Here is a 53,402-nt window from a genome sequence, read left to right on the forward strand (position 1 = left end):
AAGTCGTAGGCCGCGTGGCCCCGGAAGGTGCCGGAGCGAAGGGACCCGGAGCGCAGCGTAGGGCCGGATGCAGGAGCAAGCGGTTTTGGTTCCTTTTGCCAAGACAAAAGGGACCCGCCGTAAAGGCGGAAGGGGCCGCCAGCGTCACCACACAAAATGGATAAGCTCGCAGCCCCAGCACCCCACCCCAAAAATCCCCTCCCCAGAACTCCGTGAAGAGCCTGTTTTGAGGGGTATTGGCATAATGAAAAACGCTCAGCCCAGCAAAGCCCGCGGCCAGCCGAGAATCTCCTTCGGACGCGGCGGCGCGTAGGTGCGAACCTTGGAGGTGCTCAGCTTCAAGCGCACCAGCGACTCGGCCAACGCCACCGCCGCCGTCACGCCATCCACCACCGGCACACCGGTCCGCGCCTGGATGCGCTCATCCAGCCCGACCATGCCGCCACAACCGAGGCAGATCACCTCGGCCTTGTCGATACGAACCGCCTCCTCCGCCTGAGCCACAACCGCCTCGATTGCCCGCTCGGGATCTTCTTCAAGCTCCAGCACCGCCAGGCCACTGGCACGCACCGAGGCACAGCGGCTGTCCAACCCGGCCAGTTTGAGGCGATCCTCGATCAGCGGCACAGTGCGATCCAGGGTAGTCACCACCGAGTAGCGATGCCCCAGCAGCATAGCCACGCTGGCGGCCGCTTCGGTGATGTCCACCACCGGCACATTGAGCAGCTCCTGCAAACCTTCACGGCCATGCTCACCGTAACCGGCCTGGATCACCGCGTCATAGGGCTGGTCGTAGCTGAGCACCCGCTCCATCACGGCAATCGCCGCCAGGTAACTCTCGAAGTTGCCCTCCACCGACTCGGCGCCAAAACGCGGGGTCAGGCCGACGATTTCAGTACCCGGCGACGCCACGCTGCGCGCCTGGCGGGCAATGGCTTCGGTGATCGAGACGGTGGTGTTGACGTTGACTACCAGTATTCTCATGACTCGGTTCCTTGTGCGTGACGCTCAGTGCTGGGCGCTGTCGACGGCAAAGTGTTCGCCGGAACAGTCCACGTAATGTTTTTTGCGATCGGAAATCAGGTAGTACACGCCACCGGCAATGGCCGCACCGAACAGCCAGGAAAACGGTGTCAGCTCGCTGAATGCCGGTACCAGGGCCAGCAGGACTGCGGCGATGGCCGAGGGCACCAGGGCGGCGATGGCCTTGTAGTTGATCCCGCGGGTGTAGTGATAGGTGCCGCTGGCCGCCTCGCTGTAGAGGTCCGGGACGTGCACCTGGGCTTTGCGGATCAGCCAGTAGTCGACCATGATGATCCCGTACAGCGGGCCCAGCAGCGCCCCCAGGCCGGAGAGGAAGTAGACGATCACCAGCGGGCTGTTATAGAGGTTCCAGGGCAGGATCAGCACCGCCAGGGTGGCGCTGATCAGGCCGGCGCGGCGGAAGTTCAGGCGGCTCGGGGCCAGGCTTGAGAGGACGAAGGCCGGGGCGACGAAGTTGGCCATGATGTTCACCGCCACGGTGACGATCAGGAACGCCAGGCAGCCGAGTACCAGGAAGGTCTTGTCGGGAATCGCGGCAATGATCTGGGTCGGGCTGTCGATGACCGTGCCATCGATGCTGAACTGCGCACCGGACAGCACGAAGCTGATCACTGCGAACACCAGGATGTTCACCGGCAGGCCCCAGAAGTTGCCGACGCGGATGGTCTTGCGGCACGGCGAAGAACGCGCGAAGTCACAGAAATTGAGAATCAGCGTGCCGTAAATCGCCAGCCACAGCGCGCCGCCGGCGAAGATCTGCGTCCACATCTTCACCCCGGTCAGCGGCTCACCCACCGACCAGGCCAGGTTGCCATCCACCCGCAGGTACATCCACACCGCCAGCACCAGCACGGTTGAAAGGATCACCGGGCCGGCAAAGGATTCGTACTTGCGCACCATCTCCATGCCGAAGGTCAGGATTACCAGCTGCACGAACCAGATGGCAACGAAACTGGCCCAGCCCAGGCTTGAGAGACCGAGGATGGCGTTGTGATCGAAGCTTGCCAGCGACGGCCAGATCGCCACCAACAACACCCGCAACACCACCGAAGCCAGGTAGGTCTGGATGCCGAACCAGGCGATGGCGATCACCGCACGGATGATCGCTGGCAGTTGCGCACCGTAGATACCGAAGCTCATGCGGCTGATCACCGGGAACGGTACCCCGGTTTTCTGGCCCATGTAGCCCGACAGGTTCATGAAGAAGTACACCAGCGCCGCACCGACTGCCAGGGCCGCGAGCATCTGCCAGCCGGACAGGCCGAGAGCGAACAGGCCCATGGCAAATGAATAGTTGGCGATGTTGTGCACATCGTTGGTCCACAAGGCGAAAATGCTGTAACCGCCCCAGCGCCGTCCGGCGGCTTTGGTCGGGGCAAGGTCGGCATTGTGCAGCCTGGGGCTTAAGCTGGCATGCCCGGACACCTGCGCAGAGATGGCAGGGTCAGGTGACAGGTACGCGGTATCCAGAGGTTTGGAAGTATCCAATTGCATGTTCCCCGGGCTCCTGCTGCAGCGCCTGTGGTGCTACAGCACATTATTGTTGGATTTGAGAGTTGGGACCGCTGTCGGCGCTTGGACGCCGATGCATACAAAAATTGTATGCAATTTTTGCCTTACAATTTTCGAGGAACAATATGTGTGCCAAATGGGGGGGAAGTGGATCCCGCCTGCGTCTAATGAATCTCTATAACTACTTGGTTTTTATGAATTTAAATTTTTAACCAAATACGCTTCAGAGCCGATTAACCTGACCAGATGGTCAGCGCCGCGGGTGACCAAAATGAGAACCCAGGTAACGCAAGGCGGTGACATGTATCCACCTAACTGCTACTCGCGTACACATAACCACTTTAAATGTGTGTACATACTGGAAGTTTCGCGGGGCAAGCCCGCTTCTGCCGAGCGGGTGACACAAGCCACCATTTTCACTCTGAAACTTTTGGTCACCGCACATTTCCGGCATGCTGGCGCAATCAAGGAATCACGGAGCTGGTAATGACGGAAAAACTCCCCGCATCGACCGTAGAGCGCGTCTACCTGGGGGTCCACGAGGCAATCAGAAAACGCACCCTGCGCCCCGGCATGAAACTGGGCGAGTCCTCGCTTGCGGAGCTGTTCAAGGTCAGCCGCACGTCGGTACGCGCCGCACTCAAGCAACTGGAGGGCGACGGGCTGGTGTCCACCGAGCTGAACAAGGGCGCCTGGGTCTCGCTGCCCAGCGATGAAGACATCCGTTCAGTGTTCGAAACCCGGCGCCTGATCGAGATCGGCATTGTCACCGAGCTCTGCCGGCGCGCCGACAAGAGCCTGCTGCAGCCCCTGCGCCTGCATGTGGCGCAAGAAGAAGCGGCGGCCGATGCCGGTGACCATGCGCGTTACGTCAATCTGCTGGGCGAGTTCCACCTGCGCCTCGCCGAAGTACTGGACAACCCGGTGCTGCTCGACTGGTTCCGCAAACTGATCGAGCGCGGCTCGCTGTATGCATCGACCCTCGATGACGAACGCCATGAAGCCTGCCGCGGCAACGAGCACCTGCGCCTGATCGAGTTCCTCGAAGCCGGCGATCAGGCCGCCGCCATCGACCTGGTGTGCACTCACCTGAGCGGCATTGAAGAGGCGATCCTCAAGGCCACCCACAATCTGAAGGCCGACTATCACCCGCTCAAGCACCTGATCGGCGGCTGAAGCACGGGCATTCACGAATCCACTGCTATCGATCCCGATATTTAATTGGCCGATACCCCGGCACTTTTATAGGGTGTGCGGCCTCCACCAAGAGGTCGTGAAATGTTTGATCGTGTATTCGTCAATGCCGTCGCTGCCGACGGCAGTCCGCTGTCTCTGGCCGTCGCCGATGGCCGTATCGCTCGCCTGGGCGCTGATCTGGGCGCCATTGAAGGTGTGGAGCGCATCGACCTGGGCGGGCAACTGCTGCTGCCGGGTTTCATCGACGGACATATCCACCTGGACAAGAGCTTTGTCGGCGACCGCTGGCATCCGCATCAGGCGGTCAGCAGCCTGCGTGAACGCCTGGCCGTGGAAAAACGTGAACTGGCCCTGGCGCCGTCAATGGTCGAACGTGCCGATGCGCTGATCAGCCAGGCGGTGTCATTCGGTACGGTAGCGATGCGCAGCCATGTCGATGTCGATGCCACTACCGGCTTGAGCAACCTGCACGCGGTGATGCAGGCGCGAGAGAAGTGGCGCGGTATCGTTGACATTGAACTGGTGGCCTTTCCCCAGGCCGGGGTGATGTCCTGCCCGGGCACTGCCGATGTGCTGGAGGCCGCCATACGCGAGGGTGCCGAAGTCATTGGCGGTATCGACCCGACGACGCTCGATGGCGATGCCGAAGGTCAGCTGGATGTGGTGTTCGGGATTGCTGAACGGCATGGGGTCAAGGTCGACATTCACCTGCACGAGCCGGGCCTGCAAGGCGTCGAGCAACTGCAGCGGATCGCCGCCCGCACCTGCGCTGCGGGTCTGCAGGGGCGTGTGAGTGTCAGCCATGCCTATGCCCTGGGCCAGGTGCCTGAGGATGTGCTTGAGCGCATTGGCGCCACCCTCGCGAACGCCGGGGTGTCGATCCTCACCAATGCCCCAGGCGATCACGCCTTCCCGCCGATCCTGCGCCTGCGCGCCGCCGGGGTGAATGTATTCGCCGGTAACGACAATATTCGCGATGCCTGGTGGCCTTACGGCAACGCCGACATGCTCCAGAGGGCGATGCTGATCGGCTACCGCTCGGGTTTCTATAGCGATGAAGACCTGAACGTGGCCCTGGCCATGGCCACATCGGCGGGCGCCACCGTGATGGAGAAAAGCGACTATGGGCTGAAGGTCGGCAACGAAGCGACCTTCATTGTCATCAAGGCAGCCAATGCCGCTGCCGCCGTCGCTGCCGCCCCTGCCGAGCGGCGCATGGTCCGCCGTGGCGAGCTGCAGGCCGCACCGGTCGGCTTGCAATTTGACATCCAGCGGGCCTAACGAAACCTGCTCGGCAAAGCCAGACATCCCGCCGCGCTTGCCGCTGGCGGGATGTTTTTTTGTCATCAGCTGGCCGGTTTCCAGCCGCCCCGCTCCGCCGCCTCGCGAAACTTGGCCCGGTTGGCCGGCGTGTCGGCTGGCTCCGACTCACCGAAAATGGCTTTGAGCCAATGGCCGTCAGTGGGGTTGGGGAAGATGATGTACTGGCTGCCAAACTTGTCGCGGCTGTCGTCCACCTGCTGCGCCCGCTTGTCGACACTGTCGAGATAGAAGCTGCGCTCGAAGTCGTTGAGGTTGTCACCCAGTTTCAGCAACACGTTGTATTGCCCGGCGATTTTTTGTTGTGCAGGCTCCTTGTTCGAGCTCTCGCGCAGAATGGTCACATGGGCCTCGTCGGCATAGGGCACCTTGTATTTGCGCAGGTTGTTCAGGGCGTACTCATAGGTCTTGTCGCCCTGCTCACGGCTGGACACGTAGAAGATTTCCACGCCACGGGACTTGGCATACTCCAGAAACTCGAGGGCACCTGGGGTAGGCGTCGGGCCATTGTCAGCCACCCACCGATCCCAGGCCGCATCGTCAAAGAACTCCTTGCCCTGGGCGATCAGAAACCCCCAGTAGGTATTGCTGCTGAGGATGGTGTCGTCGATATCGCTGATGATCGCCGGTTTCTTGTCCCCCGGTTTCTGATTGGCCAATGCCTGGTCCAGGCGTGCCTTGGCGACGTTGAAACCTTGATAGTACAGCGCGCGGAACTCCGCGGCAGTCTGGCGCCAGGCCACTGCATCGACCAACAGGTTGGAGTGCACGGCGCCAGGCTCTGCACTTGCAGGCTGGGCATTGACCATGGGCGCGGCCAGCAACAGAAGCGCCAGGGAGATCGCATTTTTGAGAGGGGGCATTGGATGACTTTCCTTGTAATCTACCGCTCTTGAGTGGCGGCAGTTGCGGTACTGATACCTCAGGCCTTGAGCCCCCCGCAATCGCAGCGACGCGCAGACACAACAATGTGACGCACCCACGCATTTTGTCTGACCCGATGGCAGCGGCAGCCTGCTGGCAAAGTACCATCTGCTCGGCTAGCATGCCGCTGAAAACCGGCGCAAGGCCGCATGGAGAGCGATACGAGTGCTGCTGAGCATCCCGACCCTGTTGATGGTGGCCGTGTTCATTTTCGGCCTGATGGGCCTGTTGACCCTGCACGCCTGGAGCCGCGGCGTACGCGAGCAAACCCTCGGCTACCTGGGGAGCATGCTGATACTTGCCGCCCTCGGCGCAACCCTGGTGAGCCTGCGTGGCCAGGCCCCCGACTTCATTTCCCTGGTGCTGGGCAATATCGTCCTGTTGCTGGGGGCGGCGCTGAACTGGACCGCCATGCGTGTGTTCGGCGGCCGTCCCGCGCACCTGCCAGGCATATTCGCCGGCGCGCTGTTCTGGTCGTTATGGGGGCTGATGCCAGGCTTCTACGACGACCTCGGCCTGCGCGTGACCCTGTATTCGCTGTTCACTGCCGTCTATGGTGGCCTGTCAGTGTTCGAGCTGTGGCGCAACCGCAAGCACCTGGAAGTGGCTTACCTGCCTGCGCTGCTACTGACCCTGGCGCACACTGGCTTTTACGCCGTGCGCAGCTTCGCCGACCAAGGCGTATCCCTGGAGCATGCGCTTGCCAGCACTGGCCACGGCACGATTTTTTTCGCTTTCCTGCTGTTCGAATCGATGCTCTACGCCATCGGCATCGCCTATGTCACCCTGGCCATGGTGCGCGAACGCACCGAGCTGAAATTCAAGGCTGCCGCCTATACCGACCCGCTGACCGGCATCGGCAACCGGCGCGCGTTCATGTCGCGTGGTGCGCAATTGCTGGCGGACGGTGCCCGCCGCGGCGAGCCGGCGGCCCTGTTGCTGTGCGACCTGGATCACTTCAAACGGCTCAACGATGCCTACGGTCACCAGACCGGTGACCAGGCGCTGATCGCCTTCAGTCAGGTCGCCAGCCAGAGCATTCGCCAGACAGATGTGTTCGCTCGGATTGGCGGTGAAGAGTTCGCCTGCCTGCTCGGCAACGCTGATGAACACGAGGCGCTGCGGATCGCCCAGCGCATCTGCAACAGCTTTCACGCCTTGCCGCTGCTGGACGCCGGCGTACTGAGCGTCAGCATCGGCATCGTTGCCGGCAATGCCGGCGAGCATGAGCTTTCACGCCTGCTGTCGATGGCCGACAACGCGCTGTATGCGGCCAAGGACCAAGGCCGTAACCGTGTGCAGTTGTACCAGGGTGCTTTCAGCGCTCCCGGGCCAACCAGTCCAGCAACCACAACCCCGCCGGCCCAGGTGGGCTGAGTCGCGACCAGGCCGCATCCACGGCAATCGGACGCGGCCATCCACCCAGCACCAGCTCTACCAACTGGCCGTGGCCATACTGCTGCACCAGACCGTGCGGCAACTCGGCCCAGCCGAAACCTTGCTCGGTCATTTCCAGCAGCAACAGGTAATCCGGCGCCGACCAGACCCGCCCCTGCGGTTTGTTCTCGCTGTCGGCATAGGTATTGAGGTACAGCTGGCGATGGCTGGCCAGGTGCGCCTGGGTCGGCTGCTGAAGTGCTGCCAGCGGGTGTCCGCTGGCGACGAAAATGCCCATCTGCGCTTGCCCGGGCAATCTGCGCACGCCGATATCCGGCGGGTAATGCGCTTGCGCCGCCAGCAACCCCAGGTGCGCGCGGCCGCTTTGCAGCAGGCTCAAGACATCCCCCGCTTCAGCGATCATGCATTCAAGCTCGATGTCCTGGTAGCGCTGCTCGAACTGGTGCATCACCTGATTGTCCGGAGTGAGCTGATACATGTCCGAGAGAACGATGGTCAGGCGCGGTTCGACGTTATCGGCCAGGCGGATGCTCAGCTCGTCGAGTCGTTCGCTGGCGGCAAGGATCTCCTGGACGTGCCCGAGCACCTTGCGCCCGGCTTCGGTCAGCACCGGGTGACGAGCCTGGCGATCGAACAGGCTGACGCCCAGGTCGGCCTCAAGGTTGGCGATCGCGGCACTGATGGTCGACTGGCTTTTACGCAACTTGCGCGCCGCTGCCGAGAAGGAGCCAAGGGCGACGGCTTCGACAAAGGCGTGTAGAGCTTCGGGGGAATAGCGCATGGGTCTATCGCTTTTATCGATGGAATCCATTTTTAACATAAGCAAAAAAGCGATGACAATCACCTCATCGAATCCAATCGTTCCAGGTGATGTCATGCGTGTTTCCAACAAATCCTTCGTCGAGCGTATCGTCCACGCCGTAGGCTTCGAGGCCATTGCCGTGCTGATCTGTGCCCCGCTCGGCGCCTGGCTGCTCAATCGCTCGATGCTCGAAGTCGGCACCCTGGCCGTGGTGCTGTCGACCGTGGCGATGCTCTGGAACATGCTCTACAACAGTGTGTTCGACCGGCTCTGGCCGGCTGAGCGGGTCAAGCGCAGCGTCAAGGTCCGGGCCCTGCATGCCAGCGGCTTCGAGATCGGTTTTGTGGTGATCGGCGTGCCTATCGCCGCGCTGATGCTCAACCTGTCGCTGGTGCAGGCGTTCATGCTGGAGATCGGCTTCTTCGTCTTCATGCTGCCCTACACCATGGCCTATAACTGGGCCTATGACCTGCTGCGTCAGCGGCTGCTCAACGCCCGCACCAGCCGGCTGCAAGTGCAATAAGCGTTGCCGCAGGCAACGCCTTTAAATCCATGGGGGCTTGGACTCGTGAAATTTATCTGGTAGTTTTTCATGAAAATATACCAATAAAAATTCACGAGACCCGCCATGTTCAAGCAATCCGCCCAGCATGTCGCCAGCTATTACGCCCGCACCTATCCCGGTGTCATCCCGCTGCGCCCTACCCTGCATGAGCGTCTTGACACCGAGGTGCTGATCATCGGTGCCGGCTTCAGTGGTTTGCACACGGCCCTGCGCCTGGCGCTGGCGGGCAAGCGGGTGACATTGCTGGAGGCCAGCCGCGTGGCCTGGGCGGCGTCAGGGCGCAATGGCGGGCAGGCGCTGCTGGGCTGGTCGTGCGACATGCCGCCGCTGGAAAAGAGTCTCGGTACGGAACGCACACGCCGTTTGTGGGACAGCATGTGCTGGGCCGCCCACGAGATGCGCGAACTCCCCGAACGCCATGGCTTCGATATCGACTACCGTCCCGGCAGCCTGTGGACCGCGGTGCTGCCCCGGCGCGTCGGTATGCTGCGCGAAGCCCAACGCGAAGCCAGCGAAAAATGGGGTTACGACGAGCTGCAGTTGATCGAACGTGAAGCCTTGCCGGAATGGATCGACAGCCCGCGTTACCAGGCCGCGCTGTACGACCCACAAGGTGCCCACCTCAACCCGTTGAAACTGGCCCAAGGCCTGGCATCGGCGATTGAAGAGGCCGGTGGACGCCTGTACGAACAGACCCGCGTACTCGATTACCGCGAGACCGCCAATGGCTTTATCGCCCGCACCGAACACGGCGAAGTGCGCAGCGACGTCCTGGTCCTGGCCTGCAATGCCTACATCGACAAGCTTGACCGGCAACTGTCGCGGCGCCTGCTGCCAGTGGGCTCCTACCAGGTGGCGACTGTGCCCCTGGACCCAGCCTTCGCACGTTCGCTGCTGCCCCGTAACAGCTGCGTGATCGACAACCAGTTCGTACCGGACTATTTCCGCCTGACCCCTGATCACCGTTTGTTGTTTGGCGGTGGCTGCACCTATCTGGGCGGCATTCCCCAAGACGTTGCCGCCGCCACCCGCCCGGTGCTGGAACGCGCCTTCCCGCAGTTGCGCGGGGTTGCCATCGAGCATGCCTGGGGCGGGCATCTGGACTGCAGCCTGCGACGCACCCCGGACATTGGCCGAAGCGGCCAACGCTACTGGTTGCAGGGCTTCTCCGGACATGGCGTACTGCCGACCCTGGCCGGCGCCCGCGCCGTCAGCGATGCCATTCTCGGCGACTACGATTTGCTGGCGTTGTACCAGGCCATCGACAACGGCCGCTTCCCCGGCGGCGATCTGCTCGCCGCCCCGCTGGAAGCCGCGGCCAAGGCCTGGTACCGCCTGCGCGACAACCTTTGAGAGGACAGCACCATGGACATGCAGGATGAAATCGAAGGCCTGGCGATCCTGATCCGTGACCTGCGCAAGCACCGCAACTTGACCCTGGGCGAACTGGCCCAGCGCATTGATCGCTCAGTGGGCTTTCTGTCCCAGGTCGAACGTGGCCTGTCGCGCCCCACCGTGGCCGACCTGACCGCCATCAGCGAAACCCTGGATGTGCCCACGACCTATTTCTACAACCTGAGCAAACCACGCGAAGTGGACTGGGTCACCCGCCCAGGAGAGCGGCGCACGCTCTACTACGCCGGTGGTATCACCGACGTGCTGGTCTCGCCCAAGCTCACCGGCAGTTTCTCCATGCTCGAAAGTCACCTGGCCCCCGGCGCCACCAGCGGCGAAGGTCACTTGAACGACAGTTCCGAGCAAGGCGGTTTTGTCCTCGAAGGGCAATTGAGCCTGTGGCTCGATGACAGTGAAGAACCGGTGACCCTGGGTCCCAACGACAGCTTCCAGCTCCCGCCGCACAGCCAGTTTCGTTACGCCAACCTCACCGAGCAACCGACACGGGTGCTCTGGGTATTCCGTTGAACCACGCTGCAGGATCGCAATCGATGACAACAACAAAAAGCTTTCCCGATCTGCTCACTGAAGTCCGTGACTTTCGCGCTCGATTCCCCGAAGTGCGCTATGTCGACCTGATCAGCCTGGACATTCCCGGGCACTTCTATGGCAAGCGCTACCCCATCGACATGCTCGAGAAGGTCGCCGCCGGCAGCCCCTTGAAGCTGCCGCAGAACTGCGTACTGCTGGGCGTCCAGGGCGGTCTGTTCCCGATCGGCGACTACTGCTTCCACGATGGCGACCCGGATGCGCCACGGCGCCTGATCCCCGGCACGCTCAAACCGGTGCGTTGGGAGAACCAGCCGCTGGGGCAGATGCTGATCAGCTCCGACGGCACCCACGCGCCCATCGAGTTCGAACCGCGGGAAGTGCTCGCCCAGGTCCTGCAGCGCCTGCAGCGTCGCGGCATTCGCCCGGTAGTCGCGTTCGAGCTGGAGTTCTACCTGTTCGACCGCAGCCTCAAGGAAGGCCTGCCACAGTTTCCCCGCGACCCGTTCAGCGATGACCCCGACGACCAGCCGAACATGCACATCGACCGTCTGTCGCGTTACTCCGACGTACTGCGCGAAATGGTCGAGGCTGCCAATGAGCAAGGCGTGGACGCTAACGTCATCACCGCCGAACTTGGCCCTGGTCAATTCGAGATCAACTTCGGCCACTGCGATGACGGCCTGCGCGCTGCCGACTGGGCCGCACTGTTCTGCCGCAGCACCCGTGGCGTGGCACTCAAGCACGGCATGCGCGCCAGCTTCATGAGCAAGCCTTACCTGGAGGCACCGGGCAGCGGCATGCATGTGCATGTCAGCCTGTATGACCAGGACGGCAACAACCTGCTCGCCGCCGATGAGCAGCGCCCGTTGCGCCATGCCGTGGCCGGCTGCCTGGAGCTGCTGCCCAGCTGCATGCCGATCTTCGCCGCCAACCACAATGCCATGCGCCGCTACGGTGCCATGGTCAATGCGGCCAGCCGCGCCAGCTGGGGCTTTGAGGACCGTGACGCGTGCATTCGCATCCCCGAATCCGACCCGCGCAACCTGCGCATCGAACATCGCCTGGCCGGTGCCGATGCCAACCCGTACCTGGTCCTGGCCGCGATCCTCAGCGGCATGGAACATGGCCTGGATGCCGCCCGTGAGCCTATTGCCCCGCTCAACGAAGATCGCAGCAGCGGCATCGAGTTTCCCAAGGACATGCTCAGTGCAGTCAGTGCCATGCGCCAGCACCCGGTGGTCAACCAGAGCCTGGGCAGTGAGTTCGTGATGGTCTACTGCGAAAACAAGCGTCAGGACCATCTGGCGTTCATGCAGGACATCAGTGCCCGGGAGTACCGCTGGTTCCTTTGATGCAGTCTTGAATGGGCAGCACCCTGTGGGAGCGGGCCTTGCCCCGCTCCCACAGTCCCCCTATCGCCACCCCAGGTCTTCAGCAAACCGCAGTAGATACCCATCCGGATCAAGCACCAGGAAATTCCGCTGCCCCCGATGCTGATCGTTACTACGGTACCAACGCTCCTCAACCGCCTGCCGGAGGGTGTAACCTGCCTGCTCCAGAGCGCTGGCCAACGCCAAGGCATCGGGGCATTCGATGGACAGGTTCATCCCGCGGCCAAACGGCGGCTCCAATGGCCCCACACGCCAGGGCGATTCGGTGTGCCAGTCTTGCTCGAGCATGATCTGGCTGTTGCCGAAGGACAGAAAGGCAAACTTGTCCTCCGCGCGGTCGTACTCAACCTTGAAGCCCAATACGCCGCAGTAAAAGCGTAGGCTTTGCGCAAGGTCGGAAACGATCAGTTCCGGGACCAGGGCGTTCATCTTGAACATGTACTGCTTCCTTTCAGTTATTTGCGAGCCAATCTATCTACAAATCGTTGAGCAAACCAGGAAATTGACCCAATGAGCAAAGCACCCTATACCCCGCCCAAGGTCTGGACGCATGACGCACCGTCGGGTGGCGAATTCGCCAACATCAACCGGCCAGTCGCCGGGCCAACCCATGACAAGGTACTGCCAGTCGGCAAGCATCCCTTGCAGCTTTATTCATTGGCCACCCCCAATGGCGTGAAGGTCACCATCCTGCTCGAAGAACTGCTGGCACTCGGCGTTACCGCTGCCGAGTACGACGCCTGGCTGATCCGCATTGGCGAAGGCGATCAGTTCTCCAGCGGCTTTGTCGAGATCAACCCCAACTCGAAGATTCCAGCCTTGCTGGACCGTAGCGTGGAGCCGGCCATTCGCGTGTTCGAGTCCGGTTCGATCCTGCTGTACCTGGCAGAAAAATTCGGCCATTTCCTGCCCTCCGACCCCGCCGGGCGGACGGAAACCTTGAACTGGTTGTTCTGGCAAATGGGCTCGGCACCTTACCTTGGCGGCGGCTTCGGACATTTCTATGCATACGCGCCAGAGAAGTTCGAGTACCCGATCAACCGCTTCACCATGGAAGCGAAACGCCAACTCGATGTGCTTGATCGCCGCCTCAGCGAAAACCGCTATCTGGCGAGTGACAGCTACACCATTGCCGATATCGCCGTCTGGCCGTGGTACGGCCAGCTGGTGCGGGGCAACCTGTATTCGGCGGGTGAGTTCCTCAATGTGCAGCAATACACCCACGTGCAACGCTGGGCAGAAGAGATCGCCAAACGCCCTGCGGTGCTGCGTGGGCAACGGGTAAACCGGACCTGGGGAGATGAGGAAACCCAGGTGCCGGAGCGGCATCAGGCAGCAGATCTGGACTGATTCTCGATCAGCCGGGGGGAGATGGTCACCCATAACCATAAATGGGGAACTCCCCCCACCCACCTACAAAACCGGCTTATCGCTCTTCACAGGGCCTGCATACAAGCCATTGAATAAAATCAGCTTTTTCTTCCATAACCCTCGACCCTCCGAGTTGGTGCGCTTTTTGCCCCTGCCATTACAAAGTGGCAGTTTGACACTCATATGGCATCGCAGCAGCACCCAACCGGGTACGGAACGAGGTTACCGCTATGTACAACAACCCTATGCAGCGCCGATCGACCCTTGATCTTTTCCGCTACTCTGGCGTTGCATCTGCGCTGTTGATCGCACTCGGAATTTCCTCTGCCAGTGCCGTGCCGATGGACGACACCAGCCCACCGTCACCGACCGACCCCTCGGCCTACACGCCTCACCCCACCGACCCTGTGGCCGTGCAACAAGCCCTGGAGGCGTTGAAGTTGCTGCCCGAGGGCAACCACGGTGCGCTTGCGCTACCCAACGGCGCCTACGGCGACCGAACCACGCCACGGACTGAAAACGTTCTGCAGCCGGCTCAGCAGACATCCTTCAATTACCCCACCAATGGCCTGGCCAGCCCGCTGTTCGGGGCGCAACCCTTTACCCAGCAGATGCTGCTGTATGAGGAATTCGGCCCGGAGAAACTCGACCCGACGGTCGAAGCCGGCACCCTTCCCTTCCCCATCCCCACAACCGGGCCAGCCCCGGAGCAAGACCCCAACAGTGTCGCCCGCAGCGGTCCCACCGGCGCGGCACTGGAAACCTTTCTCCGCCAACCAGGGCTATTGCCGTTCCCGACGCAATACGCCAACGTCCTCGACCGCAATCCCTGGAAGGCGCAGATCGAAGCCTTCCTCAATCGCCACCCAGTCGGCTCGCCGGCCGAGGGCCGGCCACCAGGAAAAGGCTGGTCGCATCAACGCTGGAACGAGTTCTACCCGCAGGCGGCGATCAAGACCGCGCAAGCCGGCGCGCGGGTCAACCAGGGCTTGCGCGACAACCGGCAAATGCACGGCTACGCCAAAGGCGAGTTCGGTCCCGGCGGGCTTTATCACAACACCGCCGGTGTACCTGCTACCGAGGGGACGGCCAAGGGCATCGGTATCCGCTTTCACCCGAACATGCCGATCCAGAACCACAACTCGCTGTGGACCTTCGACGGCACGCTACCGCCCAAGCTGCTGATGGCCCGCTACGGCCAACCGATACTGATGCGTCACTACAACGCCTTGCCGATCGACCCGGCAGCCAACGGCGGCTTCGGCCTGCATACCCTCAGCACCCATGAACACAACGGCCATAACCCGGCCGAAAGCGACGGTTATACCAACGCGTTCTTCTTCCCCGGTCAGTACTACGACTACCGCTGGCCGGTGCAACTGGCCGGCTACGACTCCATCAACACCACCGCGCAAGACCCCAGGGCCGCGTTCCCCTGCGCCGAGGGGGAAACACTCTGGGTCAACGATAGCCAGCCCGGACTCAAGACCTGCCAGAACGGCAGCATCAAGGTCCGCGGTGACTGGCGCGAAACCATGAGCACCCACTGGTTCCACGATCACATGCTCGATTTCACCGCCCACAACGTCTACAAGGGCAACGCGGCGATGATGAACTACTACAGTGCCCTGGACCGCGGCAACGAGGCCCTGGAAGACGGCGTCAACCTGCGCCTGCCCAGCGGTTCGGCATTGCCTTGGGGCAACCGTGACTATGACGTCAACCTGACCTTTGCCGACAAGGCCTGGGACCAGAGCGGCCAACTGTGGTTCAACCCGTTCAACATCGACGGCTTCATCGGCGACCAGATGATGGTCAACTGGTTGTACAAACCCTACTTTGACGTGCGTGCACGCAGCTATCGCCTGCGCATCCTCAATGGCTCGGTGTCGCGCTACATGAAGATCGCCGTGGTCCGCGAAGTGCGCGGCAATGGCGGTGAATTTCGTGGCCCGCAAGGCTCCGGGGTGTCCTACAACCGGGTGCCGTTCCATATGATCGCCAACGACGGCAACATCATGGAGCACGCCATACCGTTCGACGGCAGCATGGACCTCAACGGTAACGGCGACCTCAAGGACGACAACGGCATCATGCCGACCATGTCCATCGCCGAGCGCTACGACATCATCATCAACTTCGCTAAACACGGGATTCAGCCCGGCGACAAGATCTTCTTCGTCAACCTCATGGAGCACGACACCGGCAAAGGCCCGAGCGAGGATGCGGTGTCGCTGGCCGATGTCCTGTCCGAGAAATACAAAGCGGTCATCGACCAGACCAGCAAAGGCCCGAGGTGGCGCGACGGCGACCCGGTGGTCGGCAAGTTCCTCCAGTTCAACGTCAAGCCTTACAGCGGCAACGACCTGAGCATGGACCCTGTGGCCTACGAACCGGCCAAACCGGGTAAAGCCGCTGGCAAGAAAATGATCCCGCTGACCATCGACCGTAACGACCCGACCATGCAGGCCAAGCTCAAGCAGGCGCGCCACCGCAGCTTTGAATTCGGGCGTTCCGACGGCACCGACACCCAACCCTGGACGATCAAGACCGACGGCGGTTTTGGCTATTCCATGGACCCGCGGCGCATCACTGCCGCCCCGCAGTTGGCCTCAGGCCCCACCGACGCTGGCTACTCAGGCGACGGCACCCTGGAAGTGTGGAAGATCAAAAATGGCGGCAATGGCTGGAGTCACCCGGTGCATGTGCACTTCGAGGAAGGGGTCATTCTCAACCGCGACGGCAAGGCGCCACCGGAGTGGGAAAAATGGGCGCGCAAAGACGTCTATCGTGTAGGACCGGAAGTCGACAGCTCCGAGGAAGTCGAGATGGCGATCCGCTTCCGCGAGTTCGCCGGCACCTTCATGGAGCATTGCCATAACACTCAGCACGAAGACAACTCCATGCTGCTGCGCTTTGACCTTGAGCACCCGGGTCAGATCGAGCTGATGCCTTCACCGATGCCGACCTGGGATGGTGTGGAATTCATCAGTTCCGCCGCCCTGCCTGGCTTCCGTGATGAGGACGACAAAGGACCGGGTGAAGGTGAAGACGACAATCAACTGCCCGTGGCCAGGGATGACAGCGGCGCCACCAAAGCCGGCGTGCCGATCACCCTCAATGTGCTGGCCAACGACAGTGACCCCGATGGTGACGTACCGCTAACCGTCGTCAGCCTGGGGCAACCGGACTCTGGTCAGGGCAGTGTCAGCACCAACGGCACCCAGGTGACCTTTACCCCACCCACGACGGTAAACGAAGCCTACAGCGCGGTCTTCGAATACAAGGTCAAGGATGCGCGGGACGGTGTGTCGAAACTGGCGGCCAACGTCAGTGTTGCGGTCACTCCGGCGGCGGTAGAAGTTGATCACAACATCAAGGTAATCAGTGCCAGCGTCACCGTTCGCAGTAACAGCCGGTACGCCTGGGAGCTGGTCGGGACCAGCGCGATGAAGATTGGCGAAACCCTCGCGGTGACTGCATCGACCAACAACGGCCCCTTGAGCCTGGGGACTGCGACGGTGTTGTCCGGTGGCAATTGGCGGCTGTCTGCCAGCACCACTGGCAGCGGGCCTTCGCCAAACCCGACGGTAACGATCAAGCCGCTTAACGGCAAAGCCATCACCGTTCCACTCACGGTGCGTTGATAACCGTCGCTGATCCTTCACACCTTCAGGAGGTAACAGGCATGGGCTGGAAAACTTCGAAAATACTCAGCCGCTTGCTGCTCCTTACGCTGTGCAGCGCGCAATGGTCATTCGCGGCCGTCAGTGAAAGTGCCCCGGCCCAGCAATGGGGCCGGGACTACTTTCCCAACACCCCGCTGATTAACCAGGACGGCCAACCGGTTCGGTTTTTTGATGACCTGATCAAAGACAAGGTGGTGGCCATCAACTTCATCTTCACCACCTGTAGCGACTCGTGCCCGTTGGAAACCGCGCGCCTGCGACAAGTGCAGAAACTGCTCGGCGAACGCGTGGGTCGCGATGTGTTCTTCTACTCGATCAGTATCGATCCAGAAACCGATACCCCGGAAGTGCTCAAACACTATGCCGAGAAATTCAAGATTGGCCCCGGCTGGCAGTTTCTGACCGGTAACAAAGACGACATCACCCTGTTGCGGCAAAAGCTCGGCCTGTTCATCAAGGGTGTCGATGACGGACAGACCAAGGACCATAACCTCAGCCTGATCATTGGCAATCAAAGCACCGGGCGCTGGATGAAGGCTTCTGCGATGGAGAACCCCTATGTACTGGCCGACCGCCTGGGCAAAAGCCTGCACAACTGGAAGCTGGTCAGTGCCAACACCAACGATTACGCCGAAGCCCCCAGCGTGCGCCAGCCCAGCGTCGGCGAGCAGATCTATCGGACGCGCTGCTCCTCCTGCCACACGCTCGGCGATACCGAGCACGCCGGGATGCGCAGCATCGGCCCGGATCTGCTCGGCGTCACCCGCCAGCGCGACCCGGCCTGGCTTACCCGCTGGATCAAAGAACCAGATGTGATGCTGGCAGAGAAGGATCCGCTGGCCATGTTGTTGTATGAGCAATACAACCGCCTGGCGATGCCCAACCTGCGTTTGGGCGATGTCGAGATCTCTGCCTTGCTGACGTACCTGGAAGAAGAGACCGAACGCCTGCAGCCGCAGGCGCCTGTCAGTACTTCGCAAGCAAGTCACTAACAAAGGAGTTCAGCCATGGTCACGCGTTTATTGCTGCTTTGCACACTGCTCGCCGGTAGCACCCTGTGTTTCGCGCATGAATACCAGGTCGGCGAGTTGCAGATCTCTCAACCGTGGTCACGTGAGCTGCCCGTCGACCTTCCTGGCGGCTCGGCTTATTTCACCGTGCACAATCAAGGGAGCGAAACGGATCGCCTGATCGCGGTCAGCAGCCCGCGTGCGCAAACATCCAGACTGCATACCCAATCCAGCAATGACGGCATGATGAACATGCAGCATGTTGCCGGCATGGACATTCCTGCGCATACCGAGGTGACCTTCCAACCCGGTGCCAACCATGTGATGTTGTCGGGAATGGAACAACCACTGAAAGCCGGTGAGCAGTTCCCGCTGACGCTGGAGTTCGAAAAGGCAGGCACGATTGAAGTGCTGGTCAAGGTTCTGCCGGCCGACGCACAGGCCAGCCATGACACCGCTCACGTTCACTGATTGCCCGGTTAGCCGCTGGCCAGGGCCAAGAGCCGGACGACCCAATAAACGCCAATCGCCAGCTGTACAGCGAACGCGGCAAACCGGCAGAAAACCGCCGCAACACTTTGCGAAGCCAGATGAACGCACGACTGAATCAGTCGTGCGACAAGAAACGCATAGGCCAGTGGATCGGTGATCGCTGTTTGCCCGGTGAGCAAGGCCAGTACCAGCAGGCCAGCAAAAATCGGCAGCCCTTCCACACAGTTCGCGTGCGCCCGCGCCAGGCGCTGCATGAAGGGAGAGAGCGTGGCGTTGTCCGGGGTGAATTGATTGGCCGGCACACCTTTGAACAGCACGAGATAACCTCGCAGCAGCTCCATCAGAACGAGTAGCGCCAACGCCCACGCAATGAATCCGGCCAACACGATCGCACTTGGACTTGTCATCGGACTTCCCTCAACGGTCACTGACGATCCCGCCAGCGATCCGAATCGTAGACATAAGAGTCGCCAAGGATACTGTCGTAGCGAATCAGCAAGCGTAATCGCCCCTTGGCAATGGCCATGACCGCCGCAGGCTCATGGTCTTCCAGCATCACTGTGGTGGTGTTGAATTTTTTACCGGGTGGAATGAACTCGCCGACGATGAACAATTCGGCATGTTGTTCATAGGGAATATCCCCGAGCAACATGCTACTGGCCGCCTCGAGCAAATCCGGCCCCTCGCCCTGCAGTTGCGTGCCGTCGACCCAGAGGCACACTTCACGAATGATGGCCGGCCCCAGCCCATTGTTTTCCAGGGTGAAGCAGTAGGACCTGGTCTTGACGTCGGTGCTGTTCCAGGCAGACAGGTGGGGTGTTGCCATCCGTCGATTGTGCCGCTCATGCATCTTTATCTGCCTGGCACTGAAGCGTACGGCAATACAGGCGACGAACACCGAAGCAAACGCCGCCAAGGCCGTCAACAGCGTTGACACCTCGGACAACCAGCCTTCCTGGGCCGTTACGACGTACACCACATAATCCTGTATAGGTTCCATGTGGCCCATCCCGGCGCTGTCAAAACCTCAGACCCGCACGCTTATCGTTGCCTGGAGAAGCATAGCAAGTGGTTGATAGCGCATCGGCTGGTGCGGGTCTCTGGCCTATTTAAGCTTGTGGCGAATGCTCTGAATGCCAATCAACGGGATCGCCGCAGCGCCAATCACCAGCCACCAATCGGCATTGTCTCGACTGAATGTTTCAACGGCCGCCAGATACAGGCCAACTGCCGTAATACAGCTGCATGCAGCAATCAACGCCAGCCATTTAATACCGGTCATCGGCCCGAACAATGCAATTCGATGAGCAAAGCACAGCAACCAGAAGTACATCCAGATCACCGCACCGCTCATGTAAAAGCCCAGGACCAACAGGTCCCCCACCATCCCTGCTCCGTGCATTTGAATCTCTCGCCCGCAAATTTGGCGCGCCTTGCGGCACTCGGCTTTACTTTAACTGATGTGCCCAGGCGTTTCTTTACGACGCTCACTTCCGGGAGCACTGCCATGAACAAAGCTATCTTCGCGCTGGTCGCCATGCTATCGGCAGCAAGTGGCTGCGCTACTGACGCCTATGTCTATCGTGACCAGCCACTGGTTGCAAAGGTCGAGACAGGCATGGACAAAGAACAGGTCCAGAATATTGGCGGCAAGCCATTATCAGAAACCCAGCGTACCGTGGTGCCCGGTACCTGTTTCGACTATATGCTCACCCAAGCCGGCAAAAAGCAGCCTTACCATGTCAGCTTCGATGGCGCGGGAAAAGTGGACCACACAAGTTTCATGACCTGCGCAGAATGGAGCCGCGCCCAACAGAAGTCCAGGGAAGCGCCCAGCAACATGGGGGGCTACGGAGGGTCGGGTTACTAGCGCTGCTGTGCCAACCGCTGGCTTCAATTACAAGCGAGCCCGCCAAGTGCGGGCTCGCATTGCTCTGCCGAAACCAAGGTTTAACCGCAAGGTCTCAGCTCGCAACCTTGAAGCACAGACAAACACTGGTCCCCGCCTGCTCCTGGCTACTGAGACTGACCTCCCCGCCAAAGCGCTCCATGATCTGCTTGACCATGATCAAACCGATTCCCAGCCCGCCCAGTTTGGTGGTGTAGAACGACTTGAAGGCCATCATTTCCTGCTGGCGGGTCATGCCTTTACCGCTGTCGTTGATCGAGAGATAGAGCTTTTGCCCGTCTGCAGACAGGCTGGTGCTGATCGCCAGCCGGCCGCCATCGGGCATTGCTTCAATGGCATTGGCAATCACGCTGTTGAGCACCTGTGCAAGCAACAGTTGGTGACTCACCACCAGCGGCGTGGGCCCGGAAACAAACGCTACCTGGACTTTCGAGTGGGCTATCTGCTGCTCAAAGGCACCCAATACCAAATGAACCGCGCCGACCAGGTCAACCTGTTCCGACTCGCCGCGCAACGGTCGCAAACACAGCAGCAAATCCCTTACCCAGATTGACATGCGGTCAACCTGACTGACGATATCGGCAATATTTTTTCCGGCCGGTTGCCCCTCCATACTTTGCGCAAGCTCGGCGCTGGTGCGGATGCTTGCCAACGGATTACGCATGCTATGCGCGACTGCGGTCGACATTTCCACCAGGCCGCCATAGGTCTTGTTGGCCACCAGTTGATTCTGCTGGGAGGCCAGCAACTTCGAAGCCCGCCAGACGATCCAGAACAGTCCGAAGTAAATGCCCAGCCCGCCCAGCGCCGTGGCCATCCAGATCAAGCGAAAGCCCCGATTGACCCGCTCGATCAAGTCCACCGGTTCTTTATAAATTTCCACCATCGCCAGAACATTGCCTTGTTCGTCAATCAGCGGAATGTAGTTCTCGATAAAGAACTCCTGTGGAGGGTGGATAAACTGCTGCTCGATCCGCCCATCCTGAACTTCTTTATACCTCGCCGAAACGCGGCCCCTGGAGGTAAAAGCGGCCTCCAGTGCAGCATCCCCCACAATCTTGCGCCCCACCAAGATCGGATTGGTTGACCAGACAACCACCCTGTCGGGCGAATAGATGGTCGCCAACAGAATGTCCGGAAGGTGGGCAAGATGGTCGAGAAACTCGGAACGTGCACGCCCCCGGTTAAGCGCTGTTTCCTCGTTCAACATGCCATACACCGACGGTGCCAGCACCGCCCCCATCTGCATGCCCGAGAGGTCGTGATGGCGGATTTCGCCGACCGCCACCGCCTGAATGAACTGAGCCGACAACAGCGCATCGCGTTCGAGGCTTTCGTTCATCAGAAAACGCGTCGACAGCGAGCCCAGGCCAATGGCAACGGCGCCAATGATGAGAAAGCTGATGACCGAGAACCAACGCAACAGATCGAACTGCTCAGCGGAATCGCTTGATGTAACGCCTCGAACAGGAAAGTATCTGGACCAGAATGACGCTGCATTCATAAAAGAGACTCGCCAAGTGTAAACAGCAACGATTACAACGTCCTTGATAGTCGGCGGTCCAGACAGACACCAACGCTATCTACACTTTAGCCGTACATTTCAGTGGCATCGACCAGTCCAGTGGAATGAATTGTCCTCTCCAGCATGTAAATAGAAGCGGTCCGGCATCTAGTCCAGAGCGCCATTGAGCACTTCGTAAATGATGCCTGTCGCAATAGCGACCAGAATCAGATCCGTCCCGGCTTGCTGCCACTCGTAACCATCGTAACGCGGCAGATGCCCCAGCAGCCTGCCATCGAGCTTCTTCGCGATTCCAGGTGGCAGTGGCTTCCCTCGGGCTAAGTTCTTCTGAATGCCAGGAGGCAATGCCGACCCTGGGCTCCAATAGTCACGGTAACTCGTCAGCACGCTCAGCACACTGCCACGGTCAATGCTCGGCCCATGGCTCCAGTCCGAGGATGATTTCTCTTTGCCCTGGCCGCTGTGGCCCTGGGCTTTTTGCGAATTACCCTTGCCGTTCCCTTGGCCATTTCCACCCGGGTCGGCCAACGCACCAGCAGATCCTGCTACGAGTACCAGGCTGGTAAGTACCGCTATCACTGACTTGGGTCTGAACATTTGCGTTCTCTCGAAAGGGGAATGTTCCCTGCAATGTAGATGATACTGGCTAGAAAAGTTCACTCCCAGGCAAATGCCGTAGCATCAGCAATTGTCTCTGATCCCCAGGTATGAAAGCCCAGCGCGAAGGCTGGGCTGAGGTTATTTTCTGTTTTCCATCATCTTGTCGGCGAGCGCCTTGGCCCGTTCAATCAGCAGATTTTGCCTGTCTTCGTGAGTGGCTCCTCCTACAACCGGTGCAGTCAGATTGCTTTCCGCAATTAACGCTGCGCAGAAGTACTGATCCCAAACGGCTTGCGCCAGCGACGGTTGATTCAGCTGGTCGGTATCCATGTGCGGCTCCTTCTGATGAGGTAGCACTGCTATTTTACGCCTGGATTGCGAGCAACCCGCGTTACTGGAGATAGTCGGCGAACTGTATGGGGTTCGGGAATTGAGGGGCATCAGATGTAAAAAGCCCAGCGCGGGGCTGGGCTTCGATGAAGTATTCAGATCGACATGGCTAGTCAAGAGCCAAACGTATCACCGGTCATTTTTCGAGGACGACTTGACCGCGTTGCTGAGCCCTTTCGCATTGTGATCACCCGGTGTGGTAGATGATACTGCGGTTGACTTGGACAAGCCGCGGGTGTCCTTGGAATGAGCAATGCCGGAAGTGGCGGTACCATGGCCATTATCGTCGTTGCGATTGCTGCCGTAGTGGTTACCACTTACGCCGTGATCTCGCGTCGCCTTACCGGAATGATCGCCTGCAAAACCGCCACCGTTGCTTTTACCACCATGGCCGCCATTTCCTGCACCCATGCCGCCACCGTGCCCACCGCCATTTCCACCACCGTGGCCACCACCGCCCCCGTTACCCTTTGCGTACGCTGAGCCGATAGGCGAAATATCGGCCGGCAACAGTGCTGTAGTTCCCAGTAGAAATGCACAGGCAAGCACGGCCATGGTTTTCTTCATTTTTTGTACGGCTCCACAGGTAGGATTGAGTATCAGCTAAGACCTGCCACGCCCCATGAAGTTCTTGAGCTGCCGACGAAATGCACTATTCGAAAACCGCAGATCAGTTGCCTGCAAATTCCGAAGCCACCCGCATAAGATCAAACACTGGTTGATCATTACCTCGCTTAGCTAAAAACAAACTAACTCACCGTCCGAAAGCCCAATCCTCAAGCACATTAGCGAGCATAATGCTTGGCCATTGAGTTGATCACACACCGCCTCTCGGGGCGAGAACTTAGTCGCACTTCCAGCTATAAGCATTGGAGAATATATTTTGCACGTTTGAAATAGCAATGAGTTTCGTGATTACTAATGCCCACTCAATTCAATTATCAACAATTGAGTTGAGCGGGCGAGATTCGACTTTTGCTGTCGTGTGTATGAGGTCATTAGTAAGCGTGTGCAACAAGGGTTGGCGAACAACGGGTGCACTGGCCAAGCGCCGCGCGCGCCCCTGTATAAAACTGTACTCACGCACAGGAAGACGATCATGCACACAGTTCGCAGCAGCTTGGTGGTGGTGGATTCGCATAAGTCCACGGATCAGATCCTGAACCGAGCCAGGATGATTGCCAGTGCTACTCAGTCGCACTTGCACCTGCTGGTTTGTTGCAAAGGCAATCATCACTCTGCCTACTTGAACGACATGCAGAGTTCTATGGAAAAAGAGGGTTATAGCATCAGCGTTCAACAGGCCTGGCATGGCAGCTCACACAAAACCATCATCGCCGCTCAACAAGCGCAAGGCTGCGGACTTGTAATCACCCAGCACCTACCCGATAAGCCACTGATGAAGCCGCTTCTCACCCCTGAGGACTGGAAACTGCTGCGGTACTGCCCCAGCCCGGTGCTCATGGTAAAAACAGCCAGGCCCTGGACCGGTAGCACCATTCTTGCGGCCGTCGATGTCGGTAATAATGACGTGGAGCATCGGGTCCTTCATTCCGGCATCGTCAGCCACGGATACGACATCGCGCAACTGGCCGGCGGCGCTCTACACATGATGAGCGCCCACCCCTACCCCATGCTCTCAGCGAGCGACCCGATGTTTCAAATCAAAGAGAGCATTCAGGCTTTCTATAGCGAGCAATGCAAGAAGTTCCAGGCCGAATTCCACATCAGCGACGAACACCTGCATATCGAGGAAGGCCCGGCAGAGGTGCTCATCCCGTACTTGGCGCACAAACTCGAAGCGGCGCTAACGGTGATCGGCAGCGTAGCCCGTACCGGACTCAGCGGCGCCTTGATCGGCAACACCGCCGAAATGATTCTGGACACACTCGACTGCGACATACTGGTGCTCAAACCGGACGACATTATCACTCACCTGGAAGAACTGGCTGCCCCACCTTCAAGTCTATCGGCCGATATTGCCGCGTCCTCCTGGCCCTATAACCATCACAATCATCATCACCATCGAGGTGATTCGGAGCCGTAAGTTAACGCTTCCGGTCAGTCAGCTACCTTTGCGCCACTCAACGGCGACAGCAATACCCGCCAGCAAGATAGCCAGCGTGTATGCGAAAAGGCCGAGGTTAACCCCCAGGATCATTTTCTCTGAGCCGTCCGAGAGCACCATCGAACCACCGTACCCATCCCGGAGCCAGTAAGCCATCAAGAAGCCACCGGTTACGAATACAGTGAGTAGACTCGCTAGCTTGAGGTTATCTTTGCCCCACACAAGCCAGACACTGAAGGCTCCAAGCGCCGTGTTCGTAAATAATTGCCAAGTCTCATGCAGCCGAGCGTGCGGCGCCCAAGCCTGGTTGAAAACATGAGTGTCGTTGATCTCAAGGATCGGTACGACCACGGCGTAAAAGACGATTCCAACTGTCACCAACAACTTCGCAAGCATTCGCAACCTCCTTGTCCGTGATTGGGCGTTATCTGCCCTTGCCAGCACTGTAACGTGGTAACCACAGGTGATCCAGATACAAAAAGCCCAGCGCGGGGCTGGGCTCCTCGGCTACTGCCGGCGCACGCCTGAGATGATGGCGCCCGTTATTCCCATGAGCGGATTCAACAATGCCCTCCTGTTGCCTTTGTAATTTATCTCTAACCACAACTTATGTTCTTGAACAAACATACGCAGCATCGAGAAGCCTTCCATGGTCATACCAGGCATCTCTTTGGTAGGCGGAATATTGATACTGCTTTCCGGAACCGTAGACTTCAACAAGGCCACTTGCTTTATCTGGATCGGTATTTTCAACAAATAGTTTGAGCGAGTTGTTCTCCTTTAGCACGTACGTACTTGAACTCCCTCGAAGCTCATCCTGAACGCACACCATATAATCTGGCGGGCTCTTCGCGATGGAACCAGAGATGTGATCATGGCCGATACGGACATCAGGGTTTTGGGCGCAACCAGCAAGGAAAAGAGTTATCGAAAAATACGTTATCACTCCATTGGTGACCGATCTTGAGCTCTTCATGCGACACCTCCGATCACCCCCATTAAAAATCATGGATAGCTTCGGATGAGAAAAGCCCTTTTTAATTATAGCCACACAGAGTATCAACACACCGCGCCACCTACAAATACTAGCCCGCCTGGAAACAGGTAAGTATTCGAGTTAGCTATATTTACTACTCTGAATCTGAATTAGGTGGATTTATTCACTGACCCGCCGGCGGCCAAGCTTTGGTCAGTTGCAACAGTCAGATTCCAGTTCCGCAACATACGCCAGCCTACTGCTGAGGCACACCCTCCCGCACGAATTGCAATCTGCCTACCACTCAGGTCCCTCAGGTGCCTGCAGACTAGATGTTCAGAGGCTCATCCGGCCTACCATACGCCCCCTTGCTCCAGGTGCTCACATGAAAGGCCGCGCCTTCTAGCCTTGACCATCTTGCACGGTGACCCTCACACCCGTAGCCACGATCTCGTATTCAGTCTCGGAAATCTTTACCACGTCACCACCAAATTGCATTTCGAAATGCTTCAGGCCTTCATGTCGAATCATGCCGTTTGACGAGCGCTCGACGGTTTCGTCCTGATAGATGTTAATAACGTAGTTCACGTTATCCGTGCCAACCCCTATTATTTTTCCAACATATTTATCTGCCATGTCCGAACTCCTTGCGCGAAACTTCAAAGTAGCTGGTATGGGCAGATCAATCCACAGTATTGGACAGTTCAGTTCATCATCGTTGGTCTGCGTGTGGGCATGCCCGTGCAGCACGCAGCCTTGGCAGCATCGATAGCTTTGTACAGCCTCACCAGGTCGTTGATGGCCGGAAAAGCGTGGTGCAGACGAGTGACATTGGGCATGCAAACACCACTCGGAGCTACGACAAAACCCAGATCAGGCCCTCGATTTCCGCCCAACCGCCGACCGCACAGGGTCCCTTCGAGGATGACCTTGCGGCGACCACCGCCACCGTAGATGACCCGGCACATGGCAACGACAGCAGCCGTACCACCCGTGCAAAGCTGTGGCTGGTGTGCAACCAACCAGGCAAACACCGCAGCCCAAAGACCAGAATCTTTCGCAGGCATATGGGCCATTCCGGCTCCTTCCTCTCGGGGAGCTATGAATAAAAAAGCCCGCTCAAGGTGTCATTGGTTCCGTGCTATCGTCATTGACGAAATTTGACCCTACCACTAAGTCAGCGGCAAACTAGACGGTTGCCTAAAAATCTGCAACGGAACTCTTTACCCTTAAGGCTTGCTTTCCCCGGATAACTGGTATGACTTCACAACTCGAAATAGTCATCAACGCGACAAAGAAGCTCGAATCACTGCTGGCCTTACTGGGAGCGGAAGGTAGAGGTCTTCAAGAAAAATGTGACTCTGTGGCCTACTTGTTACCACCCGAGATAGTTGGGTCGGTCAAGTACCTGGCCCGGAACCGCAACAAACTGCTGCATGAAGATGGCTTTGAGCTCTCCGACCTGGGAGCCTTCCAGTATCAAGCGAGCTCGGCAATCGCCTATCTGGAAAAAGTGGCAACGTACAACCAGGAAGTTGAGGAGCCAGTACGAAAAGGGATAACAGTAACAATTCCAGACAAAGTGATTCATCACGTTCCGATTGAGGAGCTGGAGTGGTTTTCGGCGCAGGCCCCATTGTTTTCTGATCCGGCGGAAAAGCCCAAGAGTTAAGCGAATAAAAACCCGGCGCAGCGGCCGGGTGCTTCACATCAACGCCTATCAACGTCAAGCTGATGCCGCGTAGTAGCCATTTTGCAAGATGGAACTTGGCTCATCTTCCGTGCCGGTAAAGTTGCCGGGCGGTTCTTCGGTTTCCTTACCCATATCAATCCTCCTTGTTGATTCCCCATTTAGCCTTATGAGCCTGCCCGTAGGCGGGCAAGGAATGTCTATGTCAGCCGTTCAGGGATTCCACGAAGCAGCGAACGATGCGCTGGTCAAGCTCAGCGGGCTTGCCTGTCAGGCGCCAAACTGGCCTTAGTGACTTACACCCCGGCGAGCCAGAACGGGACATCCTCATCGAGGATCAGGGTCTGGATAAAGACGAGGTGGCCCGACGCCGCCTCAGCGTCGACGGCGACAACGCCTACAAGCAGGAGCTGTGCAACTCGATTGCCTGCGCCCTGACTTTCGGCAAACAGAACACCAACCCACCTCTGCCGCCATGCAAGAGGCCAGGGCTGATTACTTCCTCTGACACTGCTTCCAGCCTGAAATGGTCAAAACGACACCGACGATAAAAAGGATGATCACCTGAACATCAATGCTTTTTGATCGCAAAAGAAAATTCATGGCAACTCCCGCCCCGACTACTGAAAGCACAAGGCCGACAACAAAAAAGATATTTCGAAATGCCTTATCCATAGCTCACCTCTCCCATGAATTTACCCATTCTAAACATAGCCGCCATGCACGGCGTGCAGTCTTCCTCATGGAAACCGAATTCCACTCGGAGAAAGAACTGACCGAGCTGCCAGATTGCAAGGCCAAGGGCTACCAGCGCCGCGGGCCTGAAGCGTGCCAATGCCACTTCGTCGAAAGCCACGACGGTCGACCCCTGGGTTGGCCGATAGTACGCCCGCATGAGACAGGGCGTGACTCGTGAGGTCATGCTATGACACCCCCCGCTACCCGAACCAACCTGGACACCAGTTTTTTCCGAATGGACTGAGATGCGACCATGGAGCAAAGAAAACTGCCCCCCACCGCTAAACGTCTACCGCCGGAAGCGCAAACGCAGAAGCGGGAAGATCCGGGTCGGGTACTACTGCGATGCCACGGGCAAAGAGATTTCACCCGGAACAGATTTGGACCTGGTTCGCCTGAAATGGGCCGAGCTGAAGGCAAAGGAAAAGCCGCAGGGCTTGCGCTTGATGAAGTCGATCTTCGACAGACAGCAGCCTGGGTGCGCTGATCAAGCAGATGGCCGCGCGGAACCACCAACATAGCTCGAGCTATTTGATTGTCAGTGAACGAGGCAAGCGCATACATATCAGCATCGATGTTGCGCAATCGCTGGGATGATGCCCGGGCACTGGCCAGATCGATAGCCTTGGAGGAAAGCGACAGTCTCTTGGCGACTCGGGTCACGTAGTTCCAGTTCCGCGATATCCGCCCAAAGGCCGCATCAGAAATCAAGGATAACGGAATGCGATTACCGCTACTGGGGTGACGAAAACGTCGAAGATCGCCCAGGGCAAGGCGGTTGCCGGCTGCTGCTGGCCACCCACAAGACCACCGGGCGCCGTTATTACGGCTTCTACGGCGTGTGGCAATGGTCGAAAACCCGCGCCGTGGTGATCCAGTTGGGCTTCAAGGGCGAGCCCAAAGACTGGGCTGAGGACTACACCGGCGATCTCTCCCGGCAATGGGCCGGTATGACATTTGAAATCAACCTGTTCAAGGACATCTCGTAATGCCTATCACCGAAAAACAGCTGCAGCAGATCCTTCCCAACGCCGGCCGCCAAGCCGGCGTTTTTGTTCCTGCTCTAAATGCCAGCATGGGCAAGTACGCCATCATCACCCGTCTGCGTATGGCGGCCTTCATCGCCCAGATCGGCCACGAATCAGGCCAGTTCCGTTACGTCCGCGAACTGGGCGGCGATGCCTATTTGGCCAAGTACGACACCGGCAAGCTTGCCCAGCGCTTGGGTAACACCCCTGAAGCTGACGGCGACGGGCAGAAGTATCGCGGTCGCGGTCTGATTCAGGTGACCGGGCATGACAACTATGAGGCCTGCAGCGAAGCCTTGTTCGGCGATAGCCGATTGCTTGTCACCCCTGAGCTGCTCGAGCAGCCGGTGTACGCCTCGATGTCGGCGGGCTGGTTTTGGCAGAGCAGGGGGCTCAACACCTGGGCCGACAAGGGCGACTTCCTCGAGATCACAAAACGAATCAACGGCGGTATCAACGGCCTGAAAGATCGCGAGGTTCTCTACGCGCGAGCACTTGAGGTGTTGCAGTGAGAGCTCCGGGCTGGCGGATGGTGGCCTTTGCGTTGTTGCTCGGGGCATTCGCCGGTGCCTGGGGTGCCTGGTCGTGGCAGGCCAATGCTTACGGCAAGCAGCTCTCCGACCAAGTGGCGGAGTATGGCCAGCAGTTAGCGTTGAAAGATCAGGAGCATGCCCTTGAGCGAGAGGCAGCAGCTGCGGCGGCGCTTGATCAGATGGCGGTGCAGCAAGTTGCTCGCCGCGGCCTGGAAAACCGTCTGCAGGAGCAGGCCCAAGTACATTGGACGGAGATGAACAATGCTCAACAAACTCAGGCTCGCCTGCGTGACAGGCTTGCTACTACTGACCTGCGGCTGTCAGTCATTCTCGACGCCGGATCCGTTACCGCCCAGGGTTGTGACGGTGGGGTGCGAGAAGTCACCGACACCGGAGGCCTGGTACATGGAGTCGTACGCGCCGAACTTGACCGAGCGCATGCTCAACGAATTGTCGCCATCACCGACGAAGGCGACCGGGGGCTGATCGCGCTCCAGGCCTGTCAGGCCTACGTGCGCGAAGTCAGGCGCTAGGAGGTGTGGGGCAAAAATGGGGCAAGTTATACGCCAAACCATGCCACTAAGCGCCAATCACTGATGCTTAGCGTCAATCACAAAAAAGCCCGAAGCCCTTACAGGCGTAGGGCTTCGGGCTTTTCTGCGTTAATACTCCAGCATAATCGGAGTATGCTATTAAATATTACCTCTGATCCAGTCAAGAACTGCCGGGAATGGAGAGCATCTTTCCTCGGGTAGAGTAGTCACGTGGTCTGCATCTAGCTTTAATTTCTCTATCTTGAATCCATGAGTGATCGATTTTATCGTCGAATGTTCATAGCCCGCCTGAAGTGCTAATTGCCCCAAGCATGCTCGTATGGCCTGTTCTCCAAGATGGCCATGGCACATCCACTGCAATGTTGCCTCATCTAACCGGCTAGTGAAAACCAGGTACTCGCTTACTTTTTCCGACAGATCACAGGGTAGCCCTCTTTCATTAATTTTTGTGTTAATACATGGTTTCGCTTCGAATTGGCCATTTTTCCAGTCAAGGTTTTCATAGCTGATCATTTCATCAGCTCTATTTAGGATTGCGAAGTCGCGGCACGCAAGCGAGTACGCAGCTGAGAACTGAAGAATTGCCGTGTAATTTCGTGAGATATCTTGTAGATAATGCTCAGAAACCAGTGTGGGGTGCGTATGAATTATGAACTGAATAAAAGAGTCGGAAGTGAACCAATAGTTTTCAATGGAATGACCCTTTGTGATGTAGGTATTGTCGAGGTGTCCTGTTTGGGTGTATTTGAAACTGTTGGGGTCTAAGCCGTCCCATTCACGATCTACAAGGCATCTGAATTTTTCGACATTTAATTTTGCTGCTATATTCAAGATTTTTTGCTTAGCCCCAATCGGGCCAAGTGTCTTGTCGTTCACCAGGGAAGCGTCGTCGATGCAGTAGTCTGATGACGCGTTCTGGGTGAAGTTTTTTTTGAGAATGAAATGGGATAGAACTTTTTTATCAGTTGCACCCTCGACGAGCAGCGTCTTTTTGGTACGCAGTTGGACTGCTAGAAGGTAGGAGGAAATGCTTGAGTAGCTGCTCATTCACGGTCATCCAAGTATGACTCATCGTCCTCAGTGGAAGAGTTCTGAGTGTTGATTACCGGAGAGAAAAACAGAATGGCATCAGGATGGTCGGCCCCCACTTCTGGGGAGTGTGTACAAGCAATGATCTGTCGGTCAGCTGCTTGCTGTATGAGCTGACTTAAAATTATCCGTTGCCAATCAATATGAAGTGAGAGCTCTGGTTCATCGATCAAAAAAATGCCAGTAGAATCTGTGCTCATTCGGCTGGCGGTAAACAACATCGTCAAAATTTGCCTTTCGCCAGAGGAAAGGGTAGTTAGAGGGTACTCGTTGTCGTTTTCTTTGACAAACGCATATTCCCCCCATCTATGATGCTTAGCTGCGAAGTTGGAGGAGATTTCTAAGCTTTTATCATCGAAGAATTCATTGACTGCGGACTCAAAGCTTCTTATTTTTTTGAAGATTCGGTTGTTGTCATCCTTGAGCCGTTCTAGCATGTCTGCGTAAAGCTTAAGTACACGCTTCGTCGCGTTGTTGTCCTGCGCGCCGGCAAATTTAGCTTGCCGAACAGTATCTACAAGTTTGTTTGTTGCAATGTTGGAGCGAAATTGATTTTGACTGTCATCGAAAGCGTTTCGCACTCTCGCAAGTAAGGGTTCGACTTCAAAGTCACTTGGCGTCTCATCCTTGGCGGTGATGGAATTTAGTACTCCCACAAAGATTGAGTTAAGCATCTGGCTTTGAGCTTGAGTGGCACCCATCTGTGCTTCGTTGAACTCTTCTCCGATAATCTCAATTACTTCGTTTAAGCCGGGGTATCTGATAGTGGGTACAAATGGCCCAAACCAATCACGGCACTGCAAGGTTTTAAATGCCACCATGCCTGCACGTTGTTCTTGGCGGTGGCGAATGGGGCCTCCCTTATCTTTTGAAAACTCGCTTATCTCTTTGCGTTTAATCCTGTCGTACTCTACTGACCGGTCTCTTTCGTACGGATTTCCAACTGCCTTAACTTTTTCCAAGATAGATCGGTACGCGGGAAGGTACACCGGCCGTCCGCCAAACGCGCTTCTAACTTCCTGTTGCTCCTCTGGTGAGAGGACGGGGTGAAATGAATCTTCACCAAACCCGAGCCGTCTGTCATTGAAGAACGCAAGAATCCTGCCGTCAAACTGTCTGTTCAGTTGCAGTACGCTATCATTGAAGCTGACGGCTCTAATTGAGCTGAACTTAATGTGTCTAAATCTTTGGAAGTCAAGTTCTAGAATGTTGGCAATGATATGAAGTACGGTGGTTTTGCCTTTTCCGTTTTTACCGTATATTACATTTAAGCCTTCGGTAAAGCTTAAGTTTATATCGATATAATTGTGCAGCATGTTGACGGATAGCTGCTTGATAGCTTGGTGCATTGATCTTCCCTGGAGGTCTGTCGAAAACTCGACTGTAGCCGCTTAGAAGGCGAATTGCCATCGCGGCAGCGGCAGAGTGAGGAAAGGGTCGAGTCTGGTGAGCCGTCAGGATTTTTCTATAGCGCTACACCGGCCTAACTCATGGGCGTGCGGTACTGGATGCAGAGTGAAAGAGTTTTGACGCCAGGCTTGAACAGTTAGCTGCATCGCTCAATCGTCAGTGGTAGGGGCGATGAACCCCTCAAGCCATAGCAATACCAGATTGGTACAAAAATGGTACTTGTCATCTTGCATGACGCTGCAGGCCCCTTTTTAAGTGGGGCATTCAAAAATGTAGGCCCAATCCATCATGGTACCTACCGATAGCGACCTATACTCGGACGGATTACCTCTCGGAGGTGGCATGAATGGCGAAGATCGATGCGAAAACATTGCTTGAGCGAATGGAGCAGGGGGAAGAGTTGATGGCCCAGGCCTTTGAGGCTATGCGCCGCTACGAGGCGGCCAAAGGTGTGCTCGCTGTAGATGCGGTTGACCAATTGCGTGCCGAGGCGGAGGCGCTTTTCGAGGCTGTACATGAGTACCAGCGACGAGCTCTAGGCAGCGCAGCTCCGATTCTGCATTAGGATCAGGTAGTAGTGGTCGGTCGAAAATTCAGTTCCGCAACTGAAAAAGTAGCCCTTGCAACATAAGGGCTCCAGCGCATTTCGGTTAGGTGGTTTGCGGAATCGAAAAGATCCTAATACTTTGTTTTTAAAAGGAAATTTTGTGGACTTGAAAACCGTCGATGGGCAACTATCCTAGAGTTCGAATCTCTACGCTTCCGCCATCTTCAAAGCCCTGATTAGTCAGGGCTTTTTGCGTTTCTGGGGGCGAGAAAAGTCCCTGCCAAGCTTGGGCAAAAACCTAAGAGTTCCGATACTTTTCGGAATGAGTTCCGAAACTTTCGCTATTTGGAAGGCTTGGCGATGGCTCCAACTCGCCGATAGACGCGCTCTGTAATATCGCCTTTGGTGTGCCCCAAGAGCAGACTGGCGTCCTCAATATCCAGCCGATCAACGCCGCGCGTCACCGTTACGCTAACGGCCGTAACGCGGCCGTCATCGAGCATCCACGCCAACGATTCACGAGCGAACGTCTCGGCATCCTGCAACGTTGATTCGGTCAGCGTGCGCCGGCGCAGCTGCCACAGGCGGGAGCCGATGCGGTCATCGGCCTGGCTGGGGAAGCTGTCACCCCACCAGCCGAAACGCTCGGCGTCGTCTAGACGGTCATCGGGACCGGCACGGCGCCAGGTCAACAGACTGATCACGGCGGCACGCTGCCAGGCGGCGTCAGTGTCGTCGGTTTCAATCAGCACCATGTCAGCCCCCTTTTACCGGCTTCTTGTCCGAACCTTCATGCACATGCTGCGACGTGCTGACACCGGCGGCGATCTGATCCCCGGCGGACTCAATCACGCCGGTGGTGCGAATCACTGGCGTGTCAAACTCGACCGCCGTTTCGGCCTTGATGCGTAGCGTTGCCCACCGATGTCGGGTAGGCATCCGCAAGAGCGTCCAAGTCCATCCCCAGCAGCTCATTGAAGACCTGCCGAGTACATTGCACTTCATCGACATCAAGCGAGCATACGCGGCTCGGCCCCAGGACCACCCCGAGGTTGTGCGACGGCCTCTTCTGCCAGAAAGCTTCGGCAGCATCCGCCTCGGTGATGTATCCACCAGGCTTGTTCCACCCATTGCCCTTTGGACCTTTCTCGCCCGGCTCAATCGGCACCAAGGCAAGCCCAAAGGTTTCGATGTAGCGCCGCGCCCATGCAGCTGTCGACTGTCCTTTGTGCTCACTCATCGACGCCGCTCCCGCAGCTCTTGGCAACTGACGCAGGTCTCACAACCTGCGACAGACCGCTGACGCAGTAGCGGGATAGGTTCGTCGCAGTCCTCGCAGATCTGCGCGCTTGGCTTCGCGCTAGGACGCAAATGTCGTTGCAACGACATCTGCAAGAAGTAGTCAGCCTGGTCGTTGGCCAAATCGGCAGCATCAGCCATTGGTGCGATCCTCCATGGCTTGACGGGCCCCAGCCATAATGGCCAACACCTGCCGGATCACATCCATGCCGCGCTTCTCAAGGTCGAGAACTTCGTGCAGCTCCCACACGTTGTCTGCCGCGCCGTCGTGCATACTTCCAACGAACGCACCGGCTTCGTCCAGCAGCTTGCCAACGGCCTTTAGGGCTTCGTTAGTCGCCGGTACAGGCTCCGGGCGATACCAAACAACTCCCGCCGCCCTGCACAGGGCATCAAGCACCCGTGTGTCTGCCGTCCATTGGAGGACCTCCTCCAGTTCGTCCGGCGATAGCCAGCGGCGCTCTTCATCATGTTTGAGTTTCTTCTGAAGAGCATCAATGTCGATGCCCATGTCATAGGCGAGCTTAGTGATTCCGCCTGACGGTGACGTTTGGCCCACAAAAAGGCTCCCTCACCCTTCAGCGTGATGACACTGCCAAATACCAGCACCTGCGGGACTTCATTCAGGATCTCGCCAATGGCCGCACCGAGTCGGGGCGCAAGTCCGCGCAAGCCATTGCCCTGCTGGATGCACTAGAGCACTTGAGCGGGGTCATCGGCGCCGACCGGATTGCCTACATCACCCCCACAACGGACCCAGTCCATCCATTCGGAGCGGTCGTTACCAACGACCAGGGCGAAGTCTGTGCCGCCGCCATTGGCTCCTGCAAAGACCACCTCGCTGAAGCCGTCCGCGCTCAGCTCCGGCCCACCCACGAGGGGGGCGGGGAGCATCCATGACCGACACGCTGGCCCAACTGCGCAAGCAGTTCACTACGCCCTGCCCAACATTGTCCGCCGTGCGGGAGCACTACTTCCCGCACATAAAAACGGATCGCCGCCTGCGCGAGTTGATCAGGGCCGACCGGATCAAGCTCAAGCTCAGCAAGGTGCACAACTCGGCACGAGCCCAACCAGTGATTTACCTGCATGACCTCGCCGACTACCTCGATTCCCAATCGAAGCAATCGGCATAAACACGGCGGTCCCGGCCTGTTGGGACACTTTGCCCGGCACCAAACCTTCACCACGGCTTCACGGCTCGGTGCCGGGCATCATCAGGAGCACAACACATGCAACCGCACCAATACGCACTCGCCGCCGGAATCCTCTGGCTCGTAACGCTCATCGTTCTCCCCTTCCTGATCGCGAAGGCGCGCACCCGCTCATTCGCCCAGGGGCTTGACGCCGGAAAGCACCACCACAAAGCAGACTTCAAGCTGCAGATCCAATCGCTGAGAGACGACCTGGCCGAAGCCGCCGTCCAGACCGAAGCCGACCAGCGCAAACATCACATCGTCGTCGCCAACCTCAAACGCACCATCACCGAATTGGAAGCCCGAATCATGTCCTATACCGGCATGGCGGTGACCAGAGCTGACTACGACCTGATGATCAATGCCGCGGAGACGCTGGGACTGGCCGAGAAGACTTGGAAAGTCGCCCCAGGCACCGAGCCATGGCGTAACCGGGCCACTCAACAGCGACAAGACATTCAAGCACTTGCCATGCGCGTCCACTCCCAACTGCGCACAACCCCAGCCAGCGCATCTGCAGAGGGAGAAGCAGCATGACCTATCAACCAGCCATCCGCCCTTCCAAGGGCATGCAGACCATGGTTAGACCAGCCATGTCGGCAATTTGCGATGTGTGCCGCAAGCCACGCGTACGCAAGGGCGGGCACGACAAGTGCTCCAAGATCCGCCAGGCAGCAGGCTTCATCATCAAGCAGGAGCGCAAGGCATGAGCGTCGATATTCTGAAACTCAAGGAGCCAGTGTCCCTGCAAGTCGCCGGGCACTTTTTCGAGGGGGCAGACGATGAGTAAATGGCAAGGTGAGACTGTTCAGACTGAGACCCTGAGTGAAAAGGAAGTTGCAGCAATCACAGGCTATCAACTGCCACATAAGCAAATTCACTGGTTAGCCAGCAATGGATGGCAATACGTGTTAACCGGCGCCAGGCGCCCCGTAGTAGGTCGGATCTATGCTCGTCTTAAATTGGCTGGGGTGAAGCCGACAGCATCAAACGCTGTTGCCGAAACCTGGACCTTAGATTTGGCACGAGTGAGCTGATCGATGCGCAATAAGAAAGCAGCAAACCGTGACCTGCCGCCGCGAATGTTGCGGCGGGTCCGCAATCTAAAAAGCGGAAAGCAATGGGTAGGCTACTACTATGACGGTCGCGACGAAAACGGCAAACGGGTCGAGATCCCCCTAGGTACCGATCTGGACGTTGCAAAAATGGAATGGGCCAAGCTTGATCGCAAAGCCGTGCCCAAGATTGTTCGCTTACTTGGAGATGTCTTCAATCGATATGAGCGTGATGTGATTCCCAGCAAGATGCCTAGGACCCAGAAGGACAACCTGCTCTCGCTGAAGCAACTCCGGGCAGCATTCAACGAAGCCCCGATTGATGCCATTACACCTCAAATCATCGCCCAGTACCGAGATAAGCGAACAGGAAAGGTGCGGGCCAACCGCGAGATCGCCTTACTCTCCCATATCTACAATATGGCCCGAGAGTGGGGAATTACCGAAAGAGAGAACCCTGCGACCGGTGTGCGCAAGAACAAAGAACGGCCACGCGATTTTTATGCCGGGCCAGAGATTTGGAATGCGGTCTATCGATGGGCGGCATCTGAATTAAGGGACGCTATGGACCTTGCATACCTGACGGGGCAACGTCCTGCCGATGTGCTTTCGATGCGAGCAACTGATTGCGTAGATGGCCACCTACAGGTAGCTCAAGGTAAAACATCTAAAAAATTGCGGATTCAATTACAAACAAACAGCCGACCGAACAAATTAGGGATGCTTTTAGAACGCCTGTTACAACAACGCAAAGAACGAGGTGTCCGCAATCCCTACCTCATCACCACAGAGGACGGAAGGAACGTAACCGCATCGATGTTACGTCTCCGATTCGATGGAGCCAGAACATTCGCCGCCAAACAGGCGCTCGAAAGCCAAGACAAAGTGCTAGCAGAGCAAATTCGACTCTTCCAGTTCAGAGATATCCGCCCCAAAGCTGCCAGCGAAATCGCTGACCTGGCGCATGCGAGCCGCCTGCTCGGGCATACGGATAAACGAATTACTGAGTACGTTTACAGGCGTGTGGGCGAGGTCGTTGAACCTACGCGATGAGTTAAGGTGAGGGAATTCCCCTCACCCGAACACAACGCTAAAGTTCAGTCAGGCTTCTTCTGATCGCGAACTACTTCATCATACCGATCGACCTGAAGCTGCATTAATCTGTTGGGGAGCGTCAACGAAACAATGAACGCCAAGGTCGCCAGCGAGAGGTATGCGCGCTCTACCCAAACCAACGCAGTATCTAGACTGGTTTCTTTACTGTCACCCAGAAGGTTACCAACGAAGACAAGCCCCAATACTATTAGGTAAAGCATGAAAAGCCATTTATAACGAACTATTCGATTAACAAAATTGGATCGCTTTGCAGCCGTTTCACGCCAAACCCTGGCATCGGCCTTCGGCTCCATGACTAGAGTAAGGACTGTCATCAGAAAACCCGCAAGAATCGCAAAAACATCTGTGATCATCGACCTTGCATCACTGCTGAGATGAACCAGAGGCTGCCCCTTCCACCCGCACCACGCACTTACAAAAGCGGCACCGATAAAAAAAGCAATTCTGCGATAGTCAATTTTCATTTATTGCTCCAGTAGCTTTTGCCTCTTCAACTGCGCATAATAAACACTCATGGCATCCCAAATATTAACATAATTCAGGGAGCTGCCGTCTTTTTCCGGCCGAACAGTTGTATGAAGCTTCACATCCCCACCAGTAATAGGCGTATTTTCCCTGGTCATAATGGTAAAACTATCCAAGTCGTAGCCTTCATCGTCCTCAAGAATTTCCTGCGCCAAATCAACTACAGTTTCTTTCGATTCATCAGTAGCCCGTGAATTCCCTTCAAGCCCGATTTCTATCGACACCATCAAGTCTTCAAGAGCCTTCTCCTCAGATCGAGTCGCATCCTTGGATACCAGTGCAGAAAGTTCATCAGCGACAGGAGCGAACGCCTGTGCAAGCCAACCTCCCTTTTTCTTTGGAAGGCTTAGTTTATAAGCACTTACATTCAAACGAATAGATTTAACGCCTTGCTCATTGAGCAACCTTAGTTTATCAACATTTCCAATAGGTGCGAATTTGAAACTTTCGACATCATACCCATTGCTTTTTATCAGCATAAAAATGTACTGCACCGCTCTAGACGGGGTGAGGCCATGCGCGCAAAACAACACATTATGGCCGGACACATACAGATAACATTCGCCAGACTTGAACTCTCTTCCTGCGGGAGGTTTCGCGCCAATCTCCTCGTCTTTCTTTGTCGCAACCTTGGGCGTCAACGTAGCGGTTTTTGAACCAGGGGAGTACATGGCAAAATGATAAAGCCGACCATCCGGTAGATCTTTGAAGCGCTGGATACGGACAATATCTTCAAGTATAGATATCTCGCTTTCACCGATAGTTTTCAAGTCGGATATTTCAGCTAGAGCCTCACTAAAATCCAGCAAGTCTCCCACTGCAGTCATCGACCTAAAGTAGTAGATCCGTTTATTAAGCTTCGCCATGACACCCTTGCTCGCGGTTTGAAATTTTACCGCTACTAAAATTGATTGCAGACATGTTCGGCTGACAGCGCACTTCAAACCTACCAATGCAGATCGTCAGCTGTGATGCAGGGTAGCCCAATGCCACTACCGGAGCCAAGCGGCATTACCTGTGAAGCCCAGATGAGATCGGCCTCCCGGGCTAGCGTGCACGGACCACAATGAGGTGAGCAGAAAGCTGGAAGAGGGACAAACTGGTAGAGGGGGTTTGCGGAAATGCGCCGAAGAATGCGGAAACGCACGGCGCGAAGGACTAGGATTTTCGCGACCCTCAGAAACGCAAAAAGCCCTGACTAATCAGGGCTTTGAAGATGGCGGAAGCGTAGAGATTCGAACTCTAGGATAGTTGCCCATCGACGGTTTTCAAGACCGTTGCCTTAAACCACTCGGCCACGCTTCCTCGTATTGCGGGCGCCATAATACCGAAATGAAACAAGCTGTCAAACTCTCTGTGTAGCTGGTTTGCAGACCTCTGTTATGATCTTTGCATCTGAACGTTACAAACCCACAGGAGTGTCGCCATGCGCGAACAGGATTACGCCGTCAATCACGGCCAGCAGGTCGAGCAGCAGGAGGTCAGCCGGGTCCTGCGCAATACGTATGGGCTGCTGGCTATCACCCTCGCCTTCAGTGGCCTCATGGCTTTCGTTGCGCAACAAATGCGTGTCGGCTACCCGAACGTCTTCGTGGTGCTGATCGGCTTCTATGGTCTGTTCTTCCTCACCAACAAGCTGCGTGATTCGGCCTGGGGCCTGGTGTCTACTTTCGCCCTCACCGGCTTCATGGGCTTCATCCTCGGCCCTATCCTCAACCGTTACTTGGGTATGGCCGGTGGCGCTGAGGTGGTCAGCTCGGCGTTCGCCATGACCGCTCTGGTGTTCGGTGGCCTGTCGGCCTATGTGCTGATCACCCGCAAGGACATGAGCTTCCTCGGTGGTTTCATCACCGCCGGCTTCTTCGTCCTGATGGGCGCGGTGCTGGCCAGTCTGTTCTTCCAGATCAGCGGCCTGCAGCTGGCGATCAGCGCCGGTTTCGTGCTGTTCTCGTCGGTCTGCATTCTGTTCCAGACCAGCGCGATCATTCACGGTGGCGAGCGTAACTACATCATGGCAACCATCAGCCTGTATGTATCGATCTACAACCTGTTCGTCAGCCTGCTGCAGCTGTTCGGCCTGATGGGTCGCGATGACTGATCAGGTGGTTGGTAGCTTGTGAGAAAGCCCGCTTCGGCGGGCTTTTTTGTGGGCCATGGTTTCATCGTGGGGCAACCCCGCGCCTACACTTAGCCGGCAATTGCACGTAGAATGCGCTCCTTTTTTCTTCCGGGGCAGCACTCCCATGAGTTCAATCGAGCAAGGACCCGGCGCACCCGCGCAGGCCAATGAACTGGTCCTCGGCCTTGAAGACCGGCCACGGCCGCTGATTGCAATGCTGGCAGCGCTGCAGCATCTGCTGGCAATCATTGTGCCGATCGTGACGCCGGGCCTGCTGATTTGCCAGGCGCTGGGGGTGTCGCCACGGGATACCAACCTGATCGTGTCGATGTCGCTGGTGATCTCCGGGATCGCCACCTTTGTCCAGTGCCGCCGCTTCGGGCCGTTCGGCGCCGGGCTGCTGATTGTCCAGGGCACCAGTTTCAACTTTGTCGGACCGCTGATCGCCGGTGGCGCGTTGATGGTCAAGCAAGGCACGCCGGTTGAAGCGGTGATGGCGGCGATTTTCGGTGTGGTGATTGCCGGCTCCTTCGTTGAAATGGGCATTTCGCGCATTTTGCCGTTCGTGAAGCGCCTGATCACCCCGCTGGTGACCGGTATTGTGGTGTTGATGATCGGCCTGACCTTGATCAAAGTCGGCCTGATCAGCATGGGCGGTGGTTTTGCCGCCATGGGCAACGGCACCTTCGCCAATGGCGAGAACCTGCTGCTCTCGGGCGTGGTGCTGGCCATTATCGTGGTGCTCAACCGTATCCCGGTGGTGTGGATGCGCAGTTGCGCCATCGTCATTGCCTTGGCTGTGGGATACGCCCTGGCTGGCTATCTGGGCCGCCTGGACTTCACCGGCATGCACCAGGCCGAGCTGTTCCAGGTGCCAATGCCGCTGCATTTCGGCCTGGGCTTCTCCTGGGCGCTGTTCATTCCGATGCTGGTGATCTACCTGGTGACCTCGCTGGAAGCCATCGGTGACGTTACCGCCACCAGCAAGGTCTCGCGCCAGCCGGTCGAGGGTCCGCTGTGGATGCAGCGGATCAAGGGCGGTGTACTGGTCAACGGCGCCAACTCGCTGTTGGCCGGAGTGTTCAATACCTTCCCAAGCTCGGTTTTCGCGCAGAACAATGGGGTGATTCAGCTGACCGGTATCGCCAGCCGCCATATCGGTGTGTGGATTGCCGCCATGCTGGTGATCCTTGGCCTGTTCCCGAGTGTTGCCGGGGTGATCCAGGCGGTACCGGAGCCGGTGCTCGGCGGTGCGGCAATGGTGATGTTCGGGGCGGTGGCCGCGTCGGGGATCAATATTCTCGCCAGCATCAGCCTGGATCGCCGCGCGCTGCTGATTATTGCGGTGTCGCTGGCGTTGGGCCTGGGTGTGGCACAGGTGCCAGAGTTCCTTGCGCATATGCCGTCGGCGCTGCGTAATGTGCTGGAGTCGGGTGTGGCTACCGGGGGGATTTGTGCACTGGTGCTGAACTGGTTCTTGCCGGAGCATAAAGAAAAGGCTTGAGTGTGAGGGGACCGCTTTGCGGTCCAATCGCTGGCAAGGCCAGCTCCTACAGGGAGCTCGGCAAAGTTCGAAAAAGCCCGTGGCATGTTGCTGCGGGCTTTTTGCTTTATTATTGGCGCAGTTTTGCTGAATGAGCCTTCCATGAAGTTCGCCATTGCGGTTTTTTCTCCGGCCCACGCGCCCTCCTCGCGCCGCGCTCTGCAATTTGCCCAGGCAGCACTGGCCGGTGGGCATGATATTGTCCGGCTGTTTTTTTATCAGGATGGCGTGCACAGCGCTTCAGCCAACGTGGTTGCGCCACAGGATGAACTGGATGTCGCTGCCAATTGGCGGTCCTTCATCAGCGAGCATCAGCTCGATGCGGTCGTATGTATCGCTGCCGCCCTGCGCCGTGGCGTGCTCAACGCTGAAGAAGCCCAACGCTATCAGCGCCCGGCAGTGAATCTGCCTGCGCCCTGGGAACTGTCCGGTCTTGGTCAGCTGCATGAAGGCGCACAAAGCGCCGATCGGCTGATCTGTTTTGGAGGCGATTGAATTGGCCAAGTCTTTGCTGATTATCAGCCGCCAGGCGCCCTGGACTGGCCCTTCTGCCCGTGAAGCACTGGATATCGCCCTGGCCGGTGGCGCCTTTGATCTGCCGCTGGGCATGCTGTTTCTCGACGACGGGGTGTTCCAGCTCGCGCCGGGGCAGCAACCCGCCCAGCTGCAACAGAAGAACCTGGCCGCCAATCTGCAGGCCCTGCCGATGTTTGGCGTCGAAGAACTCTTCGTCGCCAATAGCAGCCTGCAGGAGCGCGGCCTGGCCGTTGAGACCCTGAGCTTGCCGGTGCAAGTGCTGGATGATGCCGCGCTGGCCGTGTTGATCGACCGTTTTGACCAGGTGATTACCCTCTGATGAGCACCTTGCACGTAATTTCTCACTCGCCCTTTGGCGACAATCGCCTGAGCAGCTGCCTGCGCCTGCTTGGTAGCGAGGATGGCCTGTTGCTCTGCGGCGATGCGGTGTATGCCCTGCAGCCCGGTAGCGCGCCGCTGGCCAGCCTGCAAGCAAGCAACCTGCAAGGCCGCCTGTTCGCGCTTGAAGAAGACCTGCAAGCACGCGCCATCGGCACAGACGACAACATTCGGGCCATCGACTACCCGGCCTTTGTTGCGCTGTCGCTGGACTACGACAAGGTCAACAGCTGGCTATGAATACCCTGACTGTAGGCGAACGCAACATCGCCCTGGACAAGGATGGCTATCTGGTCGAACTCAGCGACTGGTCCGACGAAGTCGCCACCGCCCTCGCCGCTCACGAACAACTGGAGCTGACCCCCGAACACTGGGAAGTATTGACGCTATTGCGTGCCTTCTACCAGGAGTTCGAGCTATCGCCGGCAACCCGCCCGCTGATCAAGTACACCGCACTCAAGCTGGGCCCGGAAAAAGGCAACAGCATGCACCTGAACCGCCTGTTTAAAGGCACTCCCGCCAAACTTGCCGCGAAGCTTGCGGGCCTGCCGAAGCCAACCAATTGCATATGACCGATCCTCGCCCGCTGATCACCGAAACCCCGGCCGAACACCCCTTTGCCCAGTTCGTGCGCATTCTTGGTAAAGGCAAGCGCGGCGCCCGCGGCCTGAACCGTGAAGAAGCCCGCGAAGCCATGGGCATGCTGCTCGACGGCAAGGTCGAGGAAACCCAGCTGGGCGCGTTCCTCATGTTGCTACGGCACAAGGAAGAAAGCCCGGAGGAACTGGCCGGTTTCACCGAAGCGCTGCGTGAGCGTCTGCACGCACCGCAGATCGCGGTGGACCTCGACTGGCCGAGCTACGCCGGCAAGAAGCGCCACCTGCCCTGGTACCTGCTTGCCGCCAAGTGCCTGGCCGCCAACGGCGTGCGCATCCTGCTGCACGGCGGCGGTGCCCACACCGCCGGACGCCTGTACACCGAGCAAGTGCTTGAGCTGCTGCAGATCCCGCTGTGCCGTGACTGGAATGCCGTTGCCCTGGCCCTGGACAGCCAGCAGCTAGCATTTATTCCACTGCAGGACTGGGCACCGCGCTTGCAACGGATGATCGACCTGCGCAACACCCTGGGCCTGCGCTCGCCCATTCATTCCCTGGCCCGCGTGCTCAATCCGCTGGGCGCCCGCTGCGGCCTGCAGAGTATCTTCCACCCGGGCTACCAGGCGGTGCATCGTGAAGCCAGCCGGCTGCTCGGCGACACCGCCATCGTGGTCAAGGGCGATGGTGGCGAAATCGAGGTCAACCCGGATACCAGCAGCCACCTGTACGGCACGGCAAATGGCATCGAATGGGATGAAGAATGGCCAGCCCTGGCGGCCCAGCGCCATGTCAAACCGGCGAGCCTTGAGCCTGAGCATCTGTTGACGGTTTGGCGCGGCGAAGCCCGCGACAGCTACGGTGAGCTCGCCGTGGTTGCGACCATGGTCCTGGCCTTGCGCGGGCTGGGTCACAACCGCGATGAAGCCTTTGCACAGGCGCAACGTTATTGGGATCAGCGTCAGGCGTAAGGCAACCCATCAACAAAGTCGATTAAACAGGCGCAGACTTTGCGCTATTCGTTCGAACTCAAGCTCGTACACTGGGCTCTATATTCGAACGAATCGCCAAGGAGCTCAGCATGGGCCTGTTGATCGACGGACGCTGGCATGACCAGTGGTATCAAAGCAGCAAAGACGGCGCATTCCAGCGCGAGAATGCGCAGCGGCGCAATCAACTGCCTGCCGCTGAAGCGGGTCGCTATCACCTTTATGTCTCCCTGGCCTGCCCCTGGGCCCACCGGACCCTGATCTTTCGCAAGCTCAAGGGCCTGGAAAGCCTGATCGACGTCTCAGTGGTCAGCTGGCTAATGGGCGAAAACGGCTGGACCTTCGATCAGAGCAAAGGCTCCACCGGCGACAAGTTCGATCACCTGGACTTTCTCCATCAGCGCTACACCCGCGACGATCCGCACTACAGTGGCCGGGTCACGGTGCCGGTGCTATGGGACAAGCAGGAGCAACGCATCGTCAACAACGAGTCGGCGGAGATCATCCGTATTTTCAACCATGCTTTCGACGACTTGACCGGCAACCGCCTCGACCTCTATCCCGAGCCGCTACAGGCCGAAATTGATGCGCTGAACGAGCGGATCTACCCGGCAATCAACAATGGCGTGTACCGCGCAGGCTTTGCCACCTCGCAGCAGGCTTACGAGCAGGCGTTTGATGAAGTGTTTGCCGAGCTGGACTGCCTGGAACAACACCTGGGCGAGCGCCGCTATCTGGCCGGGGAATACCTGACCGAGGCTGACTGGCGGTTGTTCACTACGCTGATTCGGTTCGATGCGGTGTACCACGGGCACTTCAAGTGCAACTTGCGGCGCTTGGCTGACTACCCGAATCTGTCGAACTGGCTAAGGGAGTTGTATCAGTGGCCGGGGGTGGCCGAGACGGTGAATTTCGAGCATATCCAGAAGCATTACTACATGAGCCACAAGACCATCAATCCGAACGGGATTGTGCCTAAAGGGCCGTTGCAGGATTTTTCTGCGGCGCATGATAGGGAGAAGTTGCCAGGGAAAGGGATCTGGAACAAGGCTGGCAATTGAGGTAGTGGTTGCTGGCCTCATCGCCGGCAATGCCGGCTCCCACAAGGGTCGATGTGATGCACAACCTCTGTGGGAGCCGGCCTTGCCGGCGATGCTTTTTTAGCCTTGAGAGCCTTCGAACCAGGCCAGCTTTTCGCGCAACTGAACCACTTCGCCGACAATCACCAGCGTCGGTGCATGCACTTCATGCTCAGCCACCAGTGCTGGCAAATCGGCCAATGTCCCGGTAAATACCCGCTGGTTCGGCGTGGTGCCCTGCTGGACCAACGCTGCCGGTGTATCAGCAGCACGACCATGGCGAATCAGTTCGGCACAGATGGTCGGCAAGCCAACCAGCCCCATGTAGAACACCAGGGTTTGCGCTGGTGCCACCAGATCATTCCACGGCAAGTTGCTGGTGCCATCCTTGAGGTGGCCAGTGACAAAGCGCACCGACTGGGCGTAATCACGATGCGTCAGCGGAATCCCGGCATACGCCGAACAACCACTGGCTGCGGTAATACCCGGTACCACCTGGAAAGGAATGCCCTGCTCGGCCAGTTCCTCGATCTCTTCACCACCACGGCCGAAGATGAACGGGTCACCGCCCTTGAGACGCAACACCCGTTTACCCTGACGCGCCAGGGTAACCAGTAGCTGATTGATCTGATCCTGCGGCACGGCATGGTCAGCACGACGCTTGCCGACATAAATGCGCTCGGCATCACGGCGGCACAATTCGATGATCGCCGGGGCGACCAGACGGTCATAGAGCACCACATCGGCTTGCTGCATCAAGCGCAAGGCACGGAAGGTCAACAGATCCGGATCACCCGGACCCGCGCCAACCAGATACACCTCGCCCGGTGCCTGATAGCTGGCACCGTCGATCTTCGCCTGCAGCAAACGCTCGGCCTCAGCGCCCTGGCCGGCCAGTTGCCGCTCGGCGATCGGGCCCTGGAACACATCCTCCCAGAAACCACGACGCTGATTGACGTCTGGATAGAGTGCCTTGACCTTGTCACGAAAGCGCGCGCCCAGCCCGGCCAGTTCGCCATAAGCAGCCGGAATCCAGGTTTCCAGCTTGGCCCGGATCAAGCGTGCCAGCACCGGCGCATCGCCGCCGCTGGACACCGCAACCACCAAAGGTGAACGGTCGACGATGGCCGGGAAGATCACCGAACACAGCGCCGGCGCATCGACCACATTGACCGGTACGCAGCGCTGGTGGGCATCCGCCGAGACCTGGGCGTTGAGCGCCTGGTCATCTGTCGCCGCGATGATCAGCTGGCAACCGTCAAGGTCGCCCGGCTGATAACCACGGCTGAGGATTTCACCACCGCTGTGCCGGACAAGCTCGGCCAGTTGCGCTTCGATCTCGGGCGCGACGACCCGCAACAGCGCCCCGGCGTCGGCCAGCAGACGCGATTTGCGCAAGGCAATTTCGCCCCCACCGACAACCAGCACACGGCTGCCGCGCAGTTTGTGGAACAGCGGCAGAAACTCCATTTAGGCGATGACCTCCAGGCCACCCATGTACGGCTTGAGCACTTCCGGTACGCGGATCGAACCGTCGGCCTGCTGGTAGTTTTCCACTACCGCTACCAGGGTACGACCTACCGCCAGACCCGAACCGTTGAGGGTGTGGACCAGCTCCGGCTTGCCGGTTTCCGGGTTGCGCCAGCGCGCCTGCATACGGCGCGCCTGGAAGTCGCCACAGTTGGAGCACGAGGAGATTTCACGGTACTTGTCCTGGCTCGGCACCCAGACTTCCAGGTCGTAGGTCTTGACCGCACTGAAGCCCATGTCGCCGGTACACAGCGCCAACACGCGGTATGGCAACTCCAGCGCCTGCAACACGCGCTCGGCGTTGGCAGTCAGACCCTCCAGGGCTTCCATGGACTTGCTCGGCTCGACGATCTGGACCATCTCGACCTTGTCGAACTGGTGTTGACGGATCATGCCGCGGGTATCACGACCCGAAGCACCGGCTTCACTGCGGAAGCACGGAGTGTGAGCGACGAACTTGACCGGCAGTTGCTTGGCATCGAGGATCTCGCCGGCAACGATATTGGTCAGCGACACTTCGGCCGTCGGGATCAGGTAGAAGTCGGCCTCGCCGTCACGGCTGATCTTGAACAGGTCTTCCTCGAACTTCGGCAACTGGCCGGTACCTTGCAGCGCCGGGGCTTGTACCAGGTACGGGGTGTAGGCCTCTTCGTAGCCGTGCTCGCTGGTATGCAGGTTGATCATGAACTGCGCCAGGGCGCGGTGCAGACGAGCGATCGGGCCGCGCAGCAGGGCGAAACGGGCGCCCGACAGTTTGGCTGCGGTTTCAAAATCCAGGCCACCGCTCAACTCGCCCAGGGCCACGTGGTCCTTGATCTCGAAGTCGAAGGTGCGCGGGGTGCCCCAGCGGCGGACTTCAACGTTGTGATCTTCATCGGCACCGACCGGCACGCTTTCGTCCGGCAGGTTAGGGATTTCCAGCAGAATCGCGTCCAGCTCGGCCTGAATGCCGTCCAGCTCGAGCTTGCCGCTGGCCAGTTCGTTGGCCATGCGCTCGACGTCAGCCATCAGCGGAGCGATATCTTCGCCGCGGGCCTTGGCCTGGCCGATGGATTTGGAACGGGCGTTACGCTCGGCCTGCAGTTGTTCGGTACGGGTCTGCACCACCTTGCGGCGTTCTTCCAGTGCCTCGATGCGCGCGACATCCAGGCTGAAGCCACGGGAGGCCAGGCGGTCCGCCACTTCCTGAAGTTGGCCGCGTAACAGTTTGGAATCGAGCATGTCGTTCTCTCGTTGGTTCAGAATTTGGTCAAAGACAGGCCGGCCCAGGTTGCGAGCAGCCCGCCAAATACGCTGATCCCGGCATAACCGAAGGCCAGCGGCGCCTGCCCGCTTTCGAGCAGGCGCACGGTATCCAGTGAAAAGGATGAAAATGTCGTCAGACCGCCGAGAAACCCGACGATCAGGCCCGCGCGCAGCTCGACCGGCACCAGCGGGCGATGCAGAAACAGCCCGTAGAGCAAGCCGATCAGCAGGCAGCCAATCAGATTGACCGCCAGCGTACCGAGATAGAAGTGGCGTGGCCAGTGGGCATTGACCCAATTGGCCGTGGCAAAACGCAACAGGGTTCCGGCAATGCCGCCAGCACTGACGGCGGCGATCACGGCAATCATGGTTTTCTCCGTTGCCGCGGGCTCTTGCGGTCGAGCTCGGCCAGGTGTTTGAGCTTCTCGCCGATCTTCAGCTCCAGGCCACGCGGTACCGGTTGGTAGTAATGGCGCGGCTCAAGGTTGTCAGGGAAATAGTCTTCGCCGGCTGCGTAGGCATCTGGCTCGTCATGGGCGTAACGGTATTCGTCGCCATAGCCCAGTTGCTTCATCAGCTTGGTCGGCGCATTGCGCAAGTGTAGCGGCACTTCCAGCGAACCATGCTCGCCAGCTTCACGCAGGGCGGTTTTGAAGCCCATGTACACGGCATTGCTCTTTGGCGCACAGGCCAGATAGGTGATGGCCTGGGCGACAGCCAGTTCGCCTTCAGGGCTGCCCAGGCGCTCCTGTACATCCCAGGCCGCCAGGCACAGGCTCAAAGCGCGGGGGTCGGCGTTGCCGATGTCTTCGCTGGCCATGCGCACCACGCGCCGGGCGATGTACAGCGGATCGCAGCCACCATCAAGCATGCGCGCGAACCAGTACAGTGCGCCGTCGGGGTTGGAGCCACGCACCGACTTGTGCAGCGCCGATATCTGGTCGTAAAAGGCTTCACCGCCCTTGTCGAAACGCCGACGGCTATCGCCGAGCAGACTTTGCAGCAGCTCGACGCCGATTTCGCTGCCGTCTTCGGCGAGGTCCGAGGCGTTCTCAAGGAAGTTGAGCATGCGCCGGCCATCGCCATCGGCGGCGGCCATGAGCATCTGGAAGGCTTCATCGCCGACGCGCAACTGGCGCTTGCCCAGGCCACGTTCTTCCGTCAGAGCGCGATTGACCAGCTTGCGCAGCGCGGCCTCGTCAAGACTTTTGAGCACATAAACCCGCGCTCGCGAAAGCAGCGCATTGTTCAGCTCGAACGAAGGGTTCTCGGTAGTGGCACCGATGAAGATCAGCGTGCCGTCTTCCACATACGGCAGGAAAGCATCCTGCTGGGACTTGTTGAAGCGATGCACTTCATCAACGAACAGTATCGTGCGGCGCCCGTACTGCCCGGCCTGCTGCTTGGCGATGTCCACCGCATGACGGATTTCCTTGACCCCGGCGAGCACCGCCGAAACCGTCTCGAAATGGGCATCACAGAACTGCGCCAGCAGCCGCGCCAGAGTGGTCTTGCCGACCCCGGGCGGGCCCCAGAAGATCATCGAGTGCAGCGCGCCCTGCTCCAGTGCCTCACGCAGCGGTTTACCGCGGGCCAGCAGGTGTTCCTGGCCGACGTACTCGTCCAGGTTGGCCGGGCGCAAGCGCGCGGCCAGGGGCTGGGCTACGGGGTCACTACGAAACAGATCCATGGGCGGCGCTACTACCTCTTACTCGGAGATGACATCCGCGCCTTTGGGGATGTCGAACTTGAACTTGCTCGCCGGGATCGCCTGGTTGGCTTTAACCCCGGTGAACAGAATGTTAGTACGCTGACCGACGCTGTCGATCAGTTGCATGTCATTGACCAGGCCTTTGCGGAACGAAAGACGCAAGGAGTCGAACAGCGTGTCTTTGGTTTTCGGCTTGAGGGTGAAATCCATGACGTCACCTTGTTCCTTGGAGGTGATATCGAAGCTCTGGCTGATCTTCGATACGTCACCGGACAGCAGCAAAGCCGGGGTTTCGGTCAGGCGCTGATCAAGTTTCTTGATGGTCGCCTGCTCCAGATCCGGGTCCCACAGAGTAACGGTCTTGCCATCCGAGACCACCACCTGCTCCTGCGGTGCATCGGTATGCCAGTAGAACAAGCCAGGGCGCTGTACCGACATCTGCCCCGCCGTTTCCTGCAGGCTGGTGCCGCTGGCATCCAGGGTCAGCTGGGAGAAGCGGGCCTCGATGGTTCTGGACTTCTCCAGCAACTGGGTCAGGCGCGCCACGTCCTGCTCACCGGCGAATACCGAAGCGCTGGACAAGGCCAAAGCGGAAACCAACATCATGCGAATCAGGCGCATGGCAATCCTCGTTGCAGTATGGATGGGCCTGTGGCCGGTCGCTGGCCACAGACTGGAAGGTTCTTCAGTCGCGGGACGGCCCGGGGGCAATCACTTCGCGCGAGCCGTTGGTGTTCATCGCGGTGACCACGCCGGCCATTTCCATCGCCTCGATCATCCGCGCGGCGCGGTTGTAGCCGATCTTCAGCTTGCGCTGTACGGCGGAGATGGAGGCGCGGCGGCTTTCCAGGACGAATTGCACGGCTTCATCGTACAGCGCGTCGGTTTCGGCATCATCGTCGCCGCCACCGCCACCACCACCGTCGAAACCGCTACCGGCTTCTTCGACGCCACTGAGGATGTCCTCGTTGTAGTCCGGAGCACCGCGCAGTTTCCACGCCTCGACTACCCGATGGACTTCATCGTCGGACACGAAAGCGCCATGCACACGAATCGGCAGGCTGGTGCCCGGCGGCATGTAGAGCATGTCACCGTGGCCGAGCAGTTGCTCAGCGCCGCCCTGATCGATGATGGTCCGCGAGTCGATCTTGCTCGAAACCTGGAAGGCCATACGGGTCGGAATGTTGGCCTTGATCAGACCGGTAATCACGTCCACCGAAGGCCGCTGGGTCGCGAGAATCAGGTGGATACCGGCGGCACGGGCCTTCTGGGCGATACGCGCGATCAGCTCTTCGACCTTCTTGCCGACAATCATCATCATGTCGGCGAATTCGTCGACCACCACGACGATGGTCGGCAGGGTTTTCAGCAGCGGCGGCACGTCGTCCATGCTTTCGCGCTTGAACATCGGGTCGTAGATCGGCTCACCGGCCTCTTCGGCGTCTTTGACCTTGCGGTTGAAGCCCGCCAGGTTACGCACGCCCATGGCCGCCATCAGCTTGTAGCGCCGCTCCATCTCGGCAACGCTCCAGCGCAGGGCGTTGGCCGCGTCTTTCATGTCGGTGACCACAGGGCAAAGCAGGTGCGGGATGCCTTCATAGATCGACAATTCGAGCATTTTCGGGTCGATCATGATCAGCTTGGCGTCTTCCGGGCCGGACTTGAACAGGATCGACAGGATCATCGCGTTGACCCCCACCGACTTACCGGAACCGGTGGTACCGGCTACCAGCAAGTGCGGCATCTTGGCCAGGTCAGTGATCACCGGCTTGCCGCCGATGTCGTGCCCAAGGGCCATGGTGACTGGCGATTTGGCTTCGTCGTATTGCGGCGACGACAGCACTTCGGAGAAGCGCACGATCTGCCGGTCTTCGTTGGGAATCTCGATACCGACGGTGGTCTTGCCGGGAATCACTTCAACCACACGCACGCTGGTCACCGCCAGGGAACGGGCGAGGTCTTTCGCCAGGTTGGCGATACGGCTGACCTTGACGCCAGCGGCCGGCTGGATTTCGTAACGGGTGATCACCGGCCCTGGATGGATGGAGTCCACCGAGACCTCAACGCCGAATTCCTTGAGTTTGATTTCCAGCAGGTTGCCGACACTGGCCAGGGATTCGGGCGAGTAATTGACCTGCTTTTTCTCGGCAGGATCAAGAATGGAGATCGGCGGCAAGGTGCCTTCGACGGCGCTGTCGACGAACAGTGGCGCCTGTTTTTCCTTCTGCACGCGCTTGCTCGGCTCCGGCACCTTGGCCGGCGCCGGCATGATCACTGGCGCAGGCGGCTGTACACGCTCGGCGACGGGTTTGCTCGGGACAGGTTCACGCTCAGTAATGCGTTCCTTGGCCTTGACCTGCTCGCGGCGATCCGGCACTACCGGGGCCACTACGTCATACTCATCGTCAACTTCACGCAACTGCGCTACCAGGCGCTTACGCTCGTTGCGCGCCGCCCACCAGCGGTTGGCGGCGCCTTGGAACAGTTCAAACAGGTCGAGGGTGATCTTGCCGGTCACGTCCATGACCTTGAACCAGGACAGGTCGGTAAACACGGTCAGACCGAACAGGAACAAGGCAATGAACATCAGGGTGCTGCCCTGCACGTTCAACGCGTTCTTGGCCAGGTCGCCAAGGCTTTCGCCCAGCGCGCCACCGGCCGAAGCCGGCAGGCTGGCGGCCGAATGGAAGTGAATGTGCGCCAGCGCCGCGCCCGAAAGCACCAGGAACACCAGGCCGATCAGGCGCCAGGAGAACAACCAGCCACTC

61 protein-coding genes, 1 tRNA gene and 1 pseudogene (1 of these 63 running past the window's edge) are annotated in these 53,402 nt (G+C 58.4%); 31 read left to right on the plus strand and 32 right to left on the minus strand.

What is annotated here, in order from left to right:
- Positions 1-255: 255 nt before the first annotated feature.
- Together AC07OF_RS22090 and AC07OF_RS22095 are read right to left on the minus strand one after the other, a co-directional pair.
- Positions 256-984 (minus strand): aspartate/glutamate racemase family protein, encoded by a 729-nt coding sequence (locus AC07OF_RS22090; RefSeq protein ID WP_157193175.1) that lies wholly within the window; start codon positions 982-984, stop codon positions 256-258.
- 24 nt (positions 985-1,008) lie between these two features.
- The gene (locus AC07OF_RS22095) at positions 1,009-2,538 is read right to left on the minus strand and encodes an NCS1 family nucleobase:cation symporter-1 (RefSeq protein WP_157193176.1); all 1,530 of its coding nucleotides are present in this window, start codon (positions 2,536-2,538) and stop codon (positions 1,009-1,011) included.
- Positions 2,539-3,042: 504 nt separating this feature from the next.
- Here AC07OF_RS22095 and AC07OF_RS22100 point away from each other — a divergent pair.
- Together AC07OF_RS22100 and AC07OF_RS22105 are read left to right on the plus strand one after the other, a co-directional pair.
- Positions 3,043-3,732: a GntR family transcriptional regulator gene (locus tag AC07OF_RS22100; protein ID WP_157193177.1), complete on the plus strand. Its 690-nt coding sequence runs from the start codon at positions 3,043-3,045 to the stop codon at positions 3,730-3,732.
- Between the two features lie 102 nt (positions 3,733-3,834).
- On the plus strand, positions 3,835-5,034 hold the full coding sequence (locus AC07OF_RS22105; protein ID WP_157193178.1) for an amidohydrolase family protein: 1,200 nt from the start codon (positions 3,835-3,837) through the stop codon (positions 5,032-5,034).
- A gap of 65 nt (positions 5,035-5,099) precedes the next feature.
- On the opposite strand, the gene AC07OF_RS22110 is transcribed toward AC07OF_RS22105, so the two are convergent.
- Complete coding sequence (locus AC07OF_RS22110; RefSeq protein ID WP_495073439.1) at positions 5,100-5,936, minus strand: 5'-nucleotidase, lipoprotein e(P4) family; 837 nt, start codon at positions 5,934-5,936, stop codon at positions 5,100-5,102.
- A gap of 226 nt (positions 5,937-6,162) precedes the next feature.
- Between AC07OF_RS22110 and AC07OF_RS22115 the strand changes: the two genes are divergently transcribed.
- Complete coding sequence (locus AC07OF_RS22115; protein ID WP_495073440.1) at positions 6,163-7,374, plus strand: GGDEF domain-containing protein; 1,212 nt, start codon at positions 6,163-6,165, stop codon at positions 7,372-7,374.
- Here the strand turns inward: AC07OF_RS22115 and AC07OF_RS22120 are convergent.
- Positions 7,316-8,176, minus strand: a complete 861-nt coding sequence (locus tag AC07OF_RS22120) for a LysR family transcriptional regulator (protein ID WP_495073441.1) — start codon at positions 8,174-8,176, stop codon at positions 7,316-7,318. The two genes, AC07OF_RS22115 and AC07OF_RS22120, sit on opposite strands and share 59 nt — an antisense overlap.
- 94 nt (positions 8,177-8,270) lie before the next feature.
- On the opposite strand from AC07OF_RS22120, the gene AC07OF_RS22125 reads away from it, so the two are divergent.
- The 4 genes from AC07OF_RS22125 (at position 8,271) to AC07OF_RS22140 (ending at position 12,061) form a co-directional block, all read left to right on the plus strand.
- Positions 8,271-8,720, plus strand: a complete 450-nt coding sequence (locus AC07OF_RS22125) for a multidrug/biocide efflux PACE transporter (RefSeq protein ID WP_157193182.1) — start codon at positions 8,271-8,273, stop codon at positions 8,718-8,720.
- Positions 8,721-8,825: 105 nt separating this feature from the next.
- Positions 8,826-10,115: an NAD(P)/FAD-dependent oxidoreductase gene (locus tag AC07OF_RS22130; protein ID WP_476446702.1), complete on the plus strand. Its 1,290-nt coding sequence runs from the start codon at positions 8,826-8,828 to the stop codon at positions 10,113-10,115.
- A gap of 12 nt (positions 10,116-10,127) precedes the next feature.
- On the plus strand, positions 10,128-10,685 hold the full coding sequence (locus tag AC07OF_RS22135; protein ID WP_038612709.1) for a helix-turn-helix domain-containing protein: 558 nt from the start codon (positions 10,128-10,130) through the stop codon (positions 10,683-10,685).
- 23 nt (positions 10,686-10,708) lie between these two features.
- Complete coding sequence (locus AC07OF_RS22140; protein ID WP_495073442.1) at positions 10,709-12,061, plus strand: glutamine synthetase family protein; 1,353 nt, start codon at positions 10,709-10,711, stop codon at positions 12,059-12,061.
- 60 nt (positions 12,062-12,121) lie between these two features.
- On the opposite strand, the gene AC07OF_RS22145 is transcribed toward AC07OF_RS22140, so the two are convergent.
- Positions 12,122-12,538, minus strand: a complete 417-nt coding sequence (locus AC07OF_RS22145) for a bleomycin resistance protein (protein WP_157193185.1) — start codon at positions 12,536-12,538, stop codon at positions 12,122-12,124.
- A gap of 72 nt (positions 12,539-12,610) precedes the next feature.
- Here AC07OF_RS22145 and yghU point away from each other — a divergent pair, with 72 nt between their 5' ends.
- The 4 genes from yghU to AC07OF_RS22165 all read left to right on the plus strand — a co-directional run bounded on the left by yghU (position 12,611) and on the right by AC07OF_RS22165 (position 18,641).
- Complete coding sequence (gene yghU, locus AC07OF_RS22150; protein ID WP_495073443.1) at positions 12,611-13,450, plus strand: glutathione-dependent disulfide-bond oxidoreductase; 840 nt, start codon at positions 12,611-12,613, stop codon at positions 13,448-13,450.
- A gap of 251 nt (positions 13,451-13,701) precedes the next feature.
- Positions 13,702-17,118 (plus strand): Ig-like domain-containing protein, encoded by a 3,417-nt coding sequence (locus AC07OF_RS22155; RefSeq protein WP_476446700.1) that lies wholly within the window; start codon positions 13,702-13,704, stop codon positions 17,116-17,118.
- A gap of 41 nt (positions 17,119-17,159) precedes the next feature.
- Positions 17,160-18,152 (plus strand): SCO family protein, encoded by a 993-nt coding sequence (locus AC07OF_RS22160; RefSeq protein WP_495073444.1) that lies wholly within the window; start codon positions 17,160-17,162, stop codon positions 18,150-18,152.
- A gap of 15 nt (positions 18,153-18,167) precedes the next feature.
- On the plus strand, positions 18,168-18,641 hold the full coding sequence (locus tag AC07OF_RS22165; RefSeq protein ID WP_495073445.1) for a copper chaperone PCu(A)C: 474 nt from the start codon (positions 18,168-18,170) through the stop codon (positions 18,639-18,641).
- A gap of 8 nt (positions 18,642-18,649) precedes the next feature.
- Here the strand turns inward: AC07OF_RS22165 and AC07OF_RS22170 are convergent, their stop codons facing one another.
- The 3 genes from AC07OF_RS22170 to AC07OF_RS22180 all read right to left on the minus strand — a co-directional run bounded on the left by AC07OF_RS22170 (position 18,650) and on the right by AC07OF_RS22180 (position 20,049).
- Positions 18,650-19,069: an MAPEG family protein gene (locus tag AC07OF_RS22170; RefSeq protein ID WP_157193189.1), complete on the minus strand. Its 420-nt coding sequence runs from the start codon at positions 19,067-19,069 to the stop codon at positions 18,650-18,652.
- A 17-nt stretch (positions 19,070-19,086) separates the two neighbouring features.
- Entirely contained in the window at positions 19,087-19,662 is a 576-nt protein-coding gene (locus AC07OF_RS22175; RefSeq protein WP_495073446.1) for a hypothetical protein, read from the minus strand.
- Positions 19,663-19,767: 105 nt separating this feature from the next.
- Complete coding sequence (locus AC07OF_RS22180) at positions 19,768-20,049, minus strand: hypothetical protein (RefSeq protein ID WP_157193191.1); 282 nt, start codon at positions 20,047-20,049, stop codon at positions 19,768-19,770.
- A 120-nt stretch (positions 20,050-20,169) separates the two neighbouring features.
- Between AC07OF_RS22180 and osmE the strand changes: the two genes are divergently transcribed.
- The gene (gene osmE, locus AC07OF_RS22185) at positions 20,170-20,532 is read left to right on the plus strand and encodes an osmotically-inducible lipoprotein OsmE (RefSeq protein WP_157193192.1); all 363 of its coding nucleotides are present in this window, start codon (positions 20,170-20,172) and stop codon (positions 20,530-20,532) included.
- A 94-nt stretch (positions 20,533-20,626) separates the two neighbouring features.
- Here osmE and AC07OF_RS22190 read toward each other — a convergent pair whose 3' ends face one another.
- The 4 genes from AC07OF_RS22190 to AC07OF_RS22205 all read right to left on the minus strand — a co-directional run bounded on the left by AC07OF_RS22190 (position 20,627) and on the right by AC07OF_RS22205 (position 23,653).
- Positions 20,627-22,075 (minus strand): sensor histidine kinase, encoded by a 1,449-nt coding sequence (locus tag AC07OF_RS22190; protein WP_476446698.1) that lies wholly within the window; start codon positions 22,073-22,075, stop codon positions 20,627-20,629.
- A 168-nt stretch (positions 22,076-22,243) separates the two neighbouring features.
- On the minus strand, positions 22,244-22,693 hold the full coding sequence (locus AC07OF_RS22195; RefSeq protein WP_495073447.1) for an anti-virulence regulator CigR family protein: 450 nt from the start codon (positions 22,691-22,693) through the stop codon (positions 22,244-22,246).
- 141 nt (positions 22,694-22,834) lie between these two features.
- Positions 22,835-23,026, minus strand: coding sequence for a hypothetical protein (locus AC07OF_RS22200; RefSeq protein ID WP_157193195.1), 192 nt, complete (start codon positions 23,024-23,026; stop codon positions 22,835-22,837).
- A 189-nt stretch (positions 23,027-23,215) separates the two neighbouring features.
- Positions 23,216-23,653, minus strand: a complete 438-nt coding sequence (locus AC07OF_RS22205; RefSeq protein WP_232478193.1) for a hypothetical protein — start codon at positions 23,651-23,653, stop codon at positions 23,216-23,218.
- A gap of 532 nt (positions 23,654-24,185) precedes the next feature.
- Between AC07OF_RS22205 and AC07OF_RS22210 the strand changes: the two genes are divergently transcribed.
- A complete protein-coding gene (locus AC07OF_RS22210) occupies positions 24,186-25,133 on the plus strand; it encodes a universal stress protein (RefSeq protein WP_476446696.1) in 948 nt (315 codons plus the stop codon).
- Positions 25,134-25,151: 18 nt separating this feature from the next.
- Here the strand turns inward: AC07OF_RS22210 and AC07OF_RS22215 are convergent, their stop codons facing one another.
- The 4 genes from AC07OF_RS22215 to AC07OF_RS22230 form a co-directional block, all read right to left on the minus strand.
- On the minus strand, positions 25,152-25,550 hold the full coding sequence (locus tag AC07OF_RS22215; protein WP_157193198.1) for a hypothetical protein: 399 nt from the start codon (positions 25,548-25,550) through the stop codon (positions 25,152-25,154).
- Positions 25,551-25,761: 211 nt separating this feature from the next.
- A complete protein-coding gene (locus AC07OF_RS22220; RefSeq protein WP_157193199.1) occupies positions 25,762-26,130 on the minus strand; it encodes a hypothetical protein in 369 nt (122 codons plus the stop codon).
- A 402-nt stretch (positions 26,131-26,532) separates the two neighbouring features.
- The gene (locus AC07OF_RS22225) at positions 26,533-26,766 is read right to left on the minus strand and encodes a hypothetical protein (protein ID WP_476446695.1); all 234 of its coding nucleotides are present in this window, start codon (positions 26,764-26,766) and stop codon (positions 26,533-26,535) included.
- Positions 26,767-26,834: 68 nt separating this feature from the next.
- Positions 26,835-27,206 (minus strand): phage holin family protein, encoded by a 372-nt coding sequence (locus tag AC07OF_RS22230; protein ID WP_476446694.1) that lies wholly within the window; start codon positions 27,204-27,206, stop codon positions 26,835-26,837.
- Positions 27,207-27,388: 182 nt separating this feature from the next.
- Between AC07OF_RS22230 and AC07OF_RS22235 the strand changes: the two genes are divergently transcribed.
- Positions 27,389-27,802, plus strand: a complete 414-nt coding sequence (locus AC07OF_RS22235) for a hypothetical protein (protein WP_495073448.1) — start codon at positions 27,389-27,391, stop codon at positions 27,800-27,802.
- A 513-nt stretch (positions 27,803-28,315) separates the two neighbouring features.
- Here the strand turns inward: AC07OF_RS22235 and AC07OF_RS22240 are convergent.
- On the minus strand, positions 28,316-28,495 hold the full coding sequence (locus AC07OF_RS22240) for a hypothetical protein (RefSeq protein WP_476446692.1): 180 nt from the start codon (positions 28,493-28,495) through the stop codon (positions 28,316-28,318).
- A 776-nt stretch (positions 28,496-29,271) separates the two neighbouring features.
- Between AC07OF_RS22240 and AC07OF_RS22245 the strand changes: the two genes are divergently transcribed.
- The 3 genes from AC07OF_RS22245 to AC07OF_RS22255 are packed head-to-tail and all read left to right on the plus strand — an operon-like array spanning position 29,272 to position 30,652.
- Positions 29,272-29,547 carry a DUF7338 family protein gene (locus AC07OF_RS22245; protein WP_495073474.1) on the plus strand — a complete coding sequence of 92 codons (276 nt, stop codon included), beginning with the start codon at positions 29,272-29,274 and terminating at the stop codon, positions 29,545-29,547.
- The gene (locus tag AC07OF_RS22250; protein WP_495073449.1) at positions 29,547-30,098 is read left to right on the plus strand and encodes a glycoside hydrolase family 19 protein; all 552 of its coding nucleotides are present in this window, start codon (positions 29,547-29,549) and stop codon (positions 30,096-30,098) included. The genes AC07OF_RS22245 and AC07OF_RS22250 overlap by 1 nt, the downstream gene beginning before the upstream one ends.
- Positions 30,099-30,115: 17 nt before the next feature.
- Entirely contained in the window at positions 30,116-30,652 is a 537-nt protein-coding gene (locus tag AC07OF_RS22255; RefSeq protein WP_495073475.1) for a lysis protein, read from the plus strand.
- 159 nt (positions 30,653-30,811) lie between these two features.
- On the opposite strand, the gene AC07OF_RS22260 is transcribed toward AC07OF_RS22255, so the two are convergent.
- The gene (locus AC07OF_RS22260) at positions 30,812-31,720 is read right to left on the minus strand and encodes a hypothetical protein (RefSeq protein WP_495073450.1); all 909 of its coding nucleotides are present in this window, start codon (positions 31,718-31,720) and stop codon (positions 30,812-30,814) included.
- On the minus strand, positions 31,717-33,111 hold the full coding sequence (locus tag AC07OF_RS22265; protein ID WP_495073451.1) for an AAA family ATPase: 1,395 nt from the start codon (positions 33,109-33,111) through the stop codon (positions 31,717-31,719). Before AC07OF_RS22265 ends, AC07OF_RS22260 begins: the two co-directional genes overlap by 4 nt.
- Before the next feature lie 407 nt (positions 33,112-33,518).
- On the opposite strand from AC07OF_RS22265, the gene AC07OF_RS22270 reads away from it, so the two are divergent.
- The gene (locus tag AC07OF_RS22270; RefSeq protein WP_495073452.1) at positions 33,519-33,737 is read left to right on the plus strand and encodes a hypothetical protein; all 219 of its coding nucleotides are present in this window, start codon (positions 33,519-33,521) and stop codon (positions 33,735-33,737) included.
- Between the two features lie 323 nt (positions 33,738-34,060).
- Here the strand turns inward: AC07OF_RS22270 and AC07OF_RS22275 are convergent, their stop codons facing one another.
- The 4 genes and pseudogenes from AC07OF_RS22275 to AC07OF_RS22290 all read right to left on the minus strand — a co-directional run bounded on the left by AC07OF_RS22275 (position 34,061) and on the right by AC07OF_RS22290 (position 35,529).
- Positions 34,061-34,474 carry a phage GP46 family protein gene (locus tag AC07OF_RS22275; protein ID WP_495073453.1) on the minus strand — a complete coding sequence of 138 codons (414 nt, stop codon included), beginning with the start codon at positions 34,472-34,474 and terminating at the stop codon, positions 34,061-34,063.
- Positions 34,475-34,632: 158 nt separating this feature from the next.
- Positions 34,633-34,959 (minus strand): annotated as a pseudogene (locus AC07OF_RS22280) (bifunctional DNA primase/polymerase); the annotation flags it as partial.
- Positions 34,956-35,159, minus strand: a complete 204-nt coding sequence (locus tag AC07OF_RS22285) for a TraR/DksA C4-type zinc finger protein (protein WP_495073454.1) — start codon at positions 35,157-35,159, stop codon at positions 34,956-34,958. The pseudogene AC07OF_RS22280 and the gene AC07OF_RS22285, both read right to left, overlap by 4 nt.
- A complete protein-coding gene (locus AC07OF_RS22290; RefSeq protein WP_495073476.1) occupies positions 35,152-35,529 on the minus strand; it encodes a phage regulatory CII family protein in 378 nt (125 codons plus the stop codon). The genes AC07OF_RS22285 and AC07OF_RS22290 overlap by 8 nt, the downstream gene beginning before the upstream one ends.
- Positions 35,530-35,914: 385 nt before the next feature.
- Here AC07OF_RS22290 and AC07OF_RS22295 point away from each other — a divergent pair, with 385 nt between their 5' ends.
- The 5 genes from AC07OF_RS22295 (at position 35,915) to AC07OF_RS22315 (ending at position 38,322) form a co-directional block, all read left to right on the plus strand.
- Positions 35,915-36,154: a pyocin activator PrtN family protein gene (locus tag AC07OF_RS22295; protein WP_495073455.1), complete on the plus strand. Its 240-nt coding sequence runs from the start codon at positions 35,915-35,917 to the stop codon at positions 36,152-36,154.
- Between the two features lie 96 nt (positions 36,155-36,250).
- Positions 36,251-36,751 (plus strand): hypothetical protein, encoded by a 501-nt coding sequence (locus AC07OF_RS22300; RefSeq protein WP_495073456.1) that lies wholly within the window; start codon positions 36,251-36,253, stop codon positions 36,749-36,751.
- Positions 36,748-36,924, plus strand: coding sequence for a hypothetical protein (locus AC07OF_RS22305; protein WP_495073457.1), 177 nt, complete (start codon positions 36,748-36,750; stop codon positions 36,922-36,924). Before AC07OF_RS22300 ends, AC07OF_RS22305 begins: the two co-directional genes overlap by 4 nt.
- Before the next feature lie 72 nt (positions 36,925-36,996).
- Positions 36,997-37,251 (plus strand): DUF4224 domain-containing protein, encoded by a 255-nt coding sequence (locus tag AC07OF_RS22310; RefSeq protein WP_495073458.1) that lies wholly within the window; start codon positions 36,997-36,999, stop codon positions 37,249-37,251.
- Between the two features lie 3 nt (positions 37,252-37,254).
- Positions 37,255-38,322: a tyrosine-type recombinase/integrase gene (locus AC07OF_RS22315; protein WP_495073459.1), complete on the plus strand. Its 1,068-nt coding sequence runs from the start codon at positions 37,255-37,257 to the stop codon at positions 38,320-38,322.
- A gap of 44 nt (positions 38,323-38,366) precedes the next feature.
- Here AC07OF_RS22315 and AC07OF_RS22320 read toward each other — a convergent pair whose 3' ends face one another.
- The 3 genes from AC07OF_RS22320 to AC07OF_RS22330 form a co-directional block, all read right to left on the minus strand.
- Positions 38,367-38,849 carry a hypothetical protein gene (locus tag AC07OF_RS22320; RefSeq protein WP_495073460.1) on the minus strand — a complete coding sequence of 161 codons (483 nt, stop codon included), beginning with the start codon at positions 38,847-38,849 and terminating at the stop codon, positions 38,367-38,369.
- On the minus strand, positions 38,850-39,776 hold the full coding sequence (locus tag AC07OF_RS22325; protein ID WP_495073461.1) for a hypothetical protein: 927 nt from the start codon (positions 39,774-39,776) through the stop codon (positions 38,850-38,852).
- 351 nt (positions 39,777-40,127) lie between these two features.
- Positions 40,128-40,215 (minus strand) — tRNA-Ser (locus tag AC07OF_RS22330).
- 121 nt (positions 40,216-40,336) lie between these two features.
- Between AC07OF_RS22330 and AC07OF_RS22335 the strand changes: the two genes are divergently transcribed.
- From AC07OF_RS22335 to AC07OF_RS22370, 8 genes are all read left to right on the plus strand, one after another.
- Positions 40,337-41,008, plus strand: coding sequence for a Bax inhibitor-1/YccA family protein (locus tag AC07OF_RS22335; protein ID WP_157193203.1), 672 nt, complete (start codon positions 40,337-40,339; stop codon positions 41,006-41,008).
- A gap of 145 nt (positions 41,009-41,153) precedes the next feature.
- On the plus strand, positions 41,154-42,533 hold the full coding sequence (locus AC07OF_RS22340; protein WP_038612765.1) for a nucleobase:cation symporter-2 family protein: 1,380 nt from the start codon (positions 41,154-41,156) through the stop codon (positions 42,531-42,533).
- Positions 42,534-42,674: 141 nt separating this feature from the next.
- Positions 42,675-43,067 (plus strand): sulfurtransferase complex subunit TusD, encoded by a 393-nt coding sequence (tusD, locus tag AC07OF_RS22345; protein WP_157194770.1) that lies wholly within the window; start codon positions 42,675-42,677, stop codon positions 43,065-43,067.
- Between the two features lies 1 nt (position 43,068).
- Positions 43,069-43,428: a sulfurtransferase complex subunit TusC gene (gene tusC / locus AC07OF_RS22350; protein WP_157193204.1), complete on the plus strand. Its 360-nt coding sequence runs from the start codon at positions 43,069-43,071 to the stop codon at positions 43,426-43,428.
- A complete protein-coding gene (gene tusB, locus AC07OF_RS22355; RefSeq protein ID WP_157193205.1) occupies positions 43,428-43,727 on the plus strand; it encodes a sulfurtransferase complex subunit TusB in 300 nt (99 codons plus the stop codon). The genes tusC and tusB overlap by 1 nt, the downstream gene beginning before the upstream one ends.
- Positions 43,724-44,059, plus strand: coding sequence for a TusE/DsrC/DsvC family sulfur relay protein (locus tag AC07OF_RS22360; protein WP_157193206.1), 336 nt, complete (start codon positions 43,724-43,726; stop codon positions 44,057-44,059). Before tusB ends, AC07OF_RS22360 begins: the two co-directional genes overlap by 4 nt.
- Positions 44,056-45,051, plus strand: coding sequence for a glycosyl transferase family protein (locus AC07OF_RS22365; protein WP_476446690.1), 996 nt, complete (start codon positions 44,056-44,058; stop codon positions 45,049-45,051). The genes AC07OF_RS22360 and AC07OF_RS22365 overlap by 4 nt, the downstream gene beginning before the upstream one ends.
- Positions 45,052-45,161: 110 nt before the next feature.
- A complete protein-coding gene (locus AC07OF_RS22370) occupies positions 45,162-46,130 on the plus strand; it encodes a glutathione S-transferase family protein (RefSeq protein ID WP_476446689.1) in 969 nt (322 codons plus the stop codon).
- A 99-nt stretch (positions 46,131-46,229) separates the two neighbouring features.
- Here AC07OF_RS22370 and cysG read toward each other — a convergent pair whose 3' ends face one another.
- The 6 genes from cysG to ftsK all read right to left on the minus strand — a co-directional run.
- On the minus strand, positions 46,230-47,618 hold the full coding sequence (gene cysG / locus AC07OF_RS22375; RefSeq protein ID WP_157193209.1) for a siroheme synthase CysG: 1,389 nt from the start codon (positions 47,616-47,618) through the stop codon (positions 46,230-46,232).
- Complete coding sequence (serS, locus tag AC07OF_RS22380; RefSeq protein WP_157193210.1) at positions 47,619-48,899, minus strand: serine--tRNA ligase; 1,281 nt, start codon at positions 48,897-48,899, stop codon at positions 47,619-47,621.
- Positions 48,900-48,916: 17 nt separating this feature from the next.
- Positions 48,917-49,291, minus strand: coding sequence for a fluoride efflux transporter CrcB (gene crcB, locus AC07OF_RS22385; RefSeq protein WP_038612780.1), 375 nt, complete (start codon positions 49,289-49,291; stop codon positions 48,917-48,919).
- Positions 49,288-50,613, minus strand: coding sequence for a replication-associated recombination protein A (locus tag AC07OF_RS22390; protein ID WP_157193211.1), 1,326 nt, complete (start codon positions 50,611-50,613; stop codon positions 49,288-49,290). Before AC07OF_RS22390 ends, crcB begins: the two co-directional genes overlap by 4 nt.
- Positions 50,614-50,631: 18 nt before the next feature.
- Positions 50,632-51,255, minus strand: a complete 624-nt coding sequence (gene lolA, locus AC07OF_RS22395; RefSeq protein WP_157193212.1) for an outer membrane lipoprotein periplasmic chaperone LolA — start codon at positions 51,253-51,255, stop codon at positions 50,632-50,634.
- A 64-nt stretch (positions 51,256-51,319) separates the two neighbouring features.
- Positions 51,320-53,402, minus strand: partial view of a DNA translocase FtsK gene (gene ftsK, locus AC07OF_RS22400; RefSeq protein ID WP_495073462.1) — the 3' portion only. Its footprint extends 326 nt past the window's final position; the window shows 2,083 of its 2,409 coding nt (coding positions 327-2,409); the start codon falls outside the window, past its right edge; the stop codon is at positions 51,320-51,322.

Source organism: Pseudomonas sp. GW821-FHT10B02 (genome assembly GCF_059415665.1).

What these genes read in the sequence shown, in the direction of transcription:
- AC07OF_RS22090 (WP_157193175.1), bottom strand. Translation starts at nt 984, where the DNA reads ATGAGAATACTGGTAGTCAACGTCAACACCACCGTCTCGATCACCGAA.
- AC07OF_RS22095 (WP_157193176.1), bottom strand. Translation starts at nt 2,538, where the DNA reads ATGCAATTGGATACTTCCAAACCTCTGGATACCGCGTACCTGTCACCT.
- AC07OF_RS22100 (WP_157193177.1), top strand. Translation starts at nt 3,043, where the DNA reads ATGACGGAAAAACTCCCCGCATCGACCGTAGAGCGCGTCTACCTGGGG.
- AC07OF_RS22105 (WP_157193178.1), top strand. Translation starts at nt 3,835, where the DNA reads ATGTTTGATCGTGTATTCGTCAATGCCGTCGCTGCCGACGGCAGTCCG.
- AC07OF_RS22110 (WP_495073439.1), bottom strand. Translation starts at nt 5,936, where the DNA reads ATGCCCCCTCTCAAAAATGCGATCTCCCTGGCGCTTCTGTTGCTGGCC.
- AC07OF_RS22120 (WP_495073441.1), bottom strand. Translation starts at nt 8,176, where the DNA reads ATGCGCTATTCCCCCGAAGCTCTACACGCCTTTGTCGAAGCCGTCGCC.
- AC07OF_RS22125 (WP_157193182.1), top strand. Translation starts at nt 8,271, where the DNA reads ATGCGTGTTTCCAACAAATCCTTCGTCGAGCGTATCGTCCACGCCGTA.
- AC07OF_RS22130 (WP_476446702.1), top strand. Translation starts at nt 8,826, where the DNA reads ATGTTCAAGCAATCCGCCCAGCATGTCGCCAGCTATTACGCCCGCACC.
- AC07OF_RS22135 (WP_038612709.1), top strand. Translation starts at nt 10,128, where the DNA reads ATGGACATGCAGGATGAAATCGAAGGCCTGGCGATCCTGATCCGTGAC.
- AC07OF_RS22140 (WP_495073442.1), top strand. Translation starts at nt 10,709, where the DNA reads ATGACAACAACAAAAAGCTTTCCCGATCTGCTCACTGAAGTCCGTGAC.
- AC07OF_RS22145 (WP_157193185.1), bottom strand. Translation starts at nt 12,538, where the DNA reads ATGTTCAAGATGAACGCCCTGGTCCCGGAACTGATCGTTTCCGACCTT.
- yghU (WP_495073443.1), top strand. Translation starts at nt 12,611, where the DNA reads ATGAGCAAAGCACCCTATACCCCGCCCAAGGTCTGGACGCATGACGCA.
- AC07OF_RS22155 (WP_476446700.1), top strand. Translation starts at nt 13,702, where the DNA reads ATGTACAACAACCCTATGCAGCGCCGATCGACCCTTGATCTTTTCCGC.
- AC07OF_RS22160 (WP_495073444.1), top strand. Translation starts at nt 17,160, where the DNA reads ATGGGCTGGAAAACTTCGAAAATACTCAGCCGCTTGCTGCTCCTTACG.
- AC07OF_RS22165 (WP_495073445.1), top strand. Translation starts at nt 18,168, where the DNA reads ATGGTCACGCGTTTATTGCTGCTTTGCACACTGCTCGCCGGTAGCACC.
- AC07OF_RS22170 (WP_157193189.1), bottom strand. Translation starts at nt 19,069, where the DNA reads ATGACAAGTCCAAGTGCGATCGTGTTGGCCGGATTCATTGCGTGGGCG.
- AC07OF_RS22175 (WP_495073446.1), bottom strand. Translation starts at nt 19,662, where the DNA reads ATGGAACCTATACAGGATTATGTGGTGTACGTCGTAACGGCCCAGGAA.
- AC07OF_RS22180 (WP_157193191.1), bottom strand. Translation starts at nt 20,049, where the DNA reads ATGGTGGGGGACCTGTTGGTCCTGGGCTTTTACATGAGCGGTGCGGTG.
- osmE (WP_157193192.1), top strand. Translation starts at nt 20,170, where the DNA reads ATGAACAAAGCTATCTTCGCGCTGGTCGCCATGCTATCGGCAGCAAGT.
- AC07OF_RS22190 (WP_476446698.1), bottom strand. Translation starts at nt 22,075, where the DNA reads ATGAATGCAGCGTCATTCTGGTCCAGATACTTTCCTGTTCGAGGCGTT.
- AC07OF_RS22195 (WP_495073447.1), bottom strand. Translation starts at nt 22,693, where the DNA reads ATGTTCAGACCCAAGTCAGTGATAGCGGTACTTACCAGCCTGGTACTC.
- AC07OF_RS22200 (WP_157193195.1), bottom strand. Translation starts at nt 23,026, where the DNA reads ATGGATACCGACCAGCTGAATCAACCGTCGCTGGCGCAAGCCGTTTGG.
- AC07OF_RS22205 (WP_232478193.1), bottom strand. Translation starts at nt 23,653, where the DNA reads ATGAAGAAAACCATGGCCGTGCTTGCCTGTGCATTTCTACTGGGAACT.
- AC07OF_RS22210 (WP_476446696.1), top strand. Translation starts at nt 24,186, where the DNA reads ATGCACACAGTTCGCAGCAGCTTGGTGGTGGTGGATTCGCATAAGTCC.
- AC07OF_RS22215 (WP_157193198.1), bottom strand. Translation starts at nt 25,550, where the DNA reads ATGCTTGCGAAGTTGTTGGTGACAGTTGGAATCGTCTTTTACGCCGTG.
- AC07OF_RS22220 (WP_157193199.1), bottom strand. Translation starts at nt 26,130, where the DNA reads ATGAAGAGCTCAAGATCGGTCACCAATGGAGTGATAACGTATTTTTCG.
- AC07OF_RS22225 (WP_476446695.1), bottom strand. Translation starts at nt 26,766, where the DNA reads ATGGCAGATAAATATGTTGGAAAAATAATAGGGGTTGGCACGGATAAC.
- AC07OF_RS22230 (WP_476446694.1), bottom strand. Translation starts at nt 27,206, where the DNA reads ATGGCCCATATGCCTGCGAAAGATTCTGGTCTTTGGGCTGCGGTGTTT.
- AC07OF_RS22235 (WP_495073448.1), top strand. Translation starts at nt 27,389, where the DNA reads ATGACTTCACAACTCGAAATAGTCATCAACGCGACAAAGAAGCTCGAA.
- AC07OF_RS22240 (WP_476446692.1), bottom strand. Translation starts at nt 28,495, where the DNA reads ATGGATAAGGCATTTCGAAATATCTTTTTTGTTGTCGGCCTTGTGCTT.
- AC07OF_RS22250 (WP_495073449.1), top strand. Translation starts at nt 29,547, where the DNA reads ATGCCTATCACCGAAAAACAGCTGCAGCAGATCCTTCCCAACGCCGGC.
- AC07OF_RS22255 (WP_495073475.1), top strand. Translation starts at nt 30,116, where the DNA reads ATGGTGGCCTTTGCGTTGTTGCTCGGGGCATTCGCCGGTGCCTGGGGT.
- AC07OF_RS22260 (WP_495073450.1), bottom strand. Translation starts at nt 31,720, where the DNA reads ATGAGCAGCTACTCAAGCATTTCCTCCTACCTTCTAGCAGTCCAACTG.
- AC07OF_RS22265 (WP_495073451.1), bottom strand. Translation starts at nt 33,111, where the DNA reads ATGCACCAAGCTATCAAGCAGCTATCCGTCAACATGCTGCACAATTAT.
- AC07OF_RS22270 (WP_495073452.1), top strand. Translation starts at nt 33,519, where the DNA reads ATGGCGAAGATCGATGCGAAAACATTGCTTGAGCGAATGGAGCAGGGG.
- AC07OF_RS22275 (WP_495073453.1), bottom strand. Translation starts at nt 34,474, where the DNA reads ATGGTGCTGATTGAAACCGACGACACTGACGCCGCCTGGCAGCGTGCC.
- AC07OF_RS22285 (WP_495073454.1), bottom strand. Translation starts at nt 35,159, where the DNA reads ATGGCTGATGCTGCCGATTTGGCCAACGACCAGGCTGACTACTTCTTG.
- AC07OF_RS22290 (WP_495073476.1), bottom strand. Translation starts at nt 35,529, where the DNA reads ATGGGCATCGACATTGATGCTCTTCAGAAGAAACTCAAACATGATGAA.
- AC07OF_RS22295 (WP_495073455.1), top strand. Translation starts at nt 35,915, where the DNA reads ATGACCGACACGCTGGCCCAACTGCGCAAGCAGTTCACTACGCCCTGC.
- AC07OF_RS22300 (WP_495073456.1), top strand. Translation starts at nt 36,251, where the DNA reads ATGCAACCGCACCAATACGCACTCGCCGCCGGAATCCTCTGGCTCGTA.
- AC07OF_RS22305 (WP_495073457.1), top strand. Translation starts at nt 36,748, where the DNA reads ATGACCTATCAACCAGCCATCCGCCCTTCCAAGGGCATGCAGACCATG.
- AC07OF_RS22310 (WP_495073458.1), top strand. Translation starts at nt 36,997, where the DNA reads ATGAGTAAATGGCAAGGTGAGACTGTTCAGACTGAGACCCTGAGTGAA.
- AC07OF_RS22315 (WP_495073459.1), top strand. Translation starts at nt 37,255, where the DNA reads ATGCGCAATAAGAAAGCAGCAAACCGTGACCTGCCGCCGCGAATGTTG.
- AC07OF_RS22320 (WP_495073460.1), bottom strand. Translation starts at nt 38,849, where the DNA reads ATGAAAATTGACTATCGCAGAATTGCTTTTTTTATCGGTGCCGCTTTT.
- AC07OF_RS22325 (WP_495073461.1), bottom strand. Translation starts at nt 39,776, where the DNA reads ATGGCGAAGCTTAATAAACGGATCTACTACTTTAGGTCGATGACTGCA.
- AC07OF_RS22335 (WP_157193203.1), top strand. Translation starts at nt 40,337, where the DNA reads ATGCGCGAACAGGATTACGCCGTCAATCACGGCCAGCAGGTCGAGCAG.
- AC07OF_RS22340 (WP_038612765.1), top strand. Translation starts at nt 41,154, where the DNA reads ATGAGTTCAATCGAGCAAGGACCCGGCGCACCCGCGCAGGCCAATGAA.
- tusD (WP_157194770.1), top strand. Translation starts at nt 42,675, where the DNA reads ATGAAGTTCGCCATTGCGGTTTTTTCTCCGGCCCACGCGCCCTCCTCG.
- tusB (WP_157193205.1), top strand. Translation starts at nt 43,428, where the DNA reads ATGAGCACCTTGCACGTAATTTCTCACTCGCCCTTTGGCGACAATCGC.
- AC07OF_RS22360 (WP_157193206.1), top strand. Translation starts at nt 43,724, where the DNA reads ATGAATACCCTGACTGTAGGCGAACGCAACATCGCCCTGGACAAGGAT.
- AC07OF_RS22365 (WP_476446690.1), top strand. Translation starts at nt 44,056, where the DNA reads ATGACCGATCCTCGCCCGCTGATCACCGAAACCCCGGCCGAACACCCC.
- AC07OF_RS22370 (WP_476446689.1), top strand. Translation starts at nt 45,162, where the DNA reads ATGGGCCTGTTGATCGACGGACGCTGGCATGACCAGTGGTATCAAAGC.
- cysG (WP_157193209.1), bottom strand. Translation starts at nt 47,618, where the DNA reads ATGGAGTTTCTGCCGCTGTTCCACAAACTGCGCGGCAGCCGTGTGCTG.
- serS (WP_157193210.1), bottom strand. Translation starts at nt 48,899, where the DNA reads ATGCTCGATTCCAAACTGTTACGCGGCCAACTTCAGGAAGTGGCGGAC.
- crcB (WP_038612780.1), bottom strand. Translation starts at nt 49,291, where the DNA reads ATGATTGCCGTGATCGCCGCCGTCAGTGCTGGCGGCATTGCCGGAACC.
- AC07OF_RS22390 (WP_157193211.1), bottom strand. Translation starts at nt 50,613, where the DNA reads ATGGATCTGTTTCGTAGTGACCCCGTAGCCCAGCCCCTGGCCGCGCGC.
- lolA (WP_157193212.1), bottom strand. Translation starts at nt 51,255, where the DNA reads ATGCGCCTGATTCGCATGATGTTGGTTTCCGCTTTGGCCTTGTCCAGC.